We start from the raw sequence: 57,671 nt of genomic DNA on the forward strand, positions 1-57,671 counted from the left end.
ACCATCAGCAGTTGCTTGAACAACTGCGGCGATTGCGGCAGGGCGAAGAAGCTGCCGGGGTGGGTGCGGCTCGGCACCAGGTAGTCACGGGCGCCTTCCGGCGTGGCACGGGTCAGGATCGGCGTCTCGACGTCGAGGAAGCCGTTCTCGTCCAGGTAGCGACGGATGCTGGTGGTCATGCGCGAACGCAGGCGCAGCTTCTCGGCCATTTCCGGACGACGCAGGTCGATGAAGCGATAGCGCAGGCGGGTTTCTTCGCCCACGTCGGAAAATTCGTTGAGCGGGAACGGCGGGGTCTCCGCTTCGTTGAGCACTTCCAGCTCATGACCCAGCACTTCGATCATGCCGGACGCCATGTTGGCATTGCCGGCACCGGCCGGACGCAGGCGCACCTTGCCGGTGATCTTGACTACGTATTCGCTGCGCACGCGGTCGGCGGTGGCGAAGGTTTCAGCACGGTCCGGATCGAACACCACCTGGGCCAGGCCTTCACGATCACGGATATCGAGGAAAATCACCCCGCCATGGTCACGGCGACGATGGACCCATCCGCAAAGAGTAACTTCCTGACCTTCCAGGCTTTCGTTCAGTTGGCCGCAATAATGGCTGCGCATCATGGTAGTGGTTTCACTTCTCGTAATTCGACATTCGGTTGGAGGCCCTGCCCATGCAAGAACCCGCGCGTATTCATCTCAGTCAGCTTTGTCGCCACCGGCGAGGTTCTTCTTCGCACCGGTCTTGAAGTCGGTTTCATACCAGCCCGTACCGCCGAGACGGAAACCCGGCATGGACAGCATTTTTTTCAGTTCCGGCGCCTGGCAGGCAGGGCAGTCGACCAGCGGTGCTTCGCTGATCTTTTGGATGGCTTCCATCTGATGACCACAGGAAGCACATTGATAGTCGTACATCGGCATGGGTTGTCTCGGCGATCAGGTTAATCGCGCAAAAGCTGGGCTTTGCGGCAAAGAGCGGGATTATATCCATTAAATGCAGCCTGTGCAGCCGTAGGGGCGTTCTCCATTCGTTTCCATGGGATGGGAAAATGAATCTCGAAGCCCCCAGGGCTGCCCAGGGCACCTACCAGCCCGGTCGAGTCACTGCGGGGCCCCACGCCAGTGACGCTCCACGACTTCCAAGCCGGCCTCCTTCAAGCTGTGCACCACGCAGACAACCCGCACCAGGCCGCTGAAATTGCGAACTCCGCCGTGGCGCAGGTGCACCTCCCGGTCGACATGAGACAACAGGGCATTGATGGAACAGTTGTTGAGCTGGGCCATGTCGCCGAGAATCTCCCAATAGACCCGCTCCAGCCGAAGACAGGTGGCGAACCCATTCAAACGGATGGATCTGGACAAGGGGCGGGCCAGCTGCATATCGAACCCACTGACAAACGGGTCGATCTCGATGGACTGCGCACCCTCCCTTGACTCTTTTCCTTGAATCATACCGTCGACACTCCTTTGCCATACGAACCTCTCAGTCAGGACAACCAATCTGGTGCCCTATGGAAGCTCAACGGCGTCGCCAGATCCAGATGACTTTTTGACCGGCAACGTAGGACAAGCCAACAGCAAATAGACGATGAATTACATCGTCCTACACACGATGGGTGACCTCGACAGCAGACACACGACTGATCGGAAAACCCGATACCAGGAAACCAATAGTTGCACACGCGGGCGATGATGCCATGCCACCCACCATCGCCCGCCAGAGGCTTACCGCTCGTCCAACAGAGAGCGCAACATCCACGCAGTCTTTTCATGAACCTGCATGCGTTGGGTCAGCAGATCGGCGGTCGGCTCGTCGCTGACCTTGTCCAGCAAGGGGAAGATACCGCGGGCCGTGCGCGTCACCGCCTCCTGGCCATCGACCAGTTGCCGGATCATGTCTTCGGCACAGGGCACGCCCTCCTCTTCCTTGATGGAAGACAAGCGCGCATACACCGAATAAGCTCCCGGCGCGGGAAAGCCGAGCGCACGAATGCGCTCGGCAATCAGATCCACCGCCAACGCCAGCTCGTTGTATTGCTCCTCGAACATCAGATGCAGGGTCCGAAACATCGGCCCCGTGACGTTCCAGTGGAAATTGTGGGTCTTGAGATACAACACGTAGGTGTCCGACAACAAGCGTGAAAGCCCATCGACGATGGACTTGCGATCTTCTTCACTGATACCGATATCAATTGCCATGTTGGTTGATCTCCTGACGGTGATGAATTCCACAGCGTAGCGGGTGTTTTCGCCAGTGGCCTGCGACAAATCGCCTAACCTCCTGAACCGACAAGCCAAGACATCGGACAGTTCCAGGCTATGCGCTATCAGCAGGATAAATACCCCTCCCACATGCGTGCAGCTTTCCGGCCGACGAACAGCGCCGTGCGCACCTGTTACGAGTTTGAGAAGGCCAAGGCTTTGCTGTTAAATAGGCAGTGTGTCGCTACGCCTATTTTCCTGGGTGTGGCGCATAGGCTGAATCGGGTACGTGTCCAGCGCCTCTCATTGTTCTGAAGCGAACCGCACCCGACCAGCTCTTCCTTGTGATCCGTCTTAACCGTGAGTCAATCAAAATGTTGAAAATCGTCCACTTGCTAATGGGCGCAGCTGCCCTGCTGCTGTCCTTCATCCCTAGCCTGGGTTCCGAAGCCACACCTTACCTGCAACATCCCGATGCGCTTTACCTGGCCTTCTTCGGCCTGCTCAACCTGATCCTCGCACCTGTCATTCCTTACTGGCACAAAGGTCCTCGTCATCAATTGCAAAACCTGGTCAGCGTACTGCTGGTGCTGGCCGTTGCCTTGCAAACCCTGAGCCTGCTGGCTCCGATGCCGGAAATCAGCGGTCAACCGGCCGTCCTGTTCAGCCTCACTGCGGCGTTGCTTGCCGTGGCACTGCACCTGGCCGCCAGCTTCTACAAGAAGTCGTCGCCGACCGCCGCGCCGCAGAACTACGACATGTCCAATCGTGATACCGGCACCGTGAAGTGGTTCAACACCTCCAAGGGCTTCGGCTTCATCTCCCGTGACTCCGGCGATGACATTTTCGTGCATTTCCGGGCCATCCGCGGCGAAGGCCATCGCGTCCTGGTCGAAGGCCAGCGCGTGGAGTTCTCCGTGATGCACCGCGACAAAGGCCTGCAAGCCGAAGACGTCATCGCCGCACTGCCGCGCCGCTGATTCCAGGCATGAAAAAACCGCGAGCAGCCAGGCTGCATCGCGGTTTTTTTATGCCTCGTCGCTCGGACGATCAGTAATGCGGGGGCGGCGCCTCTTCCTCGACGGATTCGAACTGCCCAGCCATTTCCTCCTGCCGCTTGAGCAACGCCGCCATCTGTAATTGCAAACGCTCGACGACCCGCTGCTGCTCCACCAACACATCATTCAACGCCTGGATGGTGTCATCCTGAAATGCCAGGCGAGTTTCCAGATCGGTAACACGCGCCTCAAGATCCACGGTTCAACCCTCCACAAACTTGAAATCATCGGTCAGGGCCATCCGCAACCGCTCGCGAATGGCCGCCACCTGCTCCGCATTATAAGGCCGGGCCGGGTGCTTGCCCCAGACCGGCGACGGCCAGGCCACATCCTCACGCCTGCGCACGATGACATGCATGTGCAACTGGCTGACGACGTTACCCAACGCCGCAATGTTCAACTTGTCAGCGTCGAAAGAGTCCTTGAGGGTTTCCGCCAGCGCGGTGGTCTCTTTCCACAGCTGGCGTTGATCAACGTCATCGAGCTGAAACAACTCGCTGATATCTTCCCGCCTTGGCACCAGAATGAACCACGGGTAATTCGAATCATTGGACAGCAGCAACCGGCACAGTGGGAAATCGCCAATGGGCAATGTGTCCTGCTGCAGTTGTGGATCTAAAACAAACACCGCGCGTACTCCTTGCTCGTTATCGGGGCGGCCCGGTTTGGGCCTGCATTGGATACTCGCAGCATACCCGCGAATGACTGAACGTTCACTGCGCCCCTCCGGCCTTGACTGAAATGCCTGTTTTCGGGTCCGACCTTCTCCACGCGGTAACAGCGCGCACCATTTCAGCGCAGCAATCTCCCGGGAGTACGGAAACGTCAGCATCCTGATGGGGAGAAACACAGAGCCATGCGCGACTCATGAAGTTTTTTGCACCAAAACTGCACAAAGCGTCTACGCTCAGTGCACGAAGCATCCGGGATTTACTCACTGGCAGGGTGAACCGGTAACGTTTTTGGTTGTCGAGGGCCATTTTCAGTTTTCAAACACGATAGCGGCACAGCAGTCAACCCTATTTAAAACAAGGCCTTTGCCCCCCGGTTTCATGAGGTTTCACCGCGTCAAACGGAAGAGTGTGAAAAAACTGTGAACAAATTTCGGGTTTGTGCATACTTGTTGCATTCATCCCGGACATCGCCCTCAGGCAATCGTCGGAACGAAAACCTGTTGGCCTATAAATAAAGTGGCAAGGTTGCCCTCAGGAGCTTCAAGTGCAGTAACAAAGGACTCTTTACACCGACGCCGAAGAAAGAAAAGCAATATTCAAATTGCGAAACCCGATTGCGTCGGAACAGCCCCATTACGACATGGATCGAGCCATTGGCGACATGGTCGTGAAGAAGCTGGAAGGTTGGATGGGCAAGTATCGCCAATGATGTCGTCGTGATATAAATTTGCGCCGACACAAAAAGAAAGAGCCGCCCAGATAAAAAAACAGGTGGGACGGCAGTACTCTTCTAAAAACCAAAGGAGCAAATCACGATGCGCGTGATGAAGTGGAGCATGATCGCACTGGCTGTTTCGGCCGGTGTTTCGCAGTTCGCAGTGGCGTCTTCCCAGGACGAGTCCAAGGGCTTTTTTGAAGATCAGAGCTTGACCGTCAAAAGCCGTATGCTGTACATGAACCGTGATTTCAAGCACGGTGAATCCAACACACAAGGCACACCTAACCATCCGGATCGCCGTACAGGCTACCGTGAAGAAACTGGCTTGGGCGTCCAAACCGTTTACGAGTCGGGCTTCACCCAAGGCACCATTGGCTTTGGTCTGGACGCGCTGGCCAATGGCATGGTCAAACTGGACAGCGGCGCCGGTCGTACCGGTAACGGCATGTTTGGCAAGGATAGCGAAGGCCATCCGGAAGACACCCAATCCAACGTTGGCGGCGCGGTCAAATTCCGTTTCTCCGACACCGTTCTGAAGTACGGTAACCAATACGTTGCCAGCCCGGTCTTCTCTACAGATGACAGCCGTCTGCTGCCAGAAGTCGCCACCGGTACTCTGATCACCAGCAAGGAAATCAAAGGCCTGGAGCTGAGCGCTGGTCGCTTCACTTCCATGCGTGCGCAGAACCATATGGGTCGCGACAGCCTGGGCTTGAAATCGGCTGACATTGCCGGCGCAACCTACCAGTTCACTGACAACTTTGTAGCTGGTGTAGCGGCCTCCGACATCGAAGACTACTACAAGAAAAAATATGTCAACCTGAACTACACCATGCCGCTCAGCGAAGATCAGTCCCTGAACTTCGACTTCAATGGCTACGATAGCAAAAGCCAGGGTCAGGAGTTGGACGGTGACGTTGACAACCGCATCTGGTCCCTCGCGGCAGCCTATAGCGTCGGCGCTCACAAGTTCACCTTGGCCCACCAACGCTCCTCGGGTGATAGCGGATATAAGTACGGCGTAGACGGCGGCGGTACTATCTTCCTCGCCAACTCCATCCAATACTCCGACTTCAACGGCGAAGATGAGCGCTCCTGGCAAGCTCGCTACGACCTGAACATGAAGACCTACGGCGTTCCTGGCCTGAGCTTCATGACTCGCTACGTCAAAGGCGATAACATCACCACCGCTTCCGGTGTTGAAGGTAAAGAACATGAGTTCGACTTCGAGACCAAGTATGTTCTGCAAAGCGGCCCAGCGAAAGACCTGTCTTTCCGCATTCGTAGCGCAATCGCTCGTTCGAACAATGCCTACGATGGCGGTAACGTCAATGACTTCCGCTTCATCGTCGAATATCCACTGAGCATCTTGTAATTCAGTGCTGAGTAGAATAGCCACACTGCAATAAACAAAAAACCGCTCACCTGATCCAGGTGAGCGGTTTTTTTGCACCCAATGAAACAACCTAACGCAACTTCATAAATAGCAAGCTAGCCAAATATAACCTGACCCAATCGACAGGTTACATCTATGTTGTTATCTCGCCGCCTCTTCCTGCACCACACGAATCACCCGCTGCGGAAACGGAATATCAATCCCCGCATCCTTCAAGCGATCCCGCGCCTGTTCATTGAACATGAACATGACACTCCAGTAATCCGCAGTCTTGACCCACACCCGCAACGACACCGTGATCGAACTGTCGCCCAGGGTGGAAATCACCGCTTCAGGTGCCGGATCGGCCAATACGCGCTCATCCTTGGCCAGATTCAACAAGACCTCGCGCGCTTTTTGCAGGTCAGCCTGGTAATCCACCCCCACATCGAACACCACTTTGCGGGTCGGCTGACGATTGGTGTTGGTGATAATGCCGTTCGACAGGTTGCCGTTGGGCACGATCACCGTCTTGTTGTCACCGGTGCGCAACACGGTATGGAAAATCTGGATGCTGTCGACCGTGCCAGCGATGCCTTGGGCTTCGATCCAGTCGCCAATGCGGAACGGGCGAAACAGCAGGATCAGCACGCCGCCGGCGAAGTTTGCCAGGCTGCCCTGCAACGCCAGGCCAATTGCCAGGCTCGCCGCACCGATGGCAGCAACGAACGAGGTGGTTTCCACGCCGATCATCGACGCGACGCTGATCGCCAACAATATCTTCAGGATGATATTGGCCAGGGTACTGATAAACCCTTGCAATGCCAGGTCAGCGTTACGCAGGGCCAGCAGCGCACCCAGTTTTTGCGTGACCTTGTTGATCAACCACCAGCCGATGGCCAGGGTGATGACAGCCAGCAACACACGGCTGCCGTACTCCATGACCATTGGTATCGCGGCCTGGGAGGTCTCGATCAGGTGATCCACTTCTGCATTCAAGTCCATTCGACTCTCCTTTATTACCGTAAGCACGAATGTGGCGGGGAAGGCTGCTCCCCCACCACCCTATTCCTGAACAGCCTGGCGTCCTGTCAGTCGCGGAAGTTATTGAACTGTAGCGGCATACCGAATTCTTTGGCGCGCAGCGCTGCGATGGCCTCCTGCAAGTCGTCGCGCTTCTTGCCGGTAACCCGCACCTGCTCACCCTGGATGGCGGCCTGGACCTTGAGCTTGGCATCCTTGATGTGAGCGACAATCTTCTTTGCCAGCTCCTTGTCGATGCCTTCCTTGAGCACGGCTTCCTGTTTCATCACCTTGCCCGAGGCATAGGCATCCTTGATTTCAAGGCATTGCACGTCGATCTTGCGCTTGACCAGCGCCATCTTGAGGATCTCGATCATCGCCTCGAGCTGGAATTCGGCTTCGGCGGTCAGGTTGACGGTCAGGTCCTTTTCCTTGAATTCGAAGCTGCCTTTGCCCTTGAGGTCATAACGACGGTCGAGTTCCTTGACGGCGTTTTCAACGGCGTTGGTGACTTCGTGTTTGTCCAGTTCGGATACCACGTCGAATGACGGCATGTAGTGTTCTCCAAATAAAAAGGCGCGCCAGTAACAAAGGCGCGCGCTTGGCTTGTGGTTAAAATCGGGCTCATTATAACGGGTCTTTTCTTGCCGATACCGCGAGCCCCTCAGATGCCTGCGCCAAACCGAGTAAAAAACTGATGTCCACGACCTGGCATGTCCTGGGGGCCGGCAGTCTTGGCACGTTGTGGGCCACGCGCCTGGCGCGGGCCGGCCTGCCGGTGCGCCTGGTGTTGCGCAATGAAGCCCGGATGCAGGCGTATCGGGCAAGCGGTGGCCTGACACTGGTGGAACAGGGCCAAACGCAGCGCTACCCGGTGCCTGGGGAAACGGCGGACAGCCCCGAGCCCATCAAACGCCTGCTATTGGCCTGTAAAGCCTATGACGCAGAGGCGGCCGTGGCCTCGGTGGCCCATCGCCTGGACGCCGAGTCGGAACTGATCCTGTTGCAGAATGGCCTCGGCAGCCAGGACGCGGTGGCGAACCGCGTCCCCCAGGCCCGTTGTATCAGTGCCTCCAGCACCGAAGGCGCGTTCCGCGACGGCGACTGGCGCGTGGTGTTCGCCGGTCACGGCTACACGTGGCTTGGTGACCCCGCCCACCCCGTGGCGCCGTTCTGGTTGGACGACCTGAGCGCCGCCGGAATCCCCCACGCATGGAGCGCGGACATCCTCACCCGGCTCTGGCGAAAACTGGCCCTCAACTGTGCGATCAACCCGCTGACTGTGCTGTATCACTGCAAGAATGGTGGCTTGCAGGAACATCGCTGCGAAGTGGCAACCCTGTGCGCGGAACTGACTGATCTGCTCGAACGCTGCGGCCAGCCCGCGGCGGCCGAGGACTTGCAGCCGGAAGTCGAACGGGTGATCCAGGCCACGGCGGCCAATTACTCCTCGATGCACCAGGATGTCGCCAACCGGCGCCGCACTGAAATCAGCTATCTGCTCGGCCACGCCTGCAAGGCCGCCCGGCGGCACGAGCTGGCGATACCGCATCTGGAACAGCTGCGCCAGCGCCTGATCGCTCACTTGGACAACCTCGGATTGCCCAGCGACTGAGCAGCGGCTACGCTGGCCTGGTGTTCCTTTTCAGCGACGAATCTGATGCCATTGCGCCAGCGCCTTGAAAACCTGCCGGTCGGCCAGAAACTGTTGGCCGCCCTGCTGGTGTTATTGACCACTGTCCTGCTGGTCGCCAACCTGACCTTTATCAGCGCCGCCTATTACATTTCCCAGGAAAGCATGGCCCCCCAGGCCCTGCAAACCATCGGCCGACTGATCGCCAATCCGAGCCTGATCTCCGATGCCCTGCAATCGCCACAAGGCGCCAAGCGCCTGCTTGACGAACTCAACAGCTACGCCCCGCTGCGGGCGGCGGCGCTGTATGACGGCGAGGGCGAACGCCTGGCGCAACTGCAACAGGGTGAGAAGCTCAGGCTGCCGGATCATTTCCGCAATGTGCAAGCCTGGCAGGCCGGTGAATTCCGCAGCAACCAGGTCATCACCCTGCCCCGCCCCGGTACCGCGCCGGGCCACCTGCTGCTGGTCGCCAGCAGTGAACTGCCCACGGCGTTCTACACCGGCACCCTGACCGCCAGCCTCGGCATCCTGATTTTCAGCGTGCTGCTGTGGCTGGTCATCGCCCAGCAGATCAAACGCCTGATCACCCAGCCGATTCATCAGTTGGAAGAGCTGTCGCGCCAGGTCACCCGGGAAGAAAACTATTCCCTGCGCGCCGCCCGTGGCAACCACGACGAAATCGGCAGCCTGGCCGAAGCCTTCAATACCATGCTGTCGCGGATCGAGGCCCGGGAGCAGCAGCTCAAGCGCGCCCGGGACGACTCCCAGGCGGCCTACGACCAGGCCCAGGGCCTGGCGGAAGAAACCCGGCATACCAACCGCAAGCTGGAACTCGAAGTCCAGGTGCGCAGCAAGATCGAGAAAAAGCTCACCGGCTTTCAGAACTACCTCAACAGCATTATCGACTCCATGCCGTCGGCCCTGATCGCTCTCGACGAACAGCTTTATGTCACCCAATGGAACCAGGAGGCCAGCGCCCTTTCCGGCACCCGGCTGGACGAAGCATTGAACCAGCCGATCTTCCTCGCCTTCGAACCCCTCAAGCCGTACCTGCCGCAGCTCAAGCAAACGGTCGAGCAGCACACGGTGGCGAAGATCGAACGCGTCACCTGGACCAAGGACGATGAAGCCCGGCACTACGCCCTGACCTTCTATCCGCTGATGGGTGGTGCCGGACGCGGGGTGGTGATCCGCATCGACGACATTACCCAGCGCCTGTCGCTGGAAGAAATGATGGTGCAATCGGAAAAAATGCTCTCGGTCGGCGGCCTCGCGGCGGGCATGGCCCATGAGATCAACAACCCACTGGGGGCCATCCTGCACAACGTGCAGAACATCCGCCGGCGCCTGTCACCGGAACTGCCCAAGAATCTCGAACAGGCCGAGCAACTGGGCATCGAACTGCAGGTGGTCAATCAATACCTCCAGGGCCGGGACATCCCGCAGTTGCTCGATGGCATCCAGCAGGCCGGCGCCCGCGCGGCGAAAATCGTCACCCACATGCTCAGTTTCAGCCGCCGCAGCACGCGACAAATGGCCCCTTGCGACCTGCCGGCCCTGATCGACCAGGCGGTGGAAATCGCCGGCAACGACTTCGACCTGGCGATCGGCTTCGACTTCAAGGGCCAGGCAATCATCCGTCAGTTCGACCCGAACCTGGGCCCGGTACCCGGCACCGCCAACGAATTGGAGCAGGTGCTGCTCAACCTGTTGAAAAACGCCGCCCAGGCCATCCACCAACGCCAGGACGACAGCGAACCCGGGCGCATTACCCTGCGCACGCGGCTGAACCCGCCCTGGGCGGAAATCCAGGTCGAGGACAACGGCATCGGCATGAGCGAGAACGTGCGCAAACGCACCTTCGAGCCCTTCTTCACCACCAAGGAAATCGGCCAGGGCACGGGCCTGGGGCTGTCGGTGTCGTATTTCATCATCACCAATAACCACAAGGGCCAGATGGAAGTGCAGTCGGCGCCGGGCCAGGGCACCTGCTTCACCTTGCGCCTGCCCCTGGCGGGCATTTCGATGATGCCCCAAGAACAAAAGCAACTGGAGCGCTGAGCATGGGCTTTCGCCTGTCGAAGATTTACACCCGCACCGGCGACAAGGGTGAAACCGGGTTGGGCGATGGTCGTCGCGTGGCGAAGGACCACCCACGGGTCGAGGCCATCGGCGAAGTGGATAGCTTGAACAGCCAACTGGGGTTGCTGCTGGCCGCGCTCATCGACGAGGCGAGCCGATACCCGGCGCTAAGGGAGATCATCGAAGTGTTGGCACCCTGTCAGCATCGGTTGTTCGACCTGGGTGGCGAACTGGCAATGCCGGCCTATCAGGCATTGACCACGGCGGAAGTCGAGCGACTGGAAGCGGCCATCGATCTGTGGAACGAAGAGCTGGGGCCACTGGAAAACTTCATCCTGCCCGGCGGCTCGACCCTGGTGGCCCAGGCCCACGTCTGCCGCAGCCTGGCCCGCAGTGCCGAGCGACGTTGCCAGCAATTGAACGCCGTGGAGCCGCTGGCGGGACCGGGGTTGGCCTATATCAATCGAATGTCGGATCTGTTGTTCGTGGCGGCGCGGGCGATTGCCCGGCGCCAGGGTGTGGCGGAGGTGCTTTGGGTGGCAGCGGCCAAGCCTGGGGAGTGATCACAGATATCATTGCCTGTCAGGCCGTCTTCGCGAGCAAGCCCGCTCCCACAGTTGAAGCGCGTTCCTCCTGAAGAACTCGGTCAACTGTGGGAGCGGGCTTGCTCGCGAAGGCGCCGGCAGCCACACCACAAATCAGGCATCAGGCCAGAACGCCCGAATCCCCGCCACACCCTGCGCGCCGGCCTCCCAGGCCTTCTGCCGCTCGGCAGGCCCCACTCCGCCCAGCAGATATACCGGACGGTTGAAGCCCTCGATCAGCCGGGCAGCCTCGGCCCAACCCAATGGCTGGGCCTCGGGATGGGTCTGGGTCGGTTGCACGGGCGAGAGCGTCACGAAGTCCACGTCCATCTGCTGCGCCAGGGAGAGTTCCTCGGCGTTATGACAGGAAGCGGCCAGCCAACGGTCCTTGCCGAATGGACGGCCGGCCGCCGCATGCTTGCGCAGTTGCGCGACGGTAACGTGCCAACCGGCGGAAGGGAAGTCCCCCAGCCATTCGAAAGGCCCCTTGAGCATCAACTGGGCCTTGCCGGCACACAATCCCGCCGCATCCACCGCCAAATCACGGTATTGCGGATCGTAGCCATTGGGCGCCCGCAGCTGGACCAGCTTGATCCCACCGGCGATAGCCTTCTGCATTCCCCGCAACAGGGCCGGTGTTTCAAGGCCTTCCGGGGTGATCAGGTATTCGCCGGGCAAGCGAGCCGCCGCCACGATCGGCTGGTTGGCTGCCGGAAACTCATGGTTGGTCAGGTCGCGAGCCGTGACCCAGGCCAGCGGTTGCCCTTCGGCACCATGGGGTTCGCCGGAGAACGCCGAGACTTCCCAGACATCCAGCAAAACCTGTTTATCCGGGTAATCGTGACGCACCTTGATCAATGGCCGGGCAGCGTCGACCACAATTCCCAGCTCCTCATGAAGTTCCCGGGCCAGGGCCGTCTCGACGGATTCGTCGGCCTCGACCTTGCCACCGGGAAATTCCCACAGGCCACCCTGGTGCTGGGTGTCGGCCCGTCGGGCGATCAGGATCTTGCCGGCAGCGTCACGAATGACCGCCGCCGCTACGTGTACTCGTTTCACCGCGCGATGTCCTCCAGGCCGGCCGTTTGCCACGCCTTGAGCGCCGCCAGCCATTGATAAAGGGTTTCGACTTGGGCCACATTCACCTCGGGCAGTTTCAGCTCAACAGTGTGCAGCCGCCTCGCCGCCTTCGCGAGCAAGCCCGCTCCCACACTGAATTGATGCGTGACATAAAAAGTGTTCACACCTCAAATCTCCTGTGGGAGCGGGCTTGCTCGCGAATGGGACGACTCTGTCTTAAGTCCGATACTCAGCGTTGATCTTGACGTACTCGTGGGACAAGTCAGTGGTCCAGATCGTCTCGCTGCAATCACCGCGCCCCAGCTCGATGCGGATGGTGATTTCTTCCTGTTGCATCACCGCCGCCCCCTGGGCCTCGGTGTAGGTCGCGGCGCGGGCGCCCTGGCTGGCGATGCAGACTTCGCCGAGGAACACGTCGATCTTGCTCACGTCCAGGTCCGGCACGCCGGCACGGCCGACCGCCGCGAGGATCCGCCCCCAGTTCGGGTCAGAGGCGAAGAGCGCGGTCTTGATCAGCGGCGAATGCGCCACGGTGTAGCCGACATCCAGGCATTCCTGATGATTGCCACCACCGTTGACTTGCACAGTCACAAACTTGGTTGCACCCTCGCCGTCACGGACGATGGCCTGGGCCACTTCCATGCACACTTCGAACACCGCCTGCTTCAGGGCCGCGAACAGCGGGCCGCTGGCTTCGGTGATTTCCGGCAGGTTGGCCTTGCCGGTGGCGATCAGCATGCAGCAGTCGTTGGTCGATGTATCGCCGTCGATGGTAATGCGGTTGAACGACTTGTTCGCGCCGTCGAGCATCAGGTCCTGCAGCACCTGGCGGGAGACTTTGGCGTCAGTCGCGATGTAGCCGAGCATGGTCGCCATGTTCGGGCGGATCATGCCGGCGCCCTTGCTGATGCCGGTGACGGTGACGGTGACGCCGTCGTGCTGGAATTGACGGCTCGCGCCCTTGGGCAAGGTGTCGGTGGTCATGATGCCGGTGGCGGCGGCGGCCCAGTTGTTTTCCGACAGGTCATCGAGGGCGGCCTGCAGCGCACCTTCGATCTTCTCGACCGGCAGCGGCTCACCGATCACACCCGTGGAGTACGGTAGCACCTGAGCGGCGTCAACGCCGGTCAGCTCGGCCAGCTTGGCGCAGGTGCGCTCGGCGGCGGCCAGCCCTGGCGCACCGGTGCCTGCATTGGCATTGCCGGTGTTGGTCAGCAGGTAGCGCACCGGCCCCTGGACACGTTGCTTGGCCAGGATGACCGGGGCGGCACAAAAGGCGTTGAGGGTGAATACGCCGGCAACCGTCGAGCCTTCGGCGCAACGCATGACCACCACATCCTTGCGCCCGGGGCGCTTGATGCCCGCCGAGGCGATACCGAGTTCAAAACCGGCAACCGGGTGCAACGTTGGCAACGGACCAAGACCAACAGCCATGAATGCGCTCCTCAATAAATGTATGTCTGAATCAAATGGCAAAACGCCGCGACAGAGGTTGCCTGTCGCGGCGCGGGTCGTTCAGCGTTTGAGACGGGCGTTACTGGATCTGCCCGTGGCAATGCTTGTATTTCTTGCCCGAACCGCAGTAGCACAACTCGTTACGGCCCAGCTTCTGCTCGTTGCGCACCGGCGCGGTCGCCAGGGCGACATCCACATCGACCCCCTCTTCCTGAGCCTGGGTCACTTCCAGGCCTGGGGCTTCGGCGTGTTCGAACTGCATGCGCGCGGCCAGGGCCTCGGCTTCCTGACGCAGTCGGGCTTCCTCTTCGGCCGGGTCTTCGCGGCGGACCTGAACGTGGGACAGCACACGGATCGAGTCGCGCTTGATCGAATCCAGCAGCTCGGAGAACAAGGTGAAGGATTCACGCTTGTATTCCTGCTTCGGGTTCTTCTGGGCGTAACCGCGCAAATGGATACCGTGGCGCAGGTGATCCATGGTCGACAGGTGGTCTTTCCACAGGTCGTCCAGTACCCGCAGCACAATCTGCTTCTCGAAGGAGCGCAGCGCTTCGGCGCCAGCCTGGTCTTCCTTCTCGTTGTACGCGGCGATCAGTTCGGCCAGCAGCTTTTCGCGCAGGGTTTCTTCGTACAGGTGGTCGTCTTCGTCGAGCCACTGCTGGATCGGCAACGACACGCCGAAGTCGCTGCGCAAGGCAGCTTCCAGGCCGGCAATGTCCCACTGCTCCGGCAGCGACTGTGGTGGAATGTGGGCGCTGACGGTTGCGTCGAGCACTTCCTGGCGGAAGTCGGCGATGGTGTCGCCGATGTTGTCGGCGGCCAACAAACTGTTACGCATGTGATAGATCACTTTACGCTGTTCGTTGTTGACGTCGTCGAACTCGAGCAATTGCTTGCGGATATCGAAGTTGCGTCCTTCGACCTTGCGCTGGGCCTTTTCGATGGCGTTCGTCACCATCCGGTGTTCGATCGCTTCGCCAGGCTGCATGCCCAGAGCCTTCATGAAGTTCTTCACCCGGTCAGAGGCGAAGATACGCATCAGGCTGTCTTCCAGGGACAGGTAGAAGCGGCTGGAACCGGCGTCACCCTGGCGACCGGCACGGCCACGCAACTGGTTGTCGATACGGCGCGATTCATGGCGCTCGGAAGCGATCACCTGCAAACCACCGGACTCGAGCACCTGCTGGTGACGCTTCTGCCAGTCGGCCTTGATCTGCGCGATCTGCTCGGGGGTCGGGTTTTCCAGGGAGGCGACTTCCACTTCCCAGTTGCCGCCCAGCAGGATGTCGGTACCACGACCAGCCATGTTGGTGGCGATGGTCAACGCACCCGGGCGACCGGCCTGGGCGATGATCTCGGCTTCCTTCTCGTGGAACTTGGCGTTGAGGACCTTGTGCTCGATGCCTTCCTTGTTGAGCAATGCGGACATGTGCTCGGAGGTTTCGATGGTGGCGGTACCCACCAGGATCGGACGACCCTGGGCCATGCCGTCCTTGATGTCGTTGATGATCGCCGCGTACTTCTCTTCGGCGGTCAGGAACACCAGGTCGTTGTAGTCTTTACGCGCCAGCGGCTTGTTCGTCGGGATCACCACTACTTGCAGGCCGTAGATCTGGTGGAACTCGAACGCTTCGGTGTCGGCGGTACCGGTCATGCCGGACAGCTTGTTGTACAGGCGGAAGTAGTTCTGGAAGGTGGTCGAGGCCAGTGTCTGGCTCTCGGCCTGGATATTCAGGCCTTCCTTGGCTTCGATGGCCTGGTGCAGGCCTTCGGACAGGCGACGGCCCGGCATGGTACGACCGGTGTGTTCGTCGACCAGCACCACCTGGCCGTCCTGCACGATGTATTCGACGTTGCGATGGAACAGCTTGTGGGCACGCAGGCCGGCATAGACGTGGGTCAGCAGGCCTAGGTTATGGGCCGAATACAGGCTTTCGCCTTCGGCCAGCAGGCCGACGCGGGTCAGCACTTCCTCGATGTACTGGTGGCCGGCTTCGTTGAGTTCGACCTGACGGGTCTTCTCGTCAACGGTGAAGTGCCCGGCCTGGGTCACTTCGCCTTCCACTTCCTCGACGTGCAGCTTGAGCTGCGGGATCAACTTGTTGATCTCCATGTACAGCTTGGAGCTGTCCTCGGCCTGACCGGAAATGATCAGCGGGGTACGGGCTTCGTCGATGAGGATGGAGTCGACTTCGTCGATGACCGCGAAATTGAGTTCGCGCTGGAATTTTTCTTCCAGGCTGAACGCCATGTTGTCGCGCAGGTAATCGAAACCGAATTCGTTGTTGGTGCCGTAGGTGATGTCGGCAGCGTAGGCGGCACGCTTCTCTTCCGGCGGTTGGAACGGCGTGACCACGCCGACGGTCAGCCCGAGGAATTCGTACAGCGGGCGCATCCAGTTGGCGTCGCGGCGAGCCAGGTAGTCGTTGACCGTCACCACATGCACGCCCTTGCCGGACAATGCGTTGAGGTAGACGCCCAGGGTCGCCACCAGGGTTTTACCCTCACCGGTGCGCATTTCGGCGATCTTGCCTTCGTGCAGGGTCATGCCGCCGATCAACTGGACGTCGAAGTGGCGCATGCCCATGACCCGCTTGCCGGCTTCGCGGGCAACCGCAAAGGCTTCGGGCAGGAGCTGGTCGAGGGTTTCCCCCTTGGCGATGCGGTCCTTGAATTCGGCAGTCTTGGCGCGTAACTGATCGTCCGAAAGGGCCACCATTTGCTCTTCGAAGGCATTGACGATCTGTACCGTCTTGAGCATGCGTTTGACTTCACGCTCGTTCTTGCTTCCAAAGAGTTTCTTTAACAAAGGCGCAAACATATCGGCAGGATCTTCCACACTAAAGGGATGGAGGGCGGCCCCATGAGTCGCCCGTGCAGCCCTCATGGCCGCATGCGAACGAGCATTCTACCCGGAAACGATGGTGAGGAAAGTGGCGTTATCCACGATGCTGGCACAGCGCTGTGACGGGGCCCTCCTAAAATAAGGGCTTTTACGCGAAGTTCAACCCACAAAACGCATAACTTCCTACTGTTTGTGTGAGTAAACAGCCATTGCCCGAAGCGTACCTGGCACTTTCTGCTACCATGGCGCCTCTGTCACTCGCGGTATACGTTCATGGCCTTCCGCCCCCTCCCAGCCAAGGCTCCCGCCGTTCTGTTGCGCGAAGCCAAACCGCTGAAAGCCATCTTCGGCCACGCCAGGCGCCTGGGCCATCTGCAACGCCTGCTGGACAGCCAGCTGCAGCCCGCCGCCCGCGAACACTGCCACGTGGCCTCCTGGCGCGAAGGCAGTTTGCTGTTGATCGTCACGGACGGCCACTGGGCCACGCGCCTGCGCTACCAGCAAAAACGCCTGCTGCGTCAGCTACAGGCATTCGAGGAGTTTGCCAGCCTCACGCGGATTCTCTTCAAGGTGCAGCCCCCCACCGTACAGGTCGGGGCCAAGGGGCACACCCTGGACCTGTCCACCGACGCCGCCGAAACCATCCAGGCCACCGCGGACGGCATCAGCGACCCGAGCCTGCGGGCAGCGCTGGAGCGGTTGGCGGCCCATGCCAGGGCCAAGCCCTGAGTTCTCCGTCGGCAGGCTGGCCGCCATCGCGAGCAGGCTCGCTCCCCCGTTGAACCACTTGCGATCCCCTGTGGGAGCGAGCCTGCTCGCAATGAAGACACCTCGGTTCTCAGCTACCGCCGCTTACTCCCCCCCAGCAACGACCCCATCAATCCTCTCACTAACTGTCGTCCCAGTTGATTGGCCGCCTGGCGCATCGCCGATTTCAATGCCTGGCCTGCCGCCGTGCCAAGAAACTCCCCGGCCTTTTCGGTAAAGCTCGGCTCCTCGGCCGCCGGTTTGCCTGGCGCCACTTCGGGCTCCAGGCCCTTGCGGCCCATCAGCACTTCATAGGCCGATTCGCGGTCAATGGGTTTATCGTAACGGCCCTGCAATGGCGAACGGGCGATCAATCCGGCTCGCTCGGCCTCGGTCAACGGCCCGATTCGCGACTGCGGCGGCGCCACCAACACCCGCCGGACCATCTCCGGCGTACCTTTTTCCTGCAGGGTGCCCACCAGGGCCTCGCCGATGCCCAGCTCGGTAAGCACCGCCAGGGCATCGAACTGCGGGTTTGGCCGGAAACCGTCCGCCACTGCCCGCAGGGATTTTTGTTCCTTGGCGGTAAAGGCCCGCAAGCCATGCTGGATGCGTAATCCCAACTGCGCCAGGACATCGTCCGGCAGGTCACCTGGGGATTGCGTAACGAAGTACACCCCGACGCCTTTGGAGCGGATCAGGCGCACCACTTGCTCCAACCGCTCCTGCAACGCCTTCGGCGTGCCGGCGAACAGCAGATGTGCCTCGTCGAAAAACAGCGCCAGCAGCGGTTTATCCGCATCGCCGCGCTCGGGCAATTGCTCGAACAACTCGGCCAGTAGCCACAACAGGAACGTCGCGTAGACCTTGGGCGCCTCGTGGACCAGGCGACTGGCGTCCAGCAAATGAATGCGGCCGCGGCCGTCGCCGTCCGGATGCAGGATGTCTTCGAGCTGCAAGGCCGGCTCGCCAAACAACGCGTCGGCCCCCTGTTGTTCCAGTGTGGACAAGCGCCGCAACAGCGCCTGGCTGGAGCCGGTGGTCATCAGCGCCGCATCGTCCCCCAACAGTGCCGGGTTGTCCTTGAGGTGATTGAGCAGCGCCTTCAGGTCCTTGAGGTCCAGCAACAACAGGCCTTCACGATCCGCCACTTTGAACGCGGCGTACAACGCAGCCTGCTGGCTGTCGGTCAACTCCAGCAGGCTGCCGAGCAACAACGGCCCCATCTCGCTCAGGGTGGTGCGCAGTGGGTGACCGGACTGGCCGTGAACGTCCCACAGGGTCACTGGGTAGGCCCGGGGCCTGTGCTCGAGCCAGGGCATGCTGGCAATGCGCTCGGCGACTTTGCCCTGGGGGTTGCCGGCGGCGCCGAGTCCGCACAGGTCGCCTTTGATGTCTGCCGCGAATACGGCCACGCCGGCATCGCTGAAGGCTTCGGCCAGGCGTTGCAGGGTGACGGTCTTGCCGGTGCCGGTGGCGCCTGCCACCAGGCCATGACGGTTCGCCAGGCGCATGGCCTGGCCAATGGGCTGGCCGGTAAGGTCGGCCCCGATAACGAGTTGCAGTGAGTCAGGCATGTGGTCACCTGTGATTAATTTCTGGCCAAGTTGGCCGATATAAGAAGCGACAGACCTCAGTGAAAAACACGGTCGGATAATTCCCCAGGGAGAGAAGGAAATATCAGAGCTTTCAACACGGCGCCTTTTTTCGAACTTTTCATATAAAAGCACGCCCAGAGCTATAAGACTCCGCGGAACCCCGAGCCATGAACAAAAACCTGCGCTTCAGCCATAAAATCCTGATTGCCGCCGCACTGATCGTCATAGCGGCCTTCGCTTCATTTACCGCCTACAACGATTACCTGCAACGCAACGCCATCCGTGACGACCTCGACAGCTACCTGCATGAAATGAGTGACGTCACGGCCAGTAACATCCAGACCTGGCTGAGCGGCCGTATCCTGCTGATCGAAAACCTGGCCCAGAATATCGCCGTCACGCCAGACCAGGCCGGCGTCACCCGCCTGCTGGAACAGAAAGCGCTGACTTCCACCTTCATGGCGTCCTACCTGGGCGATGCCAAGGGCAGCTTTATCATACGCCCCGATGCGAAGATACCCGACGGTTTCGATCCACGGGTGCGCCCCTGGTACAAAGGTGCCGAAAGCAGCGCCACGGCTACCCTGACCGAGCCCTACATCGATGCCGCCAGCGGCGGACTGATCATCTCCATCGCCAGCGCCTCCAGGAACAACGGACAAAGTGTCGGCGTGGTAGGTGGCGACCTGAGCCTGCAAACCATCATCGACAACCTCAAGACCGTGGATTTCGATGGCATGGGCTACGCCTACCTGGTCAGCGCCGACGGCAAGATCCTGGTACATCCCGATAAAGCCCTGGTCATGAAGACGCTGACCGATGCCTATCCGCAAAACACACCGAAGATCAGCGACCAGATCAACGAAGTCGAGGTCGACGGCCATACGCGCATCGTCACCTTCACGCCGATCAAGGGCCTGCCCTCGGTGAACTGGTACGTCGGTGTGTCGGTCGACAAGGATCAGGCCTACTCGATGCTCAGCAATTTCCGAACCTCGGCGGTGATTGCCACTGTCATTGCCGTGGTTTTCATTATCGCGCTGCTGAGCATGCTGATCCGCCTCCTGATCCAACCATTGCATGTCATGACCCGGGCCATGGAGGACATCGCCGACGGCGAGGGCGACCTGACCAAACGTCTGACGATCCAGAACCAGGACGAATTCGGCATCCTGGGCACCGCGTTCAATCGCTTCGTGGAGCGCATCCACAGGTCGATTCGCGAAGTGTCTTGCGCCACCGAACACGTCAACGAAGTCGCCTTACGCGTGGTGAGCGCCTCGAATTCGTCGATGGTCAACTCCGACGAACAGTCCAGCCGGACCAACAGCGTCGCCGCCGCCATCAACCAATTGGGCGCCGCCGCCCAGGAAATCGCCCGCAACGCCGCCCAGGCCTCCCATCAGGCCAGCGATGCCCGCGGCCTGGCGGAAGACGGCCAGCAAGTGGTGGACCGCAGCATTGCCGCGATGAACCGGCTGTCCGACCTGCTGAGCACCTCAAGCAGCAACATCGAATCGCTCAATAGCAAGACCGTGAACATCGGCCAGATTCTGGAAGTGATCACCAGCATTTCCCAACAGACCAACCTGCTGGCCCTCAACGCGGCGATCGAAGCCGCCCGGGCAGGTGAGGCCGGACGCGGTTTTGCCGTGGTGGCCGATGAGGTGCGCAACCTGGCCCATCGCACCCAGGAGTCGGCGCAACAGGTGCAGACCATGATCGAGGAATTGCAGGTCGGCGCGCGGGCGTCGGTCACGACCATGAATGACAGCCAGCGCCACAGTCAGGAGAGCGTGGAGATCGCCAACCAGGCTGGCGAACGCCTGAACAGCGTGACCTTGCGCATCAGTGAAATCGACGGCATGAACCAGTCGGTGGCCACGGCCACCGAGGAGCAGACGGCCGTAGTGGAATCGATCAACGTGGACATCACCGAGATCAACACCCTGAACCAGGAAGGTGTGGAAAACCTGCAATCCACCTTGCGCGCGTGCTCCGATCTTGAGCGGCAGGCGGCGCGGCTCAAACAGTTGGTAGGCAGTTTCCGTATCTAGCGCACCCAAGGGCCCTTTCGCGAGCAAAGCCCGCACCACATTGGATTTCCGGTGAGGCACACAGGCTACGACCGGCCCCAACCCCCTGTGGGAGCGGGCTTGCTCGCGAAAGCGGTGGGTCGGCTGAAGTGATGCTGGATGAAAAGCCGCCATCGCGAGCCCGCTCGCGATGGGCCCTCCAGACCATCCATTGCTTCGCTGCCACCACAACCCAACCGAACATCTATTCTTCATAAAGGTCAACACAGGAGAACACAGACCGGAGGGATGTTCATCGTGCATATAGCGGACATAACCATGTTCTACGCCCCCGCCAGCGGAGGCGTGCGCACTTATCTGGATGCCAAGCACCGTCGCCTGGGGGATCGGCCCGGCATCCGCCACAGTCTGCTGATTCCCGGCGCGCATTTGAGCGAGCAGGATGGGATCTATAAGGTGCCCGCCCCTGCGCTGCCCTTCGGCAAGGGCTACCGCTTCCCGTTGCGCCTGGCGCCCTGGCGCAATGCCCTGCGCGACCTGCAACCAGACCTGATCGAAGTCGGCGACCCCTACCTCACCGCCTGGGCCGCACTGGACGCCCGACGCCAGCTGGACGTGCCGGTCATCGGGTTCTATCACTCCGACCTGCCCCTGCTGGTGAGCAATCGCATGGGCAATTGGTTCACCCCTAACATCGAAGCCTATGTCAGCAAGTTGTACGGCAATTTCGACCGGGTCCTGGCTCCCAGCCAGGTCATGGCCGACAAGCTGGCCGGGTTGGGTGTGCGTAATGTCCATGTGCAGCCATTGGGCGTGGACCTCCAGACCTTCAACCCCGGCGCCCGCGACCCGGAACTGCGGGCCGAGCTGGGCATTGCCGAAGACACACGTCTGCTGATCTTCGCCGGACGCGGTTCCAAGGAAAAGAACCTGCCGGTGCTGCTCAAATGCATGAAACGCCTGGGCGAGCGCTACCACCTGCTGCTGGTGGGCTCGTCAATGCCTGCCATCGTGCCGGACAACGTCACCGTGATTGATGCGTTCCGTCCGGCGCCGCAAGTTGCCCGGCTGATGGCCAGCGCCGACGCCCTGCTGCATGCCGGCGATCAGGAAACCTTCGGCCTGGTGATCCTCGAAGCCATGGCCAGCGGCATTCCAGTGGTGGCGGTCGCGGCTGGGGCATTCACCGAAATAGTCCACGAAGACTGCGGCCTGTTGTGCGCGCCGAATAATCCACAGGCCATGGCCAATGCCGTGCGGCAGCTCTTCGCCGAAGGTTGCCAGCGCCGCGGCTTGCTGGCGCGTCGCCATGTCGAGCGTCATTACGCCTGGGATTCAGTGGTCAACAGCCTGCTCGGGCACTATTACGCGGTGCTCGGCGAACAGCTGCCGTTACAGGCCAATGGTTGAGATGAGGTCCGTGCCGATGAATCGCTCACCCAGTGTATTACTGGTCTTGCATGATGTGGCACCGCAAACCTGGCCCGACTACCAGCCCTTCGTCGAAGCCGTCGACGCTCTCGGTCATGTACCGATGACCTGGCTGGTGGTGCCGGATTTCCATCACACCAATGCGCTGGACGATCATCCGGGCTTCCGGCGCCTGCTCGACAGCCGGGTCGAGCGCGGCGACGAATTGGTGCTGCACGGCTACTACCATTGCGACGACGGCCCACCGGCCCGCCACCCCAAGGACTGGTTCATGCGCCGGGTCTACACCCATGAGGGCGAGTTTTACAACCTGTCCGAGGAAGCCGCCCTCGCTCGCTTGCGCGCCGGGATCGAAACCTTTGAGCGTTATCAATGGCCACTGGAAGGCTTCGTTGCCCCGGCCTGGTTGATGAGCGAAGGCACGCGTCAGGCCTTGCGCCAGTTACCGTTGAGCTACACCAGCGATACCCGGCATCTGTACCGCTTGCCTGATTTCACCCCCATCGACGCCCCAGGGCTGGTCTGGAGCGCCCGCAGTGCCTGGCGCCGTGGTTTGTCGAAAGTGCTCAGCGACCAGCGCGAACAGCGTTGGCGCCAGGCGCCGGTGATTCGCCTGGGCCTGCACCCGGTCGATATGCGCCATCGGTTTTCCCGGGACTATTGGTTGCGAACCCTTGAGCGCCTGCTCGACGACGGTCGCATACCGATGACCAAGGCCGGGTGGCTGGCCACCCAAGGCCTGCGACTCGACCGCGCCGCATGAAACGGCTGATCTGGCTGGCTGCGGCGCTGCTCACGGCGTTGTTGGTGCCCCTGCTGGTGGGCGGCGGAGAAATGTGGTCACGGGTGCAGCGCTTTCCCTTGTCATTGCTGTTGAGCATGCTGGGCATGGTCGGGCTGTGCTGGGCGCTGAACGCTGTGCGCCTGCGCCTGCTGCTGGGTGAACAACGTGGGTGCATCGGCGGGCTGAAAAGCATCGGCGTAGTGATGTCCACCGAATTCGCCATGTGCGCAACGCCCGGCGGCAGCGGCGGGCCGTTGACGCTGATGGCCCTGCTGGGCCGCAACGGCGTGCGCCCGGCCCACGCCAGCGCGGTGTTCGCCATGGATCAGTTGAGCGACCTGCTGTTCTTCCTCTGCGCGCTGGTGGGCATCTTGCTGTATGCACTGTTCCAGAATCTCAGCCAGCGCATGGAATGGATGCTGGCGCTGAGCGCGTTTTCGCTGTTCGGCGGGCTGATCGGCTGTGCGTTGGTGGCGCGCTACCATCGCTGGCTGATCCTGCTGGGCGCCAGGCTGCTGCGACATTTGCGCGTCAAAGCCACTACCCGCCGCCGCTGGGGGCGCAAGATCCTGAATTTCCTGGCGGCGTTCACCACGACGCTGAAACTGCCCAGGCAGACGCTCTTCCAGGTATTCGGCCTGACCTGCCTGCATTGGGCCTTGCGGTATAGCGTGCTCTACCTGGCGCTGAAGGGGTTGGGGGCGGATCTGCAATGGGCCTGGAGTTTCCTGGTCCAGATGCTGTCCCTCAGCGCAGGGCAATTCAGCCTGTTGCCCGGCGGCGCCGGGGCCGCGGAGGTGACCTCGGCCGCACTGCTGGCGCCGATGGTGGGCAAGTCCACCGCGGCGGCGGCGATCCTGATCTGGCGGGCGGTAACCTACTACTTTTACCTGGTGGCTGGCGGGCCAGTGTTCTTCCTGATGGTGGGGCGTCCGTTGATCAAGAAGCTGATGAAGCTCAGAGAAGCCTGAAGCGGTCGATGGCCTACTCGGCATCGTCCTGGGGATGGGTTTGTTGCCAGAGTTCGGCGGCGTCGGGAAACTCCGTGCCGTCCTCCGGCCCCAGCTCTTCGGGATCGTAGCGGCTCAGGCAACCCTCACCGAGGGTGGCCGGGGCCTTGGAGGTGGCTTTGTCCAGTGGATCGGTCATGGCGTGCCTCATGAAGAGCCTCTGTCAGCCAAATAATAGACAGCACAGAACTTTGTGGCGGGGATAAATCCCCTCGCCACAAGAGTTCCTGGTTGACCGGGTTCCGAAATCAGAACACTACAGTCTTGTTGCCGTGCACCAGCACCCGGTCTTCAAGGTGATAACGCAAGCCCCGCGCCAGCACCATCTTCTCCACGTCGCGCCCGAAGCGCACCATGTCCTCGATGCTGTCGCTATGGCTGACGCGCACCACGTCCTGCTCGATGATCGGGCCGGCGTCCAGCTCTTCGGTCACGTAGTGGCAAGTGGCGCCAATCAGCTTCACGCCGCGCATCGAAGCCTGGTGGTAAGGCTTGGCGCCGACGAACGACGGCAGGAAGCTGTGGTGGATGTTGATGACCTTATGCGCGTATTCGCTGCACAGGTCCGGTGGCAGGATTTGCATGTAACGGGCCAGTACCACCACCTCGGCGTCGTGGTGCTTGACCAGTCGCGAGACTTCAGCGAACGCCGGCTGCTTGTCCTGCGGGTTGACCGGTACGTGGTAGTACGGGATGCCGTGCCACTCCACCATGCTACGCAGGTCGTCATGGTTGGAAATCACGCAGGCGATGTCGCAGTCGAGCTCGTCGCTGTGCCAGCGGTGCAACAGGTCTGCCAGACAGTGGGATTCACGGCTGGCCATCAGCACCACGCGTTTTTTCTGCGCGGTGTCGGTGATGCGCCAGTCCATCGAGAACTCTTCGGCGATCGGCGCGAACGCCTCGCGGAAAGCTTCGATGCCAAAGGGCAGCGAGTCGGCACGAATCTCATGACGCATGAAAAACCAGCCGCTCTGATTGTCCGAGTGATGGCTTGCCTCAGTGATCCAGCCGTTATGGGACGCCAGAAAGTTACTGACTTTAGCAACGATACCGACGCGGTCCGGGCAAGCAATCACCAGCCGAAAAGTGCGCATTAGAGAACTCCAGAACTTCGCAAAGGCGGCCATTCTAGCCATTGCGCAGCAAAACTGCAGTATTGAGTGACAGGCCGAGCCCTTCGGGCAGCGAGCGGGTTGGCTCCGGGGCAAGCGCTTATATTGTGTATGGATGTGAAAACCGGTGAGGGTATTTAACTGCGAGGCCCTTTTTTGTGGCCTGGCACTAAGTAATTAAATAAAAGCCTGCTTAAATGTTTACTTGATGAAACTGTCTGATTACTATTGCCACACTGTCTCCTTGTCCGCAGCGCCCTACATAAGGTAGTCCCCATGTCCTTGATCACTGAATACAACGCTACAAAACAAGCCATCGAAGAACTGACACAACGTCTGGCCGACCTGTCCAAAGACGATAAATTGCAAAAAGAATTGGAATTCGAAGGCAAACTGCGCACTCTGATGGGCGAATACTCCAAGTCCCTGCGCGACATCATTGCTCTCTTGGATCCAGAAGCCAAGTCGGCTAAAGCACCTCGTGGTGGCGCCGTGAAAACTACCGGCACCAAGCGTGCTCGCAAAGTTAAGCAATACAAAAACCCGCACAACGGCGAAGTCATCGAAACCAAAGGTGGCAACCACAAGACTCTGAAAGAGTGGAAAGCCAAGTGGGGCGGCGACGTGGTTGAAGGCTGGGCAACCCTGCTGGGCTAAGCCTCGTCGGGTTTCAGCGTTCGCTACGCACACAAAACGCCAGCCATTGCTGGCGTTTTTCATGCCTGTGATTTTTCACTTCATCGCCGTTCAAAGGCTTAAACGTTTGCGCAGTTGCTGGCTATAACCTTGCCACTCCACAAGCACCTCTCGCTGCAATGGCGTGGAAAGCGCCAGCCACTCTCCCATCGCCTCATCAAAACTTTCCAGGGTATTGGGCGCGCCCCACTGTGGTGATGACAGGCGTTGCTGACAGAACAGCCGCCAGCGCCCCTGCTCTTCGGCATTCAACGTATCTGGAAAGTTACGCGCGCGATATCGAAACAATAATTCCGGCAAACGTTCATCATCAAAAGGCCAGCGTTCTTGTGCCAAATGCGCCGGATCCGCCATGCGCACTTGTTCACATAAACGGCGATCGCGATCACCGAGGAAGCCTGTGTATAACTGTTGCTCAGGGTCCTCGCTGACGGAGAAATCCTCGCGACCATAAATAGCCTGAAGTTTATCCTGCCAAACTTGCTGGGCATCACTTAGCTGCAATGCCCGCTGCTGCAACCCATCCATGTCCAGTTGCAGTCGTTGCCGGTCCTCGGTGCGCAGCACCGACAGCGGCGCGACCACCGGACATTTGTTGATATGAATGAGTTTGAGAGGCACTGGCAACTCTCCCTCAAGCAGCTCGTCCCGACGGGTATATAAACGTTGCCGCAAGATGTCCGCATCGTGGTCCAACAACCCTTGGGGATCCAGGTGCAGATCGCAAACAATCAAGGCATTGCGGTTCTTCGGATGCCAGGCCAGCGGTAAAACCACGCCGATGTAGTTTCGTGCGGCCGAGAAACGTCCGGAAACATGCACCATCGGCTGCAACAGGCGGATCTGGTCCATCACCTTCTGCTTGCTGCGCAACTGGAACAGCCAGTCGTAGAGCCGTGGCTGCTTCTGACGGATCAGACGAGCCAGGGCAATCGTTGCGCGCACGTCCGACAACGCGTCGTGAGCCTGGCCATGGTCGATGCCATTGGCGGCAGTCAGGCGCTCGAGCTTGAGGGTGACCCGGCCGTCCTCTTGCGGCCAGGCAATGCCATCAGGGCGCAGCGCGTAGGCCGTGCGCACCAGATCGATCAAGTCCCAACGGCTGTTGCCACCCTGCCATTCCCGAGCATACGGGTCGAAAAAATTCCGATAGAGGCTGTAGCGAGTCATTTCATCGTCGAAACGCAAGGTGTTGTAGCCGGCGCCACAGGTACCGGGCGCCGCCAGTTGCTGGTGGACACGGGTCATGAAATCGGCTTCGCTCAAACCTTTTTCGGCCAGGCACGTCGGGGTGATACCGGTAATCGCACAAGCCGCCGGATGAGGCAGGATGTCATCGCTCGGTCGACAATACAGGTTCACCGGCTCATCGATTTCATTGAGTTCGAAATCGGTACGGATGCCCGCCACCTGCAAGGGTCGGTCGCAACGCGGATCGATGCCGGTGGTTTCGTAGTCGTACCAGAAGATGGAGGTCACGGGCTGTTCCTGAACAAAAGACTGGCGAAGTCTAGGGGGTCCCACCCGGCTTCGGCCAGAGGTCCGGGTATTGAATCACGTCACGATCCATAAAATGACATACACCGTTGTATCGTTTGCCTGCACGAAGGCTGCTAGCATCTGCCCGGATCAATGTTCGAACCGGCCCATCACTCAGGTTGCCCATGCTCGAGACACCAGCACTGCAAAGGACCGCGACGCTGCCCCCGCCACTGGACACGCGGTATCAGGTCGAGACACCCGAAGGCATCGACCTGCCACTGCGCCCAGCCGGGTTGATGCCCCGCGCACTGGCGTTTGCCATCGACCTGGGAATACGGGGGCTGATGCTGGGTTTTCTGTTCGGCATCCTCGCATTTTTCGGTGACCTGGGTATCGGGCTGGGCTCCATCCTGCTGTTCGTGGTCAGCTGGTGGTACATGGTGCTGTTCGAAGTACTGCACCAGGGGTGTTCTCCCGGCAAGCAGATGATGGGGCTGCGAGTGGTACAGGACGACGGCCGCCCCATCGGCTGGTCCGCCTCGCTGATCCGCAACCTGCTGCGTTTCGTCGACATGCTGCCCTTGGGCTATACCTTCGGGGCGATCAGTTGCCTGCAGCACCCGGCGTTCAAGCGCCTGGGCGACCTCGCGGCCGGCACACTGGTGGTGTATCGCGAGCAACCGGTCAAGCGCCCCGCCCTGCCATCGGCGCTGCCGGTACGCCCGCCCTTTGCCCTGAGCCTGAACGAGCAACGCGCGGTGCTCGGTTTCGCCGAGCGTCAGGCCGAACTGTCCGAAGCCAGGGTCAACGAACTGGCGACCATCCTGGCGGCTCCCCTGAACGTTGCGCCACCGCGAGCCGTGGCCGAGCTCAATGGCATCGCCCGCGGCCTGCTGGGGCCGATATGAAGCAAAGCCTGTTCGAGAGCCGTCACCAAGGCGAATGGGACCAGCTGTCCCGACAGCTCGATCAACTGGAGCGCAACCGCAATGTGCCCCAGAGCAGCGATTTTCCCCAGGCCTATCGCCAGCTCTGCCAGCATCTGGCATTGGCCCAGGCGCGGGGCTACAGCAGCCTGCTGGTGGATGCATTGCAACAACTGGCGCTGCGCGGTCACCAGCAGCTCTATCGTGACCGCAGCCGGCCGTCGGCCAGCCTTTCGACATTCATCCTGTTCGGTTTTCCCCGCCTGGTCCGTGAACAATGGCGCTTCGTGCTGGCCGCTGGTCTGATGTTCCTCGGCAGCCTGGCCGGCATCGGGTTGCTGGTCTATCTGTTTCCGGATCTGGTCTACAGCGTGATGGATGCCGAAGAGATCAGCCAGATCCGCAGCATGTACGACCCGGCTGCCGGCCACCTGGGGCGTTCGATCGAGCGGGCAGCCAGCGAAGACTGGGCCATGTTCGGCTACTACATCATGCATAACATCGGCATCGCTTTTCAGACGTTTGCCAGCGGCATGATGTTTGGCCTGGGCAGTGCCATCTTCCTTTTCTTCAATGGCCTGACCATTGGAGCGATTGCCGGACACCTGACCCAGATCGGTTCCGGAGGCACCTTCTGGTCGTTTGTGATCGGGCATGGCGCCTTCGAACTCACCGCCATCACCCTGGCCGGCGCCGCAGGCCTGCAGTTGGGCTGGGCACTGATCGCGCCAGGACGCCTCACCCGGGGCGAAGCCCTGCGGCTCGCCGCGGGTAAAAGCGTGTCGATGATCGGCGGGGTCATGCTGTTCCTGCTCCTCGCCGCGTTGATCGAAGCGTATTGGTCCTCCAGCACCGTAACACCCACCGTCAAATACACCGTCGGCGCCTTGCTGTGGCTGTTGGTGATCAGTTACCTGCTGTTTGCCGGACGGCTACGCCATGCGCCTGAGTGATGCCACCGTTGCCATCCGTCCCCGCACCCCCTGGGAAGCCATGGACCTGGGCGTGCTGATGAGCCAGCAGCACCGACGGCTGCTGATGACCAGTTGGGCCATTGTCACACTGCCGATCTATGCGCTGCTGTGCCTGTTGCTATGGGACTCGCCGTCCCTGGTCGTGCTGATGTTCTGGTGGTTGAAACCGGCCTTCGACCGTTTGCCGCTGTACATTCTGTCCAAGGCGCTATTCGGCGAAACACCGACCCTGAAGCAGGCCTTGCGCCAGTGGCCGGCAGTGCTCAAGCCGCAATTGCTCGCCAGCCTGACCTGGCGGCGACTGAGCCTGAGCCGCAGTTTTCTGATGCCGGTGGTGCAACTAGAAGGGCTCGCCGGGAACGCGCGAGCGCTGCGCCTGCAAGTGTTGCTGCAACGCAATGGCCGCGCGGCGCGATGGCTGACCGTGATCGGCGTGCACCTGGAGATCGTCTTGTGGTTCGGCCTGATGGCCCTGTTCTATATGTTCATACCGCAACAGGTCGAGCTGGAATGGGATTGGCAGAAGCTGGTCGCAGCGACCGAGCACGATTGGTTGTGGTTCGAGCACCTGGTGAACGTCCTGTATCCTTTGCTGCTGATCGTCTGGGAGCCGGTGTATGTCGCCTGTGGTTTCAGCCTCTACCTGAACCGGCGCACGATCCTCGAGGCCTGGGACATTGAACTGGTGTTCCGGCGACTGCGCCAGCGCCTGAGCAGCGCAGCCCCTGTGCTGATGCTGCTGGCGCTGCTCCTGCTGCCGCCACAGCCCCCGGCCTGGGCCGACGAAGACAGCAACGCCCCCGACAGCCCGCGCCTGCTCAACCAGCCCCTGACCAGCGAAGCTTCCAGGGACAGTATCAAGGCAATCCTCGAAGCCCCGCCGTTCAAGAACCCGGAAACGGTCACCCGTTACCGTTTCGGCGAAGACACCGCCGAATCCACCGAGGCCAAGGAAACCCCGGACTGGTTCAAGGCGTTGTTCCAATGGTTGGGCCGCCAGCGCTACGAAGCTGCTGCCGCGCTGATCCAGGTCGTGCTCTGGGCCACACTGGCGGGAGCGATTGCCTGGCTGATCTGGCGCTATCGTGAACATTTCCAGGCCCTGGGTCAGCGCCGGCCGATAAAACGGCCAGTGGTGGAGCGACCGGCACCGCCCCGGATGTTCGGCCTGGATATTCGCGAAGAGAGCCTGCCCGACGACGTGGCGGCCCGCGTCGAGCAGCTATGGAGCAGCGATCCTCGTGACGCCCTAGGGCTGCTGTACCGGGCCTTGCTCAGCCGGTTGCACCACCAGTTCGGCGTTGCCTTGAAGCCGGCCGATACCGAAGGCCAGGTGCTGCAGCGGGTCGAACAGCTCCAGCAGGAAAACCTGCTGGCGTTCAGCAAGCACCTGACCCTGCACTGGCAGAACATTGCCTACGGGCATCGCGCACCGCCCCCGGATCTGCAGCAGGAATTGTGCGACGGCTGGCGCGGTTTGTTCGATACGGGAATATCCCGATGAACCGCCGCGCAGGATGGCTGCTCACGGTACTGATTGTCGTCGCGCTGGTGGGGGCGCTGGCCATGTACCTCTACCGGAGCGCGGTGCCCTATCAGGAAACCGTCGATTACGGCCCGTCCCCCGAGGCCCAGGCCAATCCCTATCTGGCAGCCGAGCATTTCCTGCGCAAGCAGGGCGTGGAGGTCGAGCACGCCAACAACCTGGACGTCCTGCCTACGCTGGAACCCCATCAGCGCACCCTGTTGCTGCTGGGCGAGCGGACGAACATGACGCCACGGCAGGTCGACCAGTTGATGAACTGGACCCGCGCCGGTGGCCGCCTGCTGTTCGTGGCCGAAGCCTTGTGGGATGACAGTACCGGCAGCAGCGGCGACCTGCTGCTCGACCGCGTGCAACTGCACCAGGTCTTGAGCAAGGACCTCAAGGAGCCGCCCCCCGAGCTGATCAAGGATCCCTACCCCGAGCTGACCAAGTTGTACCTCGAAGACGAAGAGGCACCCGCCTATGTCGCCTTCGACACCGACTTTCACCTCGAAGACCCGAAGAACCTTGCCCAGGCCTGGGCCAACAGCGCGCTGTCGACCCACATGATGCAGTTGAACCACGGCCAGGGCTCGATCACCGTGATCACCGACGCCGAGCTGTGGAAGAACGACCAGATCGAACAGTACGACAACGCCTGGCTGCTCTGGTACCTGAGCGCCGATAGCACCGTCACGTTGCTGTTCAATATCGACCACGACAGCCTGCTGACCCTGCTGTTGCGTTACTTTCCCCAGGCACTGGTGGCGCTGACAGCCTTGGTCGCCCTTTGGCTCTGGCGCTCGGCGATACGCCACGGCCCGCTGCAACAACCGGCGTCCAAAGCCCGGCGCCAGCTGGAAGAACATGTACAGGCCAGCGCCGGATTCCATCTGCGACACAACGGCCGGCAGCATCTGCTGCAGACCTTGCAACAGGACGTGCTGCGCCGGGCGCGGCGTCGTCATCCCGGCTTCGAACAATTGGCCGTCGCCGAACAATGGCAAGTGCTCGCACGGCTCAGCCGCCAATCCACGCGGGCCATCAGCCAGGCCTTGAGCCCCCGGCCGAAACAGCGCATGTCCAGTGCCGAGTTCTGCCGCCAGGTCGCCCATCTGCAAACCCTCAGGAATGCCTTATGAATCGCTTGAAGGTGTTGGATCTCCGAGGGGAATACTGGCGCCATCATCAGAGTTACAAAATATACGCATCAATGCGCAATACTTGCGTTGTATAACCCTTGTAAATACTGGAAGAAAAGTCAATCACAAGCTAGAGTCACCCCTATGTTCTACAGCTGCGCGTTAGAGGTGAGGGTATGAAACTTGAAGAACGCATGGCTCGCTCGATCAAGCAGCGCGCAAGCGTGGTCGTCCTGCGCTCGGACTTTGCCAAGATGGGGAGTGACTCTCAGGTTGGACGAGTGCTGGCTCGCTTTGTGGAGGACGGAATGCTCATCCGCGTGAGCAAGGGAGCGTTCGCCAAGACCCGCATCAACAAGTTCACCGGCAAGCCGACCCCAGCGGGGACACTGGAAATGATCGCAGCGGAGCTCTTCCGCAAACTCAAAATTTCTGTGGAACCCAACTCGCTCGTTTCGGAGTACAACAGCGGCAAATCGACCCAGATCCCAATGGGAGCGACTGTTAACACAGGACGTCGACGCATTTCACGGAAAGTGACGGTAGGAAATAACACCTTAACTTATGAAAAAAATTCCAGACGAACTGAAGTCTGATATCGAAGATGCCGCCACCGCCGGATTACTGGGGAATCTACCCGCTGTTGTAGCTGAAAAAGATCAGCACATCACCGATGCATTACGCGTTCTGGCGCAAATCCAGATGACGCACACGGCGCAGCAAAGGGATCGCCGGAAGGGAGATACCAGACCGGCGTCGATCCCTCTGGCCACACGACTGATCTTCGCTGGCGGCACCTGCCTTTCGAAAGCTTATGGCCTTATCGAGCGGATGTCCGAAGACATTGACATCAAGGTCATGCTGGAGGAGGTACCGGAAGGCTACGCTCTGCCAAAAGGGGATCGAGGGCGCTTGAAGGATTTGCAACGAGAGGTGGAGCGTTGTTTGACAGAAATGGGCTTCGAACATGTGCTCCATGATGACAACGAAAACCCGGTCCTGCGCGACAGCCGGCGTTACTACTGCTTATTGATTTCCTATGGTGCACATTTCCAGGATGTGTCTGGCGTACTTCGACCACAGCTCAAGCTTGAACTGATTCATAGGCCCCCCCATGCTGGCCGCCGAGAAGCGCGAAATGGGGTATATGCTTGACCAGTTTGTCCCTCGCGAAGTACCTGACCGTTTTTCCATGACATGTATAACCGTGGCAGAGACGTTAGCTGAGAAAGTACTGTCGCTCCTACGCCGCTGCGCCTGGAACTGGGATGGGAATCAACGCGGCGAATTTGATACGGCCTTGGTTCGCCACGTTTACGATGTCTGGCGTATCGCAGGGAGCCAGCCTGATGCCATAGAACCCGCCTGCCAGATTTTTGAAGCGCTGGTCCAGAAGGATGTCGAGGAATTCAAGGGACAACACCCGGAATTCGATCAGGCTCCCTACGCGGTACTTCGGCGAAGCTTGGCCACTGCAGCAACCCACGAAGGGCTGAAGATGAACTTCGAACAGCGCCTGAAGCCGTTGCTCTACGCCGTGGACAAACCGGATTTTCAGACCTGCTTTGTCGCTTTCGCTGCTGTCGCAGAGCGACTGCTGAATCAAAATCAGCTCGGGTAACTGGCTGGTTTTGGTCAATAAAATCTCATGTAACCGTTAGAAAGGCTCCGGAATTTATGACTGAACAGAACGAACCTGCCGGCAGCCAGGCCCATGCCGCCCAACAGCGCCAGCGCGCCAGTCAGTTGGCCCAGGCCATCCGCACCGAGCTGCATAAGGCCCTGGTCGGCCAGGCTGCGGTCATCGACGACGTGCTCACGGCCTTGATCGCCGGTGGCCATGTATTGCTCGAAGGTGTTCCGGGTCTGGGCAAGACACTGTTGGTGCGTGCCCTGGCCCGCTGTTTCAGCGGCGAGTTCGCGCGCATCCAGTTCACTCCCGACCTGATGCCCAGCGATGTCACCGGGCATGCGGTGTACGACTTGCAGACCGAGCAGTTCAACTTGCGCAAGGGGCCGGTGTTTACCAACCTGCTCTTGGCGGACGAGATCAACCGCGCGCCGGCCAAGACCCAGGCCGCGTTGCTCGAAGCCATGCAGGAGCGCCAGGTGACCCTCGAAGGCCGTGCCCTGCCCATCGCCCAGCCCTTCATGGTGCTGGCTACCCAGAACCCCATCGAACAGGAAGGCACCTACCCGCTGCCGGAAGCCGAGCTCGACCGTTTCATGCTCAAGGTGCGCATGGACTACCCCGATGCCGAACAGGAGATGAACATGGTGCGCCAGGTCAGCCGCTCGACCCGCGCCGACATGCTCGATGTCCAACCCTTGCGCACGGTGTTGCAGGCCAAGGACGTGCAAGCGCTGCAACGCATCGCCAGCGACCTGCCGATGGACGATCAGGTACTCGACTATGCCGTGCGATTGGCTCGCACCACCCGCTGCTGGCCGGGGCTGAGCCTGGGCGCCGGGCCACGGGCCTCGATCGCGCTGGTGCGTTGTGCCCGGGCTCGGGCGTTGCTGCGCGGCGGCGAGTTCGTGGTGCCGGATGACATCAAGGGCTGTGCCCTGGCCGTGTTGCGCCACCGGGTACGCCTGGCGCCCGAGCTGGACATCGAAGGGCTCTCGGTGGACCAGGTATTGGGGCAGTTGCTGGACCAAGTACCGGCGCCGCGTTTGTGAGGATGATGGAATCAGAGATGAAGCCCTCGCGCCTCTTGCTGATCTGGCTGGCGGTCCTGCTGGCCCTCGGCATTGCCTTGGGTACGCTGCAGGCGCTGGGCGTCGGGGTGCCGTCGTCGTTGGTGTCCATCAACTGGGGCTTGCAACTGGCCCTGCTGGCCCTGGCGCTCCTCGACGCGGTGCGCCTCAAGCGCTTGCCGTCGCCACGCGTGCAACGGCAAATGCCCGGGAGCCTGGCACTGGGTCGCTGGAGCGACGTTCACCTGGTGATTACTCACAACGTTCACCAGCCACTGAACGTCCAGGTCTTCGATCATGTACCCAACGGCCTGGATTTCGAATATCTGCCACTGTCGGTCGAGCTGCAACCCGGCCAGCACAGTCAGGTCGGCTATCACCTGCGTCCCCTCAAGCGTGGACATTTCAACTTCGAACACTGCGAGATCAACCTGCCAAGCCCATTGGGCCTGTGGTCCGACAAGCGCCTGCTGGACGCCCGCGATGAAACCCGCGTCTACCCGGATTTCGCCCGGCTCTACGACGGCCAGCTCCTGGTAGTGGACAACTGGCTCAACCAGCTCGGCGTGCGCCAGCGCCAGCGGCGCGGCCAGGGGATGGAGTTTCATCAACTGCGCGAATTCCGCGAGGGCGACAGCCTGCGCCAGATCGACTGGAAGGCCACCGCCCGCCACCGCACACCCATCGCCCGGGAGTACGAGGACGAGCGCGACCAGCAAATCATCTTCATGCTCGATTGCGGCCGACGCATGCGCAGCCAGGACGATGAACTGTCGCATTTCGACCACGCCCTCAACGCCTGCCTGCTGCTCTGCTACACCGCGTTGCGCCAGGGTGACGCCGTGGGCCTGAGCACCTTCGCCAGCGAACAGCCGCGCTACCTCACCCCGGCCAAAGGCCAGGGCCAACTCAACGTACTGCTCAATGCCGTGTACGACCTGGACAGCAGCCAACGCCCCGCCGACTACCAGGCCGCCGTCAACGAACTGCTGACCCGCCAGAAACGCCGGGCCCTGGTGGTGCTGGTGACCAATCTGCGGGACGAGGACGACGAAGACCTGCTGAGCGCTGTCAAACGCCTCGGCCAACAGCATCGGGTGCTGGTGGCCAGCCTGCGGGAAGAGGCGTTGGACCGGCTGCGGGAAACACCGGTGCAGAGCTTGTCCGATGCATTGGCTTATTGCGGGACGGTGGAGTATCTGAATGCCCGCACCGAGCTGCATGAGCGATTGAGCGCCCAGGGGGTAGCGGTCCTGCAAGCCCGGCCCGGCGAGTTGGGGGCCGAGCTGGTGACGTTGTATCTGGGGTGGAAGAAGGCGGGGAATTTATAGCCAAAGTTATTAAACATTCACCTCGGACGGTAATGATCGTGACGGCAGAGCCGGGCTGACAAATTGCAACTCAAAACTGCCAAAACGCGATTCCTTGGTTACGATAACCCATCTCAGGGGAACCCCGCTCACCGGTTGAGACTGGAACAACGGAGGATCGAACTCCAATTGCAGAGCCTCCCCTTCCCGCATATGCAGGGAAACGTTGGTGCTATTAATCAAACTGCTGTCTTTTTTGACGCTCAACTCCAAAATATGGCTTTTCGCATGGGTGAAGTACATCCTCCGATTGACCAGGTCATCCATATCGATAGGGCGCTCATCCAGCCGAAGCGTAAACTCCTGCACCCAGCTATCCACCGTCCCCAACACCCCGGCCGGCAACCGATCCGAATCCCACCCGAACTCCCCGCGCACCGATGCACTCAACACATAGCGCCCTATCCTCGACGGCAGCTCGAAGACAACCCGCGCCTTGCCTTGTTCATCGGTGGGCACCGGCTCCAGCACAACGCCTTTGAAAAACCAGTGCACTTTCACCCCTTTGACCGGCTCGCCGGTCGCCGCGCTGACCACCGTCGCCTCGGCGCTGATTTCGTCCCCCGGTACACCCTCCAGATCATCGCCGGTCAAGCTCTGAATCACGCAAGCCTCGTGCACGAGGTAATCGAACGCCACCACCTCGACGCCTGCAACAGCGCGGGCTGTCACGGTCCCCGGCCCGGCAACCGTGGCAATGAAAGCGAACCGTGCAACGCCGTAGAAATTAGTGGTCGTCACCACCGGCTCCATGGCCTCGTCAGTACCGCTCCAGGTCACCTGTGCATTTCGTGCGGGCTGGCCGGTCAAGGCGCTGATCAGGGTGATTTCAAACGACAGGGTCTCGCCCCAGTCGACGACCGTGCGCCCCTCATTCGTCGCCGCCATGACATCCACCGGCACATGGCTGCCCAGGGAAAACGCGTTCAGCGGCGAACGCGACAACAGCCGCGAGGCGGCCAGCTGCAAATAGAACGCAGCATCGGTCTGGTCACCGGCCACCAGGCTGATCGGCACACCATCATCACGCCAAGGCAGCGACTCGCCCAAGCCTACTGGCCCGAACACCAGCGCCGTGTCCAGTTCGTGAGCCCCGCTGAAGCCCATCTTCAGTTCCTGATTAAGCAACGGGCTGCCCGGCGGTACTGAAAGCGTCAGGTCCAGCCTCTCCTTGCGGCGCGGAAAGAACGTGTGCTCGCCCCAGGGTCGGGGCTCTCCCGAATGTATGTGTACGTTCAGGTCGAGCCAGGGATCTTCTTCATGGGCATACACGGCAAAGGTGTGCGCGACCTCGGTAGCGTCATAAAGATTGCTGACCCGTGCCTGGATCTCCTGGTTTCCCGCCATGGCCGGCCGGTAGTCGCGCTGGGCGATACCGTCTGCTCCGCTCAAGGACCCATCGCCGTCCTCCCACGCGACACTGACATCATTTGCCGGTCTGCCGGTGAAAGCCGACACGTAGCGCACTGCCAGCCGCGCACTTTCCCCCTTGCTCAGGACCGGATCGGTGGCGACCTCATAAGGCGTATCGATCACCACTTTGTTATGGGCCAGTTTCAAGCCGAATGCCGGTGGCTGGGTAAACGCATCAACACCCAGGACATGCACGGCCCAGCTACGCTCGGCGGTTGCGGTCGTCGCCGTGAAGTCACAGCGGTAACGAACACCACCGGCGGTCATCGGCGGCTTTTCCGTCAACGGCGGGCTGATCACCCAACCCGACGGCAAGTCCGGCGCCACGCGGGTTTCCAGCAGCAACCCATGCAAACCGCCCAGGTTATCCACCGGTTGGACCGTCAGCTCATGGATCGCGCCGAGGCAGGGATACACCTTGGTATCGACGCTCCAGGCCTTGGGTACCTGGTCGAACACCAGCTCGACCTCGGCGGACAAATCCTGGGGCAGTAACCGAAACGCCAGGTCGAGCGGCTCCATCCCGGTTGAGATCACGTGCAAGTCAAAAACACCGCTGGTATCAGCCTGCCGTGGCTCAACGTTCCACTGCACCCCCGTGGCAGTGATGGGGACCGGCGTTCCCATATCGGCGATCACAATGGAGGCGGCGCTGTCCGGATCCTGCCAACGCAGAGAAACCTCTTTACCGATCAAAGGGCTACCGACCTCGACCGTCAGTTTGAACACCACGGCCTGCCCCATGGAACACACCGCGCCCGCTCCCACCCGATCGACCACGACGTCACCCAGTGTGAAGCGCGCCGTTTTCCAGGCACTGGTCGGCAACGTCTGGATTTGAAAGTCGTGCCCCAGCACCTGTCCGTCTTCACGAGGATTGACCCGCGCCGTCAGGGTGTAATCCCCATGCACCGCCGGCCGATCGACCACACTGGCCCAGCCGTTCACGCCGGTCCAGGTCCGCTGCAGCCCCGTCGAGGTGTCCCATTCGACCGGCACGCCGGCCACCGGGTCATTACCCAGGCTCGTGACCTGCAACATGCACCAGACATAGTCCTGCTCATCCACCACCGGCACCCGGTTGGCTTCGCGCACCGGACCGATCTTGAGGTTGTGGCGAGCCAGCGACATAAGGTTGAGCACGGTAGGTTCGAGTAAGGCAGCACTTTTCAACCGAAGGTTGAATTCGCCGTCGAGGCGGTCTTCGCAATCCAAGCGCCAGACCAACGCGCCACTGGTGACCGTTACCGGGTGCAAAAAATCAGGGAAAGCCGTGACCCCCAGCTCTCCAGGTGACTTGCCATCCCATTCCAACCAGACAGACCGGTTGAGCAACGGGCTATCGGCACCGAAGGTCACCTCCAGCCGATACGATGCACCGCGATCCGGATAGCCGGTTTTTTCACCCCATGGGGCGGCGTCCATGTCTGGAAACTTGACCCGCACAGTCTTCAAGGGGTCGGTGGCATGGGCTTTCACATTGATCGTCGACAGCGCATGGCCCTGGGCATAGAAAGGGCTGTCGACGCGGGCCTGTACCGGCAACGAGCCGGCGGTCGCAGGTGTGAAGTCGAACGCGGCGAAGCCTCCGTCATCGGTATTGACGACATCCAGCGCCACCCCGTCCAGCACCCAGGACACCGGGCAATCGCGCATCGGCAGGTCAAGGTAATATGACTTCACTCGCACCTTAAGCTTGACCGACTGCTCATACTCGACCACCGGCTCGTAAGCCGGCTCCAGGACAGTCTCGACCATCAGCCGATGGTGCCCCAGAGACACCGAAATCGGGTAGGTATCAGCGTGGTACTTGCTGTAGATCGACAGATTGAACACTTGGGTGTCGTCGGTGAGCAGCTCGGGGCAATCCACTTCCCATGCTTCTACCAGCGATTGGGTTTCCCCCCACTCGGGCGTAACGATCACCGCCTCCAACGGGTTGTCCTGGCTCCAAAGCAGCGCTTCGGTGCCATGCCAGGGGCTGTCCGCAGCGGGTTGAAAGGAGACCTGGTGACGCTGGCTGCCGGTGGCCCCCTGACACAGATAAAGCACGGGTTCTGCGGTCGGGGTAAAGGACTGGCCGTCGTTGACGATCTGCGCCAATACCAGCGGGTCGAGTTCAAGGTGAAAGTCGATGCGGGCGACGATAACGTCGTTGAAGGCAGTGGCTTGGCTCGGGCTGGTTATGACGAACTCAAAGAGATCGTCCTGTTCGACGTCGAACCCGATCAACACGGAGACAGGCGTCAGCTCCAGCGCCCGGCCTTCGGGGTCTGCCACATGAGCGCTGGACGGCAGCGCAATTTCCAGGCTGTCCTCGGTTCCGAGCCGTCTCAGGACGAACAGGCCAGAAGCGACACTGCGGTTGTCGTACAAAAAGCTCAGACGGTAACGCGCCTTCGCTGACCGCGCTGCGGGAGCAGGCACTTTCTGAGTGATTCCGGTGCCTTTGTAAATAGACATATAGTAAATGGGGTGCCCCTCCCAATCCCCCTGTTTCACATCGTAGTCCTCGCCACCAACCGGCCCCCACTCGCTATAGCCCATATCGAAATGTCCATTGGGCAGGATATTGGTCCGTGTGTTGACAGGCTCTCTGTTCATTTTTTCGTCCCCTCGGACACGGTTGGAGGTTTCACTTTGTTCTGGACCGCACTGGAAAACGCCGGACTTCCGACCTTGGCGGTGTACCGGACTTTCAGAATGACGTCGGTCAAGGCCAGCAACTGCTGTTGCTGCCGATCTTCCAGATGCCAGGGGAAGGCCAGGGTCCAGCGGGAAACCGCACCGGTGTTTTCGAAGGGGTTGCGCACCCCTTCTGCGGGCTTCAACGCGGCCATGCCTGAATCGTCCAACCCGATAGAAAGGGCGATCTGTTCACCGCTGCTGACGTTGATCAGAACATCGGATGGGGCGGCCAGGCTGGGGTTGTAGAGATAGTCCAGCGACTGACGCGAGTCCTTGATGGCGGTGACACTGCCGACCTGCGTCAACGTTGCACAGATGTTCTCAAAGGGGCCGAGCAGGGTCGGCAGGGTGACCTCTACCGCGTTGATCTGCCGGCAGTAGTGGTTGTGATAGTCACGGTCGAACAGTTTCTGAGAAAGCCTGAAATTCAGTTCGCCGCGAGCCTGCAACTCCAGCAACGCGTCATCCCAGCAATCGAAGCTCTCCTGCGGATCGGTTGTGTCGTCGAACAACTGGCGCAACGACACGGTCTTGACCATTTCCGGACGGCGCTCATAGCGCAGCAGATAATCGGCCTCCATACGCAGCAGATCGAGGCGCAGCGCATCCCCGGCGGTCAAGCCGTAGTAATTGTCCAGCCAGGCATCGGTGCGTATGTGTTTCAGGTCAAACTCGGCGCTCTCCACCTGCAAGGCGGTCTGGGCGCTGAGGCACAAACCGAGGACTTGGTCATAGGCCTGGTAATGCAAGGTCTTGCATTGCCCCAGGTACCAGCGGTACAGCTCGACGCGGGTGGCTCGGGTGAGCAGGAAATCATAAAGCGCCTGGGTCTGGGCGTTGACCCTGATAGTCTGCGCCAGGCCCTCCCGGGCAGTGGCGACCGCGCTTGTCTGAGCCCGGATGTTGTCATCGATCATCACCAACTCGGCCGCGGCCTGGTCCCGTGCCAGCCCCCATTCGGCGCGCCGCCGCCGATAACTTTCGGACGTGGCATCCTTCTCGGCATTGCTTTGTACGACATCCGCCGCAATCCGCAGACCATAGCCAACGGCGCGCGGAACGTTGCCCAGTTGGTGTCCGCCGTTTGCCAGACCGAATATCTTGGGGAAGGTGTCAATGACGGCACCGGCCGTCTCGAACCCGGTACTGGTGGCCGAGAGTATTTTCACGGTATCAAGGCTCGCCATGACCTCGTATTCGGCATCGGAGATATTTTCCAAGTGCAGGGCCGCATAGTGCGCGCGGCGTTGCTCGGTGAGTGCCCGGCTGCTGTTCAGCGCCGCCAGGTTCTCCTGGGCCTGGGCCAGGCTTTCCTCCTGCATGGCCCTGGTGAATTCGCCCAGTTCGGTCAAGTGACGTTGCTGCATCAACTCCTGCTCGCTACGGTCCTGTTGTTCCAGTAGCCGTATGACCTGATTACCGCACTCTTGCAGGTACTGCGTCGCCCGCAGCGCCGCCTCGAACAGCACACGCCAGCGAAACGCCGCCACCCGCAAAGGCCCGCCTATGGGCCGCACAGGCCCTGCGCCACCGGCCGCCAGGTTATTGAGCAACTCAGCAGGATTGATCGTGCTGAACAGTTCGAGGGACAGGGGCTTGCCGTCAATGGTCAGGTTATTACGCAAGTTGTACATGCGTTGTGCCGGTAGCTCATAAAGCTGCAACACCCGCTGACTCACCGGTAACCTGAAACGGTCCGAGACCATGACGCCAGGGTCTTCAAAGAACCGTGTCTTGACCGGCAGCCAGCCCGAGTCCAGCTCGGTCGCGTTTTCGAATGCCTTCAGCGCGTTCCCCGCCTCCAGTTCCTCGACCAGCTCCTGCAACGTGGCGGGCGTCCACTGGCTGAGGGTATGGGTGTCCGGTGATTCGCCCATCAGGTTTTTCGCACGCAGGTATTGCAGCTTGGCCGCCGCCAGGCTGTCGCGAGTTAACTGCCGGTACAACCAGTCCCCCCACGCAACGAGGTTGGCGACATAGTCGAGAAAAATCAGCATCTGGTAATGCCGGGGCGTCGAATAGGCAATCGCATCCGGATCGGTCGGGCTGTCGGCCTCACACCCCACATCGCCCTCACCGTCGGGCAAGCTCAGTGGCCGGCAACGCCAATAGAAGGGCTTGGGATTCACCACGCCCTCCCCCGTGTCCGCGGGCGCCTGGGGGTCGAAGATGAAATGCAACCATTGCTGGGCTTCGACGAAGCGGTCTTCATCCTTGAGCCGCGTTGCCACCAGGTGAGGCAAATGGAAAAACAGTTCCCAGAAAAACAAACCATTGGCGCCATCGAACGGCCCGTTGGGCTCATCCGAGCCATCGGGCAGCGCTGGCTCAGCGGGAAACTGGGTATCCCAATCGAGCACCGCGTCGATCGAAACATTGGAACGGGTGACCAGCTCAGCGCCGATCAGCGTGTTCAGGCGCGCGTACTTGAGCGTCAACGCCGGGTCATTGAAGTTCAGGAATTGAGCGCCGCGAGAATCGGTCTTGTGTATGGAGGGAAGGGGTTGTGTGGAAGGAAGGCTGCTTGGTATCACCAACTCAAAGGTTTTTTTCCCCAGCGCCAATTCGTTCTCGAGAGGCTCCCCTCCCAATACACCTTCCAGGGTGAATGTGACGGTCAAACCGGCGAAGCTATCGCGAGTGAAGTTGTGCCAGTTGAATGACCAGCCACCGTTGGTGGAGTGCTCCTCAGTAAAGGGGCCTGGATCATCCCCTGAAGCATAGGCCAGCGTTAACGTGAAGCTTGCCATCTCTCCAGCCGCCCCGGCGGTGAGCAAGGCGCAATGTGCTTGGACATACAATGCCTGCTGATTTCCCTGCGGCACGACAAAAGCCTTGATCGTAAAATTCTCTGCCAGAGACCCCGGCGTCGAGACCCTTTCGGTCATTCTGGAAAAACCATCGCCCGGAACGACGCGTTGCTGAAGGGTCGAGGGATCCAGGAACCGGACCATCGCCAGGTAGTCCATGATCGATTTTTCATCGTCTACCTTACGGAACAGCGCGTCGCGGGTTTCATAGATTTCCACCGGATTGGCCCGGCTCAGCAGCAGTGGCCCTGTCGCATTGGTCAAGTGCACCGCCAGCCGACCCTTGGGGTAAAGCCTGTCCACATCATCGCGTAACATCACCGCGATCAACCGACAATTGCGGCTGACGTCCCGATCAAATGCTGACAGATTCAAGCGTATCGGCGACGACCACTGGCCGCTCAACGTGATGAAGGCCACCTTCAATTCAAGCTCATAGGGCTTTTGCAGCCCGCCCTCGCCATCGAACAACGCTTGGCGCCATTCGGCCCAGACCAGGCACAAGCGACCGCCCCAGAAGACCAGGCGGCTGTCGAGCACTTGCGTATCGCTGGGAATGTCGACGGGTTGCCACTCGCTCCAGGCTGCCGGGTTGATGGTCCGGGTGTCGGCGTCCACCTGGACATCAACCTTGCGCCAGAAATAGCGATAGGGCGCGATCCGTTCCTTGCCGACCAGATAGTAGTCGGCACTGCGTACCTCCTTGCCATCGACATAGCCATTGAGCACGTCCAGGTTGCACACCTCTTCAAAGGTTCGCAGGTATTGCTGGACGCCCGACTGCACCGAATCCGTCGTCAGCCGGGTCTGGTTGAGGTTGCTTTCAAGTGCCTTGAACAGGCTGGTCTTGCGAATACGCGCATAAGGGGTGATGTAGTCTTCGGGCATGCATTTGAGCAATTGGCTGGCCGCCCATAATGGGTATTGGCTGGCGATGTCCCAGTCCTTGAGGTCCTTGCTCTCGAACTCCATGTGGGAGTAGCCCGGTTCAAGCTTTTGATAAACGGCGTGTATGTATTGCTGAAAGCAACTGACCGCCTCGGCGACCCAGGAGGTCTTGACCTGATGGTTATCCAGGGGGTCGGTACGCAGCCATTCCAGCAGGTCATCGGCGGTCTTGATCGGTGGAAATCCCAGGTTCTGCTCCCGATCTTCGATTTCCTTGATCCCCAGGGCACGCTCGATCAACGCATCGCGGCGCAGGGCTGTCGTCCGGGTGATGTTTTGCGTGGCCATAACCGTCTCCTGTCTGCTGGGCCTGGGCACCCTCCGGCCAACTGCCGCGGCGCTCGATCAAAGGCGTTTTCACTCGATGAATTCGATGGATGGAAAAGTCAACTGGCTTGAAGAGCTGGTGACCTTTACGATTGGGGTGATTTCCAGACCTACATCGCTGGTGAACGTCGCCTCCGTCACACCGCTGGCATTGGTTGATGTCGCGATATCGACAAACGGTGCCCCCAATATCCAAGTCACCGGTTCATACAGCGCCGGGTTGCCATACCGGTCGAGCAATACCACCCGCAGGGTGACGTCGCTGTCGACTTTTGCTTTTCTGACGTAGATCTCGGCATCCAGTCGATAGAACGCAAATGTCGTGGGATCATTACCCAGTGTGAGCGTCACCGCCGGTTGTGGCTCGCGGGCGTCCAGCCGATAACTGATCACGTCACGGCCCATGGTGGTGCCGGCTCGCACGGTGACCGTGGCGACGCCCTCGCCATCGGTGGTGGAGACGGGTCGGTCAAAGGTGCACAGCTTCGATGCCCAGTAAATATTGACGTTGCCCTGGGGGGCCTGGGCCCGAGTGACCGTGACAGTCAGTAGCGCCGTGTCATTGCTGTTGGCGACCAACTCATCAACGTCGACGCTGCATTCGACCGCTACCTGGTCCGCCGTGGACTGGATACCCAGCAGGGGCGATGCCCGGTTCGGGTCCGTCAGCAGGGCTGCGACTTGATGGGCCACTTCTTCGTATTGACTGAATGAGCTTTGCTCGTCCAATAAGCCAATTTTCAGTGTGGTCTTCGCATCCAGCTTGCTCGACAACGAGAACCCGCGCAGACGTGTGAACAGGTCCAGGTGTGCAAGCGTGCGGATGTAGCCCGGCCCGGCATTGACGTGGTTGGCGCAGGCGCGCACCTCTTCGGCACTGCAATCAAAGAGCTCGGCCAGCAGTCTGGCGGCTTGCTCCTGTACCAGGCGCAGCCCACCGCCAGACAAGTCCCCGGGCAGCCCGTTGACCAACCGCAAGTAAGCGAGCAACTGTGCTTCGGGTGCCTGGCTGAGCACCACGGCACGGTTATAAACCGTCAGGTAATACAACGCGCTCGGCGTGAAAGGCTGCGCGGCAGGGAGACCATTCACGCCATCGCCGATGCTCAGGTAAAGGGCAAGGAATTCGGCACTCAGCCTGAGTTCTTTGACCACCTCGCTGCGCCGGGTAAAACCCTCCAGCATGCCCAGGAACGGATCGCCCGGCGGCTCGTCACGCGGCCCCCGGCCCGATACATTGGTCGCTGTGGTCCGTCCCAACACCTGCACAAGCACGTCATGCACCGTGCCACCCGACCAGCTCAGCACCGGCAATACCAGGGCGGAAGACAACTGCCCGAACACGGCCAGGCTCTCTTGCACCACGCTGTGCTGGCTGGCGCGACTGCCCAACAATACCCCGAGGATTTTTTCAACGGTCTCGGGCTCCTCTCGATCGAGCACCCGCCGCACGACGAGCTCAACGACCTCACGGGCATAGGGTTCATAAGGTTGCTCAGCGGACTCGTCCCGGTGGATAACCAACCCATCATGATCCGCCAGCTCAAGCAGTTGGTTGGTCCATTGCCGGTTGTTCGACAAAGCCGATACGCCCGCCATGCTCAGCGCCGCCTCGGTGAACAAGGCCGGTGCGAGCTGTCCGCGGATCTGGGCAAGGAGTTGAATCTGCGTCTCGGAAGGCTGAGGCGGCGCGGCAATGGGTTTGACATGTTCCACCGTCCAGGCCACGCTCAGGCCACTGTCGGCACACCAGCGCGCCCAGCCCTCCAGGCGACGGATTTCCGACAGCACATCCGGTGTCGACATTCTTTCCGGGTTGATGTGCGGTTGCCCGGCCAACACACCACGCCAGGTATCGGCGCTCAACAGGTCCAGTATCGTCACCGCCAGGTTCGGTGCCACGCCCAGAATCTGTGGCAACCTGGCCATGCGGTAGAAACTTGAAATCACCGGCAGGCTGCGTTTGAGCTTTGTCAGGCCATGGGCGTCGGCAATCAACGGCGCCAGGGTGAAATACGTGGCCAGGTCGATATGCAGGCCACCGCAAATCTGTACGACCGTCAGTGCTTCCCCTTCAGAAACCGGTACCAGTGCAAACTCGCTGTCATCCAGCACCAGAGGCGGGGTCGACAGGGTGTCCTGGTTGAACACCCGGTCGAACTGCGAGCGCTCGGCGCCACGACCAAAAATCGAAAGGTCGCCCACGAAAGCCGCAAACTCTTCAGCCGAACATTGGTAGTTCTCCCTGAGCATCTGAAACAGACCCAGTGCCCGAAGGGTATTGTCGGTCATCCAGTAATTGGGGGCATTCTCATCCAATGCGCCTTCTGCAAGCTCGGCCCGAGCGGATTCGGCACCGATGATGGCACTCAACAATGCGTCTGTTTCATGGCTGGGCAGTTGCAAGCCATTGTCCAGGCGGATCTTGCGATTGAGGCGATCGATCTTGTCGAACCTGTAAACATCATTGTCGAGAAAAAGCTGGGTGATTCTGTTAGTGAGTTCAGAGCCCCTGTACTCGATTCCCATAGAGGCTTCAGCCACCCCATTGTTGACGAACACCGAGCCTGCATGCCCGGGGGTGATCGCTACGTCGGTGACCAACACATGCTCGGACACGCTGGGGGCGAACAGTTCGACCGACAGCAAGGCTTCCAAGCCGAGTTGAGTCAGTTTGGTGCGCTGGTTGAAAAAAACGGTCTGGTTCAGGTTGTACTTTTCAACCGACCCCTTCTTCAGCCCGAAGTTATCCTGGAAATAGGCGTCTTCCGCGTCCTCATCAGTCTCTGGAAAATGCGCATCTTCGGTCATGATCAACCGCTGGCTCGGGCTCAGTCGAGACGCCTGGGTAAGCGCATGATCGGCGGTTTCCGACCAAGGCAATGCGTGCAGGAAATAGGGTGAGTCGGGATCGCACAACTCCACCACCGCGCCCACGGACTGACCCAGGTCCCGGGTCAACTCATCCAATGTGGTCCAAGGATGGTGATACGGCAGGCCATTGGGATAGCGCCACTCGCTCAGCAAACGGTCCAGGTTTTCGATTTCACCCAAGGAGTCCTCGATGGACTTTTCCAGCACAGCGCTGACCACCTCGACCGAAGACACCACGCCATGCACCGCCACCGGATCGATACGCAGTGTGTTCAGGTCGACCCGCCGGGTCCTGAGCGCGTAGGCCTGGTCTGGATCGGAAGGCCTCAACCGTTGTTCCGACCAGTGCTTGAGCCACACTGCATAGGCCACCGGCGAATGAATGGCTTCGATTGCATCAACCGGACATTTCTTGGCAAAGTCAGGTTGAAACAGCTTGCCGTAGGTAGGTCCGTCGGCGATCAACGACAACAATCCCTGACGCATATGCGCAGGTGGCGGCTCAGGGCTGGTCAGCTGGCTTTCGATAAAGCGGCGCAACACCCACGTCGCCAGGCCGTTGAGACGCAGCGCGAGTGCCTCGGCATCATCGTGTTCCAGCCCGTATTCGTTCACCAGCCCGACAACCCCTTTGCGTGCCAGTGCACAGACCGAGCCACCGGCTGCGAAATACTGCTCAAGATCGGACAGGCGATCAGCCTGTCGTCCAGCCAAGAGTTGCTCGCAAAAACGACTGGCGATTTGAGCCGGAGATTCATTCATCGTAGTGCTCCGCTTCAACGGTTGAGACGCTGGGACACAGCTTGCTGGCGATGGCGTGCTTGAGATCGCTATTGCCAGCAAGCTGCGCTCCCACAGAGGTAACTGGGTCAGGATGAGTAGTGGGCTGCCGGCCTTTTCCAGCAGCTCTGGGGCCCCAGTAAATGACACGGCGGCCTGCTTAAACACCTGCTAGTTCTGACAGTCCCGATGAGCGGCAGAGCTGACGCAGAGAGAAGGGTCGTGGAGCAAACCTGTGGGAGCGAGCCTGCTCGCGATGGCGGTGGCTCAGCAGCATCGACGGTGCCTGACCCACCGTTATCGCGAGCAGGCTCGCTCCCACACTGGCCAGGTCAGTCGCCGCTGTCGCCAGTACGGGCCACTTCAAAACGCAGGCTGTCGCCCCAATCCGAATCGTTTTGCCGGGCCTTCACCCAATGAGCGCCCGGCTGTAAAGGGGCATCGGGCGAGGCGCTCCAGGTACCGTCCGTTACCGAATCGCCTTGGGAAACAAGCCGCCGGGAATCGAACCACTGCGACAACTCAATACGTTTGCCGGTCTCGCCCGTACCGGCGAAAAGCACCATGTCCGCAAACCAATGTCCGGCTTCAGGCGCGGTAAACGTCGGCGCACTGGACAGCTGTAACACCTCATGGGGCTCGCTCCAGCCCGAGCGATAACCCTCGCTTTCCTGCTGCACCACCCAATGCTGCGGACCCGCCGGCCGGTCGAGGGACAACGGCAGCGACCAGGTCCGGTTCCCTTGCACCTGGGCCCGGCCCAACAGTGTGTCGGGCGCATCGCTCCAGGCCACTTCGACCCAATCGCCGGCGTACCCGAACCCGGAGAGCGTCACCCTCGACCCGGTGTGCTGCTGCACGATGGGCGACTCGATGATCGGCAGGGCCGGAATGACGGTGAAAGCATGATCGGGGCTGAGCACGGATTCCTTATCGGCAAACAACTGTTTGGCACGCAGCACGTAGTCCCCCACGGGCAAGGCGTGCTCGTAGATCCAGTAGCCGTCGACGCCCCTGGCTTTCACCCTGTCCAGGAATTCACCGCCCAGCCACAACTCGACCTGCGCCGTATCGAACTCCAACGCCTTGCGGGCATAGCCGTCGATGACCGCATTGCGGGCCAGCTTGTCGCCTGGCTGAGGATGGTCGATGGTGGGGGGAAACAGGATGACTGTGAAGGACACCGGATCGCTTGGTTCAAAAGGCGGCTCGCCATGGATCTGGACGGCATATATGCAATATGTCCTGAGCGCAAGATCCTCGAGGCGCACCGACCATTCGTTCTGAGTGACGGATGCCTCGCCCAATAAGCTGTCGGTCACCGCCTCGAACACTTGTATTCTCGCGCCTGGGATACCTCCCGTCCCTGTGACGACGGGGTTGTGATCGACCTCGACATCGATGGGCGCGGTGATGATAGGCCTTGATCCGACTACATCGAACGCCAGGGTCGCTGCATTGGAAGTCTGGCCACCGAGGGCCTGTGTCACGCTGACGCCATGCGGACCGGGGGTAAAAGGCTCGGTCCGGGTGAACGTCCAGGTAGTACCGCTCACGATGGCGTCATGGGGCGTGCCTTGCTCCCCATCGAACCCGAGTTTCACTTGGGCGCCATTCAAGCAGGTGCCCGAAAAATGCGGCGTCAAGCCGTCCTGGCGCACCTCCACGGTGGGCAGTGGGGCCGGGATGGTGAAGGACCGCGTGGTGCTCGGTGCAGACGAAAGCTCCTTGAACAATTGCCACGCTTGCACACGGTAGATACCCGGATCCCAGGCTTGGGTGGCGGTAGTGGTCCAACCGTTATCAGCGCGGACAGCGACAATGGGCGCGGCGGACGACTGTTCGCCTTCACGCCGCACCTCGATCTGCGCCGCGGGCTGGCCTTCCCAACGATGGCCGGTACCGGAAAACACTGGTTTGCGGTCCGTGCCAACCTGACTCGTCAGCGTGGGTACTGGGACAGGGATCGAGACCGTGAGCCGGTCGCTCCAGTCGGAGTAAATCCAGCTTGAACCGTCGGCCAGTTTCTGCCGGATATTCATCTCGTGCCGGGCCGGAGGCTGATCGGACCAATCCACCACCCACCCGCCATCACGCACCTCACCGCTAGCCTGGGGGGTATTATTGTTAGCAATATGAACATCCACCGTGGCGCCGGGGTAACCAGTGCCTGAGAATCGCACCGTGCCAGGGCTGGGGTAAGTGATTTGGATATTCGTTGGTTTCGGCGGCTTTATCTTGAAACTGGCAGGGCTACTACGTTGTGAACGGACGTTTTGATAAATCTGTTCGGCCACCAAGGAAATGGGGCCCGCCGGAACCTGTACCTCAGCGGTCCAGGATCCGTTGGTAGCTACGGAGCCTTCGCCGACCGTAATCTCTGCAAAGTCCACTTTCACTTCAACTTTGGCACCTGCCACGCCGTTGCTTCCAGCTAACGTGAAGCGCATCTCTTGATCGCTTGAGGTGGGGTTGATGAGCAGTAGCCCAACTACTCTGAAAGAGACATAAGGGGTGTAACTCAAAACGGGGCTGGTCTGGACTGAATATTCAGCCCTCACGGTATAAGTTCTACTCGACAAAAAAACAGTGGGCCTGGCTTCCCATGTTGTCGCTGGCTCTACAACGGTGACCGAAGCCATTTCCGTGGACTCTTCGAGCACCCTGATAAGCATCCCCGGGTTACCCGCAAAGCATTCCCCGCCGAAAACAACCTGATTCGAGCTCAATAAGGCGTTCGATAGGGGTCTTACTAATGTCGTTGCACGTGTGCTGACTGTTTTTGGCCTCGAAGGCCCTACCGTTGTCTGATGGGCGTAATACGTCAGAGTCTCCGACCCGTTTGGTATAGCGCCTTGCACGCTCCAACTGCCGTCAGGGTTGATGTCGTAGCCATAACCCACTCGCTGGTTGTTACTTGAATCAAACAATTCAATCGGCTGAGAATTGGGCCGGGCACCAACCCCGGAAACAAGGAAGCTTCGCTCAGGGACATAACCCGACGGAGAAATGATTTGGATTCCTAGCGCCTCTTCAGTGCTTTCGCCAGGCTCATCGCTCGCAAAGACATCATCGTCTGAACTCATGGCTCACTACTCACCGGAGCCACTTCAAAACGAGGGCTATCGCCCCAGTCTGAATCGTCTTGCCGAGCCTTCACCCAATGGGCGTCCGGCAACAAGGGCGCATCGGGCGAGGCGGTCCAGGTACCGTCCGCCACCGAATCGCCTTGGGAAACCAGCCGCCGGGAATCGAACCACTGCGATAACTCAATACGTTTGCCGGTCTCGCCTGCGCCTGCGAAAAGCACCGTGTCCGCAAACCAATGTCCGGCTTCAGGCGCGGTAAACGTCGGCGCACTGGACAGCTGCAGCACTTCATGGGGCTCGCTCCAGCCCGAGCGATAACCCTCGCTTTCCTGCTGCACCACCCAATGCTGCGGACCCGCCGGCCGGTCGAGGGACAACGGCAGCGACCAGGTCCGGTTCGCTTGCACCTGGGCCCGACCCAACAGTGTGTCGGGCGCATCGCTCCAGGCCACTTCGACCCAATCGCCGGCGTACCCGAACCCGGAGAGCGTCACCCTCGACCCGGTGTGCTGCTGCACGATGGGCGACTCGATGATCGGCAGGGCCGGAATGACGGTGAAAGCATGATCGGGGCTGAGCACGGATTCCTTATCGGCAAACAACTGTTTGGCACGCAGCACGTAGTCCCCCACGGGCAAGGCGTGCTCGTAGATCCAGTAGCCGTCGACGCCCCTGGCTTTCACCCTGTCCAGGAATTCACCGCCCAGCCACAACTCGACCTGCGCCGTATCGAACTCCAACGCCTTGCGGGCATAGCCGTCGATGACCGCATTGCGGGCCAGCTTGTCGCCTGGCTGGGGATGGTCGATGGTGGGGGGAAACAGGATGACCGTGAAGGACACCGGCTGGCTTTTCTCGGAGGGCAACCCGTTATAGGTTTGCACCGCATAGACGCTGTATGAGCCAAATGGCAGGTTTTCAAGGGGGACCGACCATCCGTCCTCGGTCACGGAGGCCTCACTCAAGAAGTTTTCCGTCACCGCGTTGAATACCTGCATCATCGCCCCCGCCATACCACCGCTCCCCCTGATGGTGGGGTTGTGGTCGACCTCGACATCGATGGGCGCGGTGATGACCGGCTGCAAGATGACAATCTCGAACGCCAGAGTTGCCTCAGCCGAGGTCTGGCCGCCGAGCGTCTGCGTCACGCGGGCGGTATAAGTGCCGGGCATGAACGATTCCGTCCGGGTGAACGTCCAGGTGGTACCGTTCACGATGGCGTCATGGGGCGTGCCCTGCTCCCCATCGAACCCGAGTTTCACTTGGGCGCCATTCAAGCAAGTGCCCGAAAAATGCGGCGTCAAGCCGTCCTGGCGCACCTCCACGGTGGGCAGTGGGGCCGGGATGGTAAAGGACCGCGTGGTGCTCGGCTCAGACGAAAGCTCCTTGAACAATTGCCACGCTTGCACACGGTAAGTGCCCGGGTCCCAGGGTTGGGTGGCGGTAGTGGTCCAACCGTTATCAGCGCGGACAGCGACAATGGGCGCGGCGGACGACTGTTCGCCTTCACGCCGCACCTCGACCTGCGCTGCCGGCTGGCCTTCCCAACTGTGGCCGCTACCGGAGAACACCGGTTTGCGGTCCGTGCCGACCTGAATCGTCAGCGTAGGGACCGGCACGGGGATCGAGACCGTGAGCCGGTCGCTCCAGTCGGAGTAAATCCAGTTTGAACCGTCGGCCAGCTTTTGCCGGATATCCATCGAGTACCGGGCCGGAGCCTGATCGGGCCAATCCACTGCCCACTGGCCGCCAGTCACATCAACGCTGGCCTGGGGGGTACCGTTGCCGCTTATATGGATATCCACTGTGGCGCCGGTGAAACCAGCACCTGAGAATCTCACCGTGCCGGGGCTGGGGTAAGTGACCTGGATATTCGTTGGTTTCGGGGGCTTTATCTTGAATGCCCGAGGAGAACTACGACCCGAGTCTTTCCCGCTCAATGTTTGCATGGCAACCAACGACACCGGTCCCGCCGGCACGGTCACCTCTGTACTCCAGGTACCATTGTCCTGGGTGACCACCGAGTGACCCACACTGGTGTTCGTCAGGTCGCGATAAACCTTCACGGTTGCACCTTTCAAGGCATTGTTACCACTGAGGGTAAAGGTTTGCGCCTGAATGCTATTAGCGGCAGGACCTGTGATGGCCGGAACCCCTAATACGCTGTAGGTAACAGGTTGGGAAACGACGGTGGGGAAACCCGCCAACTCGAAGATCGCTACCACCGCGACAGGGCCACTGGGGAGCGCAACATTAAAAGCTGATTCCCAGCTGTCGGTCGCTGTAATAGTCGTTTCGGCTGCCAATTGAAAATTTTGATTGTCGCTCCTGACCACTTTTACTTTGCTACCGGGGGCACCGAGTCCTCGGAAGCTATCACCGGTGGCGATAACAGTATTGGCGGCGGGTGCGATGATATAGGCGAGAAAAATATGCTGACCAAGGGAGTTTTCGGACGGCTTGCCGCTTACCACCTGATAAGCGTCAATCGTCATGTGGCGTCCATCTGGCGTGAGATTGACAGTCGCATTCCATATTCCGCCAAACGTCACTCTTGCCTCGGACGGGTTGGCGCTGACGCTGGTGCGGACAAACACCGAAGCACCATGGGCGTATAAAGCGCCTCCGCCGGTAACGACTACGCTACGGGCGCTAACATTTCTGATCGGATCGATAAATGGCGCAGGGACAACGTGTTCCACCCTGACTTGCCCCGTCATATTGACGTCGCCCACTCCTTTTCTGTCGTATATGAAATTAAAGTGTATAACCGCATCCTTGGCGTTACCCGCTACAGAGAGCGTTCGGACAAACTCATGCCAATCGTCGTCTTGGGTCGCATCCTCCGTTAGTAGTTTCCAACCCGTATCGCCTGCGCCGTCCGAAACAAGCCCCAGTTTAATATCCCCCTTGTTTCGGCCGTTGCCGCTTGCCCGATATCGCTGCGTCTCTACGGTGAATAACCTGCCGGTAGGAAACCATGTGTATTCCACTTCGAGGTCTGCCCAATAACCATCTTTTGTAGCCCTTATGATCCTTGTTCCACGAGTCTCACCCATTTCAATAACACCTTCCTCCTGTGCCGCAGGTTCGAGGCTGTTCTGTTCGGAATCGTCGTCAGTGGTCATGTCTGACTCCCAAGAAAATGGCGACGGATAGCATTCGCAAAACCCGCTCTGGGAATGAGTAAATGACAAACCCGTTGTGGCACACACCTGTCATGTTTGACAGTGTCGACGGGTGGCAGGACGCGGTGTAAGGCACTGCCGAGTGACTACAACGCCTTGCGCAACGGACTACAGATCCGCCAGAATCCGCCGGCTTGTGCGCCTTGGCCTTGCCCCGTAACTTGATTCGCGTCGCTGAAAATCAGTGATCGGGTTTAGTCGCCCGGTGGCAAAGTGGTGCGCACAAGCTTCATCCAGTCGGGTTCCCCTATCCCCGCACTTGATGGTGGCTGTTCGCAGGGCGCCCTCGGGCGCGCCGGGCTTCACTTTTCCACCGGTCGACTAACCTGCGTCCAGCCGCCACCCCTCGTTTAGTCGCGAATGGGTGGCAGCCCCATCATGGAAAAGTGAATATGATCAAACCAACACCCAATCCCCCGCACACCGACCCACTCTCCCCCCACGACACCCTCGATCCCGCCAAGCTCGACCAGGCCGCCCAGAGAGCTCTGGACTATTACCTCAAGCCCGACAACGACCAGCCCGACCCGAAAACCGCCAAACACCTGGATTACTTCATCGTCGCCCCCGACGCCGACCCTGAAGGCATGCTCGCGCACACCTACGAAACCTTCTGCTCGGTGAGCACGCTGATTCTTGATTTATCCGAAGATCTGGAAGGAGCCCCGCGCAACCTGGCCCTGGCGATTCACCAGATGGGCGAGATGGGGGTGTTGTTACTGGAGCGGTTGCTGGATAGCGAAGAGAAGATTCAGCGCTGAAGACCAGGGTTCATGAAGGACCTGTGGGAGCGGGCTTGCTCGCGAAAGCGGTGGGTCAGTCACTTAACAGGTGACAGACAGAACGCATTCGCGAGCAAGCCCGCTCCCACAAGTGATTTGCGGTGCTTTGTCTAACTCAGCCCGGGCTTGAAGTACATCTGTAAAAAGTCGGGGATGGCATCAAGCCGAAGCCGGTAATGAATGAAAGCTGAAATACTGCTGCAGCGCGCTGACCAGTTGTCCGTACTCCGGCGGCGCCCCATGGAGGCTGAAGCCGGCGTCGAAATGCTGTGGCGTCACGTCTTCATGGCACCACAGGCAAGTGGCCTTCAGCTTGATATTCCTCTGCGACCCTTCATCGGCGGGGATTTTCAGGTGCAGTTCAAAGTCTGCACCGACCATCAATGGCAACGTACTGATCAGCATCAGGCCATGTTCAGAAAGGTTTCCCAGATAACCAATAAGCCTGTCGTTGACGCCGTTGAACACTTTCAAGAAGCACGGCAGATCCTGCCGTTCAATCCGACGCTTTTTGTACATGTCTTGTATCGCTTTTTCTCAGCCCCAAACAGGGACCTTCCCAATGCTTCGGAACGAGCCCAAGCCAGCCCGCTCTCCCCGATCCCGGTGCCAGACGCTTGCAAGCGCCTTGAGCCTGTTCCTGCCGGTCACAGGTGTTGCCTCGCGGTTAGAGAGCATGCTCTAGCCACGAGTTGTACAAATATAGCTCAAGCTTGGACAGAAGCCAGTCCGCAGCGATGCCGCTCCTCGGCTGGGAAACATTCCCAGATGCGGCTTCGCTGCGGGCGGCGATCAGAATGCCGTCGGACGGATCGCCGAGGCACTGCGGGTCGGGTAGTGCCCCAGGCTTTCGAGGGTCTCGAGCCGGGCGCGGGCGCGGAAGGCGTATTCGCTGGTGGGGTATTGCGTGATGATGAACTGGTAGGTCTGTGCCGCATCGATGAACAGCTTCTGCCGCTCCAGGCACTGGCCGCGCAGCATCGAGACTTCCGGCTGCATATAACGGCGGGCACGGCTGGCGCGGTCGACCTGGGACAGTTCGAGCATTACCTGGTCGCAATTGCCACGGTCATAGGCCTTGTAGGCCAGGTTCATGTGGTGGTTCATCGACCACCGGGTGCAGCCCGTGATGCTCAGGGCCAGGGCAATAAAAAGCACGAATCGCATGGGAAGGTTCTCCTGTCTTGAGCGCTGTATCGGCCTGGGTGGGGAAATCTTCAGCCCTGAACAGAACCAGAAACTACCTTTGTGGCGAGGGGTATTGTGTCCACAGGGGGGAAATGTGAACACCTGGGAGGCGCAAAAATCTTCGGGAATGTTCATTTCGAAAAAGAAACGAATAAGTAGTGCACATGAACAATGACTACACCCAAAGACCATAGTAGCCTTCGCTGGCGCTTGAACCTGAGGAGTCTTGCATGTCCGTCCGTCGCACCAAAATCGTCGCTACCCTTGGCCCGGCCAGTCATTCGCCGGAAGTTCTCGAACAGCTGATTCTGGCTGGCCTGGACGTTGCCCGCCTGAACTTTTCCCACGGTACCCCCGACGAGCACAAGGCTCGTGCCAAGCTGGTGCGCGACCTCGCCGCCAAGCACGGCCGCTTCGTTGCCCTGCTGGGCGACCTGCAAGGCCCCAAGATCCGTATCGCCAAATTCGCCAACAAGCGCATCGAGCTGAAGATCGGTGACACCTTCACCTTCTCCACCAGCCATCCGCTGACCGAAGGCAACCAGCAGGTGGTCGGCATCGACTACCCGGACCTGGTCAAGGATTGCGGCGTGGGCGACGAGCTGCTGCTCGACGACGGTCGCGTGGTCATGCGTGTCGACACCGCCACTGCCACCGAACTGGTCTGCACCGTGACCATTGGCGGCCCGCTGTCGGACCATAAAGGCATCAACCGCCGCGGCGGCGGCCTGACGGCACCGGCCCTGACCGACAAGGACAAGGCCGATATCAAGCTGGCCGCGGAAATGGAAGTCGACTACCTGGCTGTGTCCTTTCCCCGCGACGCCGCCGACATGGAATACGCCCGTCAGCTGCGCGACGAAGCCGGCGGTACCGCCTGGCTGGTGGCGAAGATCGAACGCGCCGAAGCCGTGGCCGACGACGAAACCCTCGACGGCCTGATCAAGGCGTCCGATGCCGTGATGGTGGCCCGTGGCGACCTCGGCGTGGAAATCGGCGATGCCGAGCTGGTGGGCATCCAGAAGAAGATCATCCTGCACGCACGCCGTCACAATAAAGCGGTGATCGTGGCGACCCAGATGATGGAGTCGATGATCCAGAACCCGATGCCGACCCGCGCCGAAGTGTCCGACGTAGCCAACGCCGTGCTCGACTACACCGACGCCGTGATGCTCTCGGCCGAAAGCGCCGCCGGCCAATACCCGCTCGAAGCGGTGCAGGCCATGGCACGCATCTGTGTGGGTGCCGAAAAACACCCTACCGGCAAGACCTCCAGCCATCGCATCGGCAAGACTTTCGAACGCTGCGACGAGAGCATTGCCC

45 protein-coding genes (2 of these 45 running past the window's edge) are annotated in these 57,671 nt (G+C 60.3%); 22 read left to right on the top strand and 23 right to left on the bottom strand.

Annotated features, from left to right (window positions below; translation table 11 throughout):
* The 4 genes from aspS to FBX99_RS00890 all read right to left on the bottom strand — a co-directional run.
* Positions 1-617 carry the beginning of an aspartate--tRNA ligase gene (gene aspS / locus FBX99_RS00875; protein WP_024776475.1) on the bottom strand. It extends 1,159 nt beyond the left edge of the window, so the window shows 617 of its 1,776 coding nt (coding positions 1-617); its start codon is at positions 615-617; its stop codon lies off the left edge, out of view.
* A 75-nt stretch (positions 618-692) separates the two neighbouring features.
* Complete coding sequence (locus tag FBX99_RS00880) at positions 693-914, bottom strand: FmdB family zinc ribbon protein (RefSeq protein ID WP_024776474.1); 222 nt, start codon at positions 912-914, stop codon at positions 693-695.
* A 180-nt stretch (positions 915-1,094) separates the two neighbouring features.
* The gene (locus tag FBX99_RS00885; protein WP_144924626.1) at positions 1,095-1,445 is read right to left on the bottom strand and encodes a ribbon-helix-helix domain-containing protein; all 351 of its coding nucleotides are present in this window, start codon (positions 1,443-1,445) and stop codon (positions 1,095-1,097) included.
* Positions 1,446-1,718: 273 nt separating this feature from the next.
* A complete protein-coding gene (locus FBX99_RS00890; protein ID WP_144924623.1) occupies positions 1,719-2,192 on the bottom strand; it encodes a Dps family protein in 474 nt (157 codons plus the stop codon).
* 377 nt (positions 2,193-2,569) lie between these two features.
* Here FBX99_RS00890 and FBX99_RS29365 point away from each other — a divergent pair, with 377 nt between their 5' ends.
* Positions 2,570-3,175 carry a cold-shock protein gene (locus FBX99_RS29365; protein ID WP_144924620.1) on the top strand — a complete coding sequence of 202 codons (606 nt, stop codon included), beginning with the start codon at positions 2,570-2,572 and terminating at the stop codon, positions 3,173-3,175.
* A 70-nt stretch (positions 3,176-3,245) separates the two neighbouring features.
* On the opposite strand, the gene FBX99_RS00900 is transcribed toward FBX99_RS29365, so the two are convergent.
* Both FBX99_RS00900 and FBX99_RS00905 read right to left on the bottom strand, forming a co-directional pair.
* Positions 3,246-3,452, bottom strand: coding sequence for a SlyX family protein (locus FBX99_RS00900; RefSeq protein ID WP_041021693.1), 207 nt, complete (start codon positions 3,450-3,452; stop codon positions 3,246-3,248).
* Positions 3,453-3,455: 3 nt separating this feature from the next.
* Positions 3,456-3,881 (bottom strand): HIT domain-containing protein, encoded by a 426-nt coding sequence (locus FBX99_RS00905; protein WP_144924618.1) that lies wholly within the window; start codon positions 3,879-3,881, stop codon positions 3,456-3,458.
* Between the two features lie 861 nt (positions 3,882-4,742).
* Between FBX99_RS00905 and FBX99_RS00910 the strand changes: the two genes are divergently transcribed.
* Complete coding sequence (locus FBX99_RS00910) at positions 4,743-6,020, top strand: OprD family porin (RefSeq protein WP_145130395.1); 1,278 nt, start codon at positions 4,743-4,745, stop codon at positions 6,018-6,020.
* 162 nt (positions 6,021-6,182) lie between these two features.
* Here the strand turns inward: FBX99_RS00910 and FBX99_RS00915 are convergent, their stop codons facing one another.
* Together FBX99_RS00915 and FBX99_RS00920 are read right to left on the bottom strand one after the other, a co-directional pair.
* Positions 6,183-7,025 carry a mechanosensitive ion channel family protein gene (locus FBX99_RS00915; RefSeq protein WP_144924612.1) on the bottom strand — a complete coding sequence of 281 codons (843 nt, stop codon included), beginning with the start codon at positions 7,023-7,025 and terminating at the stop codon, positions 6,183-6,185.
* Positions 7,026-7,111: 86 nt separating this feature from the next.
* Positions 7,112-7,597, bottom strand: coding sequence for a YajQ family cyclic di-GMP-binding protein (locus FBX99_RS00920; RefSeq protein WP_144924609.1), 486 nt, complete (start codon positions 7,595-7,597; stop codon positions 7,112-7,114).
* A gap of 143 nt (positions 7,598-7,740) precedes the next feature.
* Between FBX99_RS00920 and FBX99_RS00925 the strand changes: the two genes are divergently transcribed.
* From FBX99_RS00925 to FBX99_RS00935, 3 genes are read left to right on the top strand one after another with little or no spacing between them, the layout of a single operon-like run.
* On the top strand, positions 7,741-8,658 hold the full coding sequence (locus FBX99_RS00925; protein WP_144924606.1) for a putative 2-dehydropantoate 2-reductase: 918 nt from the start codon (positions 7,741-7,743) through the stop codon (positions 8,656-8,658).
* Between the two features lie 45 nt (positions 8,659-8,703).
* Positions 8,704-10,740, top strand: coding sequence for a HAMP domain-containing sensor histidine kinase (locus FBX99_RS00930; RefSeq protein WP_144924603.1), 2,037 nt, complete (start codon positions 8,704-8,706; stop codon positions 10,738-10,740).
* Positions 10,741-10,742: 2 nt separating this feature from the next.
* A complete protein-coding gene (locus tag FBX99_RS00935) occupies positions 10,743-11,324 on the top strand; it encodes a cob(I)yrinic acid a,c-diamide adenosyltransferase (RefSeq protein WP_144924600.1) in 582 nt (193 codons plus the stop codon).
* A 135-nt stretch (positions 11,325-11,459) separates the two neighbouring features.
* Here the strand turns inward: FBX99_RS00935 and FBX99_RS00940 are convergent, their stop codons facing one another.
* The 4 genes from FBX99_RS00940 to secA all read right to left on the bottom strand — a co-directional run bounded on the left by FBX99_RS00940 (position 11,460) and on the right by secA (position 16,701).
* Positions 11,460-12,404 (bottom strand): Nudix family hydrolase, encoded by a 945-nt coding sequence (locus FBX99_RS00940; protein ID WP_144924597.1) that lies wholly within the window; start codon positions 12,402-12,404, stop codon positions 11,460-11,462.
* Positions 12,401-12,589, bottom strand: a complete 189-nt coding sequence (locus FBX99_RS00945) for a hypothetical protein (protein ID WP_144924594.1) — start codon at positions 12,587-12,589, stop codon at positions 12,401-12,403. Before FBX99_RS00945 ends, FBX99_RS00940 begins: the two co-directional genes overlap by 4 nt.
* A gap of 52 nt (positions 12,590-12,641) precedes the next feature.
* Positions 12,642-13,859 (bottom strand): bifunctional glutamate N-acetyltransferase/amino-acid acetyltransferase ArgJ, encoded by a 1,218-nt coding sequence (gene argJ / locus FBX99_RS00950; RefSeq protein ID WP_053146943.1) that lies wholly within the window; start codon positions 13,857-13,859, stop codon positions 12,642-12,644.
* Positions 13,860-13,959: 100 nt separating this feature from the next.
* Positions 13,960-16,701: a preprotein translocase subunit SecA gene (gene secA, locus FBX99_RS00955; protein ID WP_144924591.1), complete on the bottom strand. Its 2,742-nt coding sequence runs from the start codon at positions 16,699-16,701 to the stop codon at positions 13,960-13,962.
* 297 nt (positions 16,702-16,998) lie between these two features.
* Here secA and FBX99_RS00960 point away from each other — a divergent pair, with 297 nt between their 5' ends.
* Positions 16,999-17,454: a DUF721 domain-containing protein gene (locus FBX99_RS00960; RefSeq protein WP_144924588.1), complete on the top strand. Its 456-nt coding sequence runs from the start codon at positions 16,999-17,001 to the stop codon at positions 17,452-17,454.
* A 113-nt stretch (positions 17,455-17,567) separates the two neighbouring features.
* Here the strand turns inward: FBX99_RS00960 and FBX99_RS00965 are convergent, their stop codons facing one another.
* Positions 17,568-19,049, bottom strand: a complete 1,482-nt coding sequence (locus FBX99_RS00965; protein WP_144924586.1) for a helicase HerA-like domain-containing protein — start codon at positions 19,047-19,049, stop codon at positions 17,568-17,570.
* A gap of 188 nt (positions 19,050-19,237) precedes the next feature.
* Between FBX99_RS00965 and FBX99_RS00970 the strand changes: the two genes are divergently transcribed.
* The 4 genes from FBX99_RS00970 to FBX99_RS00985 all read left to right on the top strand — a co-directional run bounded on the left by FBX99_RS00970 (position 19,238) and on the right by FBX99_RS00985 (position 24,292).
* Entirely contained in the window at positions 19,238-21,127 is a 1,890-nt protein-coding gene (locus FBX99_RS00970; RefSeq protein WP_145130397.1) for a methyl-accepting chemotaxis protein, read from the top strand.
* Positions 21,128-21,394: 267 nt separating this feature from the next.
* Positions 21,395-22,516: a glycosyltransferase family 1 protein gene (locus tag FBX99_RS00975; protein ID WP_144924580.1), complete on the top strand. Its 1,122-nt coding sequence runs from the start codon at positions 21,395-21,397 to the stop codon at positions 22,514-22,516.
* Positions 22,517-22,532: 16 nt separating this feature from the next.
* Positions 22,533-23,300 (top strand): DUF2334 domain-containing protein, encoded by a 768-nt coding sequence (locus FBX99_RS00980; RefSeq protein ID WP_371923822.1) that lies wholly within the window; start codon positions 22,533-22,535, stop codon positions 23,298-23,300.
* Positions 23,297-24,292, top strand: a complete 996-nt coding sequence (locus FBX99_RS00985) for a lysylphosphatidylglycerol synthase transmembrane domain-containing protein (RefSeq protein ID WP_145130400.1) — start codon at positions 23,297-23,299, stop codon at positions 24,290-24,292. Before FBX99_RS00980 ends, FBX99_RS00985 begins: the two co-directional genes overlap by 4 nt.
* 13 nt (positions 24,293-24,305) lie before the next feature.
* On the opposite strand, the gene FBX99_RS28815 is transcribed toward FBX99_RS00985, so the two are convergent.
* Both FBX99_RS28815 and purU read right to left on the bottom strand, forming a co-directional pair.
* Positions 24,306-24,470, bottom strand: a complete 165-nt coding sequence (locus FBX99_RS28815; protein WP_178111825.1) for a hypothetical protein — start codon at positions 24,468-24,470, stop codon at positions 24,306-24,308.
* A gap of 109 nt (positions 24,471-24,579) precedes the next feature.
* On the bottom strand, positions 24,580-25,428 hold the full coding sequence (purU, locus tag FBX99_RS00990; RefSeq protein WP_144924572.1) for a formyltetrahydrofolate deformylase: 849 nt from the start codon (positions 25,426-25,428) through the stop codon (positions 24,580-24,582).
* A gap of 294 nt (positions 25,429-25,722) precedes the next feature.
* On the opposite strand from purU, the gene mvaT reads away from it, so the two are divergent.
* Positions 25,723-26,103, top strand: coding sequence for a histone-like nucleoid-structuring protein MvaT (gene mvaT, locus FBX99_RS00995; protein ID WP_144924569.1), 381 nt, complete (start codon positions 25,723-25,725; stop codon positions 26,101-26,103).
* Positions 26,104-26,193: 90 nt separating this feature from the next.
* Here the strand turns inward: mvaT and sbcB are convergent, their stop codons facing one another.
* Positions 26,194-27,621: an exodeoxyribonuclease I gene (gene sbcB, locus FBX99_RS01000; RefSeq protein ID WP_144924566.1), complete on the bottom strand. Its 1,428-nt coding sequence runs from the start codon at positions 27,619-27,621 to the stop codon at positions 26,194-26,196.
* Between the two features lie 185 nt (positions 27,622-27,806).
* Here sbcB and FBX99_RS01005 point away from each other — a divergent pair, with 185 nt between their 5' ends.
* The 9 genes from FBX99_RS01005 (at position 27,807) to FBX99_RS01040 (ending at position 36,222) form a co-directional block, all read left to right on the top strand.
* Positions 27,807-28,532 carry an RDD family protein gene (locus FBX99_RS01005; RefSeq protein ID WP_145130402.1) on the top strand — a complete coding sequence of 242 codons (726 nt, stop codon included), beginning with the start codon at positions 27,807-27,809 and terminating at the stop codon, positions 28,530-28,532.
* Complete coding sequence (locus tag FBX99_RS01010; RefSeq protein ID WP_145130404.1) at positions 28,529-29,503, top strand: stage II sporulation protein M; 975 nt, start codon at positions 28,529-28,531, stop codon at positions 29,501-29,503. Before FBX99_RS01005 ends, FBX99_RS01010 begins: the two co-directional genes overlap by 4 nt.
* The gene (locus FBX99_RS01015; RefSeq protein ID WP_145130406.1) at positions 29,490-31,028 is read left to right on the top strand and encodes a DUF4129 domain-containing protein; all 1,539 of its coding nucleotides are present in this window, start codon (positions 29,490-29,492) and stop codon (positions 31,026-31,028) included. The genes FBX99_RS01010 and FBX99_RS01015 overlap by 14 nt, the downstream gene beginning before the upstream one ends.
* Entirely contained in the window at positions 31,025-32,191 is a 1,167-nt protein-coding gene (locus FBX99_RS01020) for a DUF4350 domain-containing protein (RefSeq protein WP_144924554.1), read from the top strand. Before FBX99_RS01015 ends, FBX99_RS01020 begins: the two co-directional genes overlap by 4 nt.
* 176 nt (positions 32,192-32,367) lie before the next feature.
* Positions 32,368-32,787: a DUF6088 family protein gene (locus FBX99_RS01025; protein ID WP_145130408.1), complete on the top strand. Its 420-nt coding sequence runs from the start codon at positions 32,368-32,370 to the stop codon at positions 32,785-32,787.
* The gene (locus FBX99_RS29075) at positions 32,756-33,346 is read left to right on the top strand and encodes a nucleotidyl transferase AbiEii/AbiGii toxin family protein (protein ID WP_256663992.1); all 591 of its coding nucleotides are present in this window, start codon (positions 32,756-32,758) and stop codon (positions 33,344-33,346) included. The genes FBX99_RS01025 and FBX99_RS29075 overlap by 32 nt, the downstream gene beginning before the upstream one ends.
* On the top strand, positions 33,306-33,812 hold the full coding sequence (locus tag FBX99_RS29080) for a nucleotidyl transferase AbiEii/AbiGii toxin family protein (RefSeq protein WP_256663993.1): 507 nt from the start codon (positions 33,306-33,308) through the stop codon (positions 33,810-33,812). The genes FBX99_RS29075 and FBX99_RS29080 overlap by 41 nt, the downstream gene beginning before the upstream one ends.
* 56 nt (positions 33,813-33,868) lie before the next feature.
* On the top strand, positions 33,869-34,873 hold the full coding sequence (locus FBX99_RS01035; protein WP_144924545.1) for a MoxR family ATPase: 1,005 nt from the start codon (positions 33,869-33,871) through the stop codon (positions 34,871-34,873).
* Positions 34,874-34,890: 17 nt separating this feature from the next.
* On the top strand, positions 34,891-36,222 hold the full coding sequence (locus FBX99_RS01040) for a DUF58 domain-containing protein (RefSeq protein WP_145130410.1): 1,332 nt from the start codon (positions 34,891-34,893) through the stop codon (positions 36,220-36,222).
* A 9-nt stretch (positions 36,223-36,231) separates the two neighbouring features.
* Here FBX99_RS01040 and FBX99_RS01045 read toward each other — a convergent pair whose 3' ends face one another.
* From FBX99_RS01045 to FBX99_RS01065, 5 genes are all read right to left on the bottom strand, one after another.
* Positions 36,232-40,278, bottom strand: coding sequence for an Ig-like domain-containing protein (locus tag FBX99_RS01045; protein WP_145130412.1), 4,047 nt, complete (start codon positions 40,276-40,278; stop codon positions 36,232-36,234).
* Positions 40,275-44,408 (bottom strand): neuraminidase-like domain-containing protein, encoded by a 4,134-nt coding sequence (locus FBX99_RS01050; RefSeq protein ID WP_145130414.1) that lies wholly within the window; start codon positions 44,406-44,408, stop codon positions 40,275-40,277. The genes FBX99_RS01045 and FBX99_RS01050 overlap by 4 nt, the downstream gene beginning before the upstream one ends.
* 69 nt (positions 44,409-44,477) lie before the next feature.
* Positions 44,478-48,083 carry a Tc toxin subunit A gene (locus FBX99_RS01055; protein ID WP_144924533.1) on the bottom strand — a complete coding sequence of 1,202 codons (3,606 nt, stop codon included), beginning with the start codon at positions 48,081-48,083 and terminating at the stop codon, positions 44,478-44,480.
* 350 nt (positions 48,084-48,433) lie between these two features.
* On the bottom strand, positions 48,434-50,179 hold the full coding sequence (locus FBX99_RS01060) for a hypothetical protein (protein ID WP_145130415.1): 1,746 nt from the start codon (positions 50,177-50,179) through the stop codon (positions 48,434-48,436).
* Between the two features lie 1,004 nt (positions 50,180-51,183).
* Entirely contained in the window at positions 51,184-54,318 is a 3,135-nt protein-coding gene (locus FBX99_RS01065) for a hypothetical protein (RefSeq protein WP_145130417.1), read from the bottom strand.
* Between the two features lie 452 nt (positions 54,319-54,770).
* On the opposite strand from FBX99_RS01065, the gene FBX99_RS01070 reads away from it, so the two are divergent.
* Positions 54,771-55,139: a DUF6124 family protein gene (locus tag FBX99_RS01070; protein ID WP_145130419.1), complete on the top strand. Its 369-nt coding sequence runs from the start codon at positions 54,771-54,773 to the stop codon at positions 55,137-55,139.
* Positions 55,140-55,319: 180 nt separating this feature from the next.
* Here the strand turns inward: FBX99_RS01070 and FBX99_RS01075 are convergent, their stop codons facing one another.
* Positions 55,320-55,679, bottom strand: coding sequence for a PilZ domain-containing protein (locus FBX99_RS01075; RefSeq protein ID WP_144924521.1), 360 nt, complete (start codon positions 55,677-55,679; stop codon positions 55,320-55,322).
* Positions 55,680-55,952: 273 nt separating this feature from the next.
* Positions 55,953-56,327, bottom strand: coding sequence for a tol-pal system YbgF family protein (locus FBX99_RS01080; protein WP_144924519.1), 375 nt, complete (start codon positions 56,325-56,327; stop codon positions 55,953-55,955).
* A gap of 251 nt (positions 56,328-56,578) precedes the next feature.
* Between FBX99_RS01080 and pyk the strand changes: the two genes are divergently transcribed.
* Positions 56,579-57,671, top strand: the 5' portion of a protein-coding gene (gene pyk, locus FBX99_RS01085; RefSeq protein ID WP_047701234.1) for a pyruvate kinase. Its footprint extends 359 nt past the window's final position; the window shows 1,093 of its 1,452 coding nt (coding positions 1-1,093); the start codon lies at positions 56,579-56,581; its stop codon lies off the right edge, out of view.

Origin of the sequence: Pseudomonas sp. SJZ074, assembly GCF_007828215.1 — a bacterium.
Classification (GTDB): Bacteria; Pseudomonadota; Gammaproteobacteria; order Pseudomonadales; family Pseudomonadaceae; genus Aquipseudomonas.

Excerpts from the sequence above, each read along its gene's own strand:
- FBX99_RS00880 (WP_024776474.1), bottom strand. The coding sequence starts at position 914 with ATGCCGATGTACGACTATCAATGTGCTTCCTGTGGTCATCAGATGGAA.
- FBX99_RS00885 (WP_144924626.1), bottom strand. The coding sequence starts at position 1,445 with ATGATTCAAGGAAAAGAGTCAAGGGAGGGTGCGCAGTCCATCGAGATC.
- FBX99_RS00890 (WP_144924623.1), bottom strand. The coding sequence starts at position 2,192 with ATGGCAATTGATATCGGTATCAGTGAAGAAGATCGCAAGTCCATCGTC.
- FBX99_RS29365 (WP_144924620.1), top strand. The coding sequence starts at position 2,570 with ATGTTGAAAATCGTCCACTTGCTAATGGGCGCAGCTGCCCTGCTGCTG.
- FBX99_RS00910 (WP_145130395.1), top strand. The coding sequence starts at position 4,743 with ATGCGCGTGATGAAGTGGAGCATGATCGCACTGGCTGTTTCGGCCGGT.
- FBX99_RS00915 (WP_144924612.1), bottom strand. The coding sequence starts at position 7,025 with ATGGACTTGAATGCAGAAGTGGATCACCTGATCGAGACCTCCCAGGCC.
- FBX99_RS00920 (WP_144924609.1), bottom strand. The coding sequence starts at position 7,597 with ATGCCGTCATTCGACGTGGTATCCGAACTGGACAAACACGAAGTCACC.
- FBX99_RS00925 (WP_144924606.1), top strand. The coding sequence starts at position 7,741 with ATGTCCACGACCTGGCATGTCCTGGGGGCCGGCAGTCTTGGCACGTTG.
- FBX99_RS00930 (WP_144924603.1), top strand. The coding sequence starts at position 8,704 with ATGCCATTGCGCCAGCGCCTTGAAAACCTGCCGGTCGGCCAGAAACTG.
- FBX99_RS00935 (WP_144924600.1), top strand. The coding sequence starts at position 10,743 with ATGGGCTTTCGCCTGTCGAAGATTTACACCCGCACCGGCGACAAGGGT.
- argJ (WP_053146943.1), bottom strand. The coding sequence starts at position 13,859 with ATGGCTGTTGGTCTTGGTCCGTTGCCAACGTTGCACCCGGTTGCCGGT.
- secA (WP_144924591.1), bottom strand. The coding sequence starts at position 16,701 with ATGTTTGCGCCTTTGTTAAAGAAACTCTTTGGAAGCAAGAACGAGCGT.
- FBX99_RS00960 (WP_144924588.1), top strand. The coding sequence starts at position 16,999 with ATGGCCTTCCGCCCCCTCCCAGCCAAGGCTCCCGCCGTTCTGTTGCGC.
- FBX99_RS00965 (WP_144924586.1), bottom strand. The coding sequence starts at position 19,049 with ATGCCTGACTCACTGCAACTCGTTATCGGGGCCGACCTTACCGGCCAG.
- FBX99_RS00970 (WP_145130397.1), top strand. The coding sequence starts at position 19,238 with ATGAACAAAAACCTGCGCTTCAGCCATAAAATCCTGATTGCCGCCGCA.
- FBX99_RS00975 (WP_144924580.1), top strand. The coding sequence starts at position 21,395 with ATGTTCATCGTGCATATAGCGGACATAACCATGTTCTACGCCCCCGCC.
- FBX99_RS00980 (WP_371923822.1), top strand. The coding sequence starts at position 22,533 with ATGAATCGCTCACCCAGTGTATTACTGGTCTTGCATGATGTGGCACCG.
- FBX99_RS00985 (WP_145130400.1), top strand. The coding sequence starts at position 23,297 with ATGAAACGGCTGATCTGGCTGGCTGCGGCGCTGCTCACGGCGTTGTTG.
- FBX99_RS28815 (WP_178111825.1), bottom strand. The coding sequence starts at position 24,470 with ATGACCGATCCACTGGACAAAGCCACCTCCAAGGCCCCGGCCACCCTC.
- purU (WP_144924572.1), bottom strand. The coding sequence starts at position 25,428 with ATGCGCACTTTTCGGCTGGTGATTGCTTGCCCGGACCGCGTCGGTATC.
- mvaT (WP_144924569.1), top strand. The coding sequence starts at position 25,723 with ATGTCCTTGATCACTGAATACAACGCTACAAAACAAGCCATCGAAGAA.
- FBX99_RS01005 (WP_145130402.1), top strand. The coding sequence starts at position 27,807 with ATGCTCGAGACACCAGCACTGCAAAGGACCGCGACGCTGCCCCCGCCA.
- FBX99_RS01010 (WP_145130404.1), top strand. The coding sequence starts at position 28,529 with ATGAAGCAAAGCCTGTTCGAGAGCCGTCACCAAGGCGAATGGGACCAG.
- FBX99_RS01015 (WP_145130406.1), top strand. The coding sequence starts at position 29,490 with ATGCGCCTGAGTGATGCCACCGTTGCCATCCGTCCCCGCACCCCCTGG.
- FBX99_RS01020 (WP_144924554.1), top strand. The coding sequence starts at position 31,025 with ATGAACCGCCGCGCAGGATGGCTGCTCACGGTACTGATTGTCGTCGCG.
- FBX99_RS01025 (WP_145130408.1), top strand. The coding sequence starts at position 32,368 with ATGAAACTTGAAGAACGCATGGCTCGCTCGATCAAGCAGCGCGCAAGC.
- FBX99_RS29075 (WP_256663992.1), top strand. The coding sequence starts at position 32,756 with ATGAAAAAAATTCCAGACGAACTGAAGTCTGATATCGAAGATGCCGCC.
- FBX99_RS29080 (WP_256663993.1), top strand. The coding sequence starts at position 33,306 with ATGCTGGCCGCCGAGAAGCGCGAAATGGGGTATATGCTTGACCAGTTT.
- FBX99_RS01035 (WP_144924545.1), top strand. The coding sequence starts at position 33,869 with ATGACTGAACAGAACGAACCTGCCGGCAGCCAGGCCCATGCCGCCCAA.
- FBX99_RS01040 (WP_145130410.1), top strand. The coding sequence starts at position 34,891 with ATGAAGCCCTCGCGCCTCTTGCTGATCTGGCTGGCGGTCCTGCTGGCC.
- FBX99_RS01045 (WP_145130412.1), bottom strand. The coding sequence starts at position 40,278 with ATGAACAGAGAGCCTGTCAACACACGGACCAATATCCTGCCCAATGGA.
- FBX99_RS01050 (WP_145130414.1), bottom strand. The coding sequence starts at position 44,408 with ATGGCCACGCAAAACATCACCCGGACGACAGCCCTGCGCCGCGATGCG.
- FBX99_RS01055 (WP_144924533.1), bottom strand. The coding sequence starts at position 48,083 with ATGAATGAATCTCCGGCTCAAATCGCCAGTCGTTTTTGCGAGCAACTC.
- FBX99_RS01065 (WP_145130417.1), bottom strand. The coding sequence starts at position 54,318 with ATGACCACTGACGACGATTCCGAACAGAACAGCCTCGAACCTGCGGCA.
- FBX99_RS01070 (WP_145130419.1), top strand. The coding sequence starts at position 54,771 with ATGATCAAACCAACACCCAATCCCCCGCACACCGACCCACTCTCCCCC.
- FBX99_RS01075 (WP_144924521.1), bottom strand. The coding sequence starts at position 55,679 with ATGTACAAAAAGCGTCGGATTGAACGGCAGGATCTGCCGTGCTTCTTG.
- FBX99_RS01080 (WP_144924519.1), bottom strand. The coding sequence starts at position 56,327 with ATGCGATTCGTGCTTTTTATTGCCCTGGCCCTGAGCATCACGGGCTGC.